The 57,671-nt window shown below is 63.4% G+C and carries 49 protein-coding genes and 1 tRNA gene (2 of these 50 only partly in view); 34 read left to right on the top strand and 16 right to left on the bottom strand.

Annotated features, from left to right (window positions below; translation table 11 throughout):
* Positions 1-1,320 carry the 3' portion of an ATP-binding protein gene (locus CXY75_RS12325; RefSeq protein WP_104083110.1) on the top strand. 93 nt of this gene lie to the left of the window's left edge, so the window shows 1,320 of its 1,413 coding nt (coding positions 94-1,413); its start codon lies off the left edge, out of view; it ends in the stop codon at positions 1,318-1,320.
* A complete protein-coding gene (locus CXY75_RS12330; RefSeq protein ID WP_104083111.1) occupies positions 1,317-1,994 on the top strand; it encodes a response regulator transcription factor in 678 nt (225 codons plus the stop codon). The genes CXY75_RS12325 and CXY75_RS12330 overlap by 4 nt, the downstream gene beginning before the upstream one ends.
* A gap of 5 nt (positions 1,995-1,999) precedes the next feature.
* On the opposite strand, the gene CXY75_RS12335 is transcribed toward CXY75_RS12330, so the two are convergent.
* From CXY75_RS12335 to CXY75_RS12360, 6 genes are all read right to left on the bottom strand, one after another.
* Positions 2,000-2,620, bottom strand: coding sequence for a response regulator transcription factor (locus CXY75_RS12335; RefSeq protein WP_104083112.1), 621 nt, complete (start codon positions 2,618-2,620; stop codon positions 2,000-2,002).
* A complete protein-coding gene (locus CXY75_RS12340; protein WP_104083113.1) occupies positions 2,617-3,807 on the bottom strand; it encodes a sensor histidine kinase in 1,191 nt (396 codons plus the stop codon). The genes CXY75_RS12335 and CXY75_RS12340 overlap by 4 nt, the downstream gene beginning before the upstream one ends.
* Positions 3,808-3,844: 37 nt before the next feature.
* Positions 3,845-4,699 (bottom strand): ABC transporter permease, encoded by an 855-nt coding sequence (locus tag CXY75_RS12345; RefSeq protein ID WP_104083114.1) that lies wholly within the window; start codon positions 4,697-4,699, stop codon positions 3,845-3,847.
* Positions 4,696-5,694 (bottom strand): ABC transporter ATP-binding protein, encoded by a 999-nt coding sequence (locus CXY75_RS12350; protein WP_104083115.1) that lies wholly within the window; start codon positions 5,692-5,694, stop codon positions 4,696-4,698. The genes CXY75_RS12345 and CXY75_RS12350 overlap by 4 nt, the downstream gene beginning before the upstream one ends.
* Before the next feature lie 233 nt (positions 5,695-5,927).
* A complete protein-coding gene (locus tag CXY75_RS12355; protein WP_104083116.1) occupies positions 5,928-8,285 on the bottom strand; it encodes an excinuclease ABC subunit UvrA in 2,358 nt (785 codons plus the stop codon).
* Positions 8,282-9,490, bottom strand: a complete 1,209-nt coding sequence (locus tag CXY75_RS12360; protein WP_104083117.1) for a pyridoxal phosphate-dependent aminotransferase — start codon at positions 9,488-9,490, stop codon at positions 8,282-8,284. Before CXY75_RS12360 ends, CXY75_RS12355 begins: the two co-directional genes overlap by 4 nt.
* A gap of 155 nt (positions 9,491-9,645) precedes the next feature.
* On the opposite strand from CXY75_RS12360, the gene CXY75_RS12365 reads away from it, so the two are divergent.
* The 7 genes from CXY75_RS12365 (at position 9,646) to rplA (ending at position 15,048) form a co-directional block, all read left to right on the top strand.
* Entirely contained in the window at positions 9,646-10,488 is an 843-nt protein-coding gene (locus CXY75_RS12365) for a UbiA family prenyltransferase (RefSeq protein ID WP_104083118.1), read from the top strand.
* Positions 10,485-11,939 (top strand): NAD(P)/FAD-dependent oxidoreductase, encoded by a 1,455-nt coding sequence (locus tag CXY75_RS12370; protein WP_104083119.1) that lies wholly within the window; start codon positions 10,485-10,487, stop codon positions 11,937-11,939. Before CXY75_RS12365 ends, CXY75_RS12370 begins: the two co-directional genes overlap by 4 nt.
* 292 nt (positions 11,940-12,231) lie before the next feature.
* A tRNA-Trp gene (locus tag CXY75_RS12375) sits at positions 12,232-12,304 on the top strand.
* Between the two features lie 40 nt (positions 12,305-12,344).
* Positions 12,345-12,617 carry a preprotein translocase subunit SecE gene (secE, locus tag CXY75_RS12380; RefSeq protein WP_104083120.1) on the top strand — a complete coding sequence of 91 codons (273 nt, stop codon included), beginning with the start codon at positions 12,345-12,347 and terminating at the stop codon, positions 12,615-12,617.
* Between the two features lie 99 nt (positions 12,618-12,716).
* Positions 12,717-13,682 (top strand): transcription termination/antitermination protein NusG, encoded by a 966-nt coding sequence (gene nusG, locus CXY75_RS12385; protein WP_104083121.1) that lies wholly within the window; start codon positions 12,717-12,719, stop codon positions 13,680-13,682.
* Positions 13,683-13,819: 137 nt separating this feature from the next.
* Positions 13,820-14,251 (top strand): 50S ribosomal protein L11, encoded by a 432-nt coding sequence (gene rplK, locus CXY75_RS12390; protein WP_092106326.1) that lies wholly within the window; start codon positions 13,820-13,822, stop codon positions 14,249-14,251.
* Positions 14,252-14,358: 107 nt separating this feature from the next.
* A complete protein-coding gene (gene rplA / locus CXY75_RS12395; protein WP_104083122.1) occupies positions 14,359-15,048 on the top strand; it encodes a 50S ribosomal protein L1 in 690 nt (229 codons plus the stop codon).
* A 160-nt stretch (positions 15,049-15,208) separates the two neighbouring features.
* On the opposite strand, the gene CXY75_RS12400 is transcribed toward rplA, so the two are convergent.
* The 3 genes from CXY75_RS12400 to CXY75_RS12410 all read right to left on the bottom strand — a co-directional run bounded on the left by CXY75_RS12400 (position 15,209) and on the right by CXY75_RS12410 (position 19,473).
* Positions 15,209-16,573: an NAD-dependent succinate-semialdehyde dehydrogenase gene (locus tag CXY75_RS12400; RefSeq protein ID WP_104083123.1), complete on the bottom strand. Its 1,365-nt coding sequence runs from the start codon at positions 16,571-16,573 to the stop codon at positions 15,209-15,211.
* Between the two features lie 170 nt (positions 16,574-16,743).
* Positions 16,744-17,682 (bottom strand): ATP-binding cassette domain-containing protein, encoded by a 939-nt coding sequence (locus CXY75_RS12405; RefSeq protein ID WP_158251192.1) that lies wholly within the window; start codon positions 17,680-17,682, stop codon positions 16,744-16,746.
* A gap of 303 nt (positions 17,683-17,985) precedes the next feature.
* Positions 17,986-19,473, bottom strand: a complete 1,488-nt coding sequence (locus CXY75_RS12410; protein WP_104083125.1) for a helix-turn-helix transcriptional regulator — start codon at positions 19,471-19,473, stop codon at positions 17,986-17,988.
* A 152-nt stretch (positions 19,474-19,625) separates the two neighbouring features.
* Here CXY75_RS12410 and aceB point away from each other — a divergent pair, with 152 nt between their 5' ends.
* Entirely contained in the window at positions 19,626-21,323 is a 1,698-nt protein-coding gene (gene aceB, locus CXY75_RS12415; RefSeq protein WP_104083126.1) for a malate synthase A, read from the top strand.
* Positions 21,324-21,703: 380 nt separating this feature from the next.
* Here the strand turns inward: aceB and CXY75_RS12420 are convergent, their stop codons facing one another.
* On the bottom strand, positions 21,704-23,200 hold the full coding sequence (locus CXY75_RS12420) for a deoxyribodipyrimidine photo-lyase (RefSeq protein ID WP_104083127.1): 1,497 nt from the start codon (positions 23,198-23,200) through the stop codon (positions 21,704-21,706).
* A 275-nt stretch (positions 23,201-23,475) separates the two neighbouring features.
* Here CXY75_RS12420 and CXY75_RS12425 point away from each other — a divergent pair, with 275 nt between their 5' ends.
* From CXY75_RS12425 to CXY75_RS12440, 4 genes are all read left to right on the top strand, one after another.
* Complete coding sequence (locus CXY75_RS12425; RefSeq protein ID WP_104083128.1) at positions 23,476-24,081, top strand: alternate-type signal peptide domain-containing protein; 606 nt, start codon at positions 23,476-23,478, stop codon at positions 24,079-24,081.
* 35 nt (positions 24,082-24,116) lie between these two features.
* Positions 24,117-24,791, top strand: a complete 675-nt coding sequence (locus CXY75_RS12430) for a signal peptidase I (protein WP_104083129.1) — start codon at positions 24,117-24,119, stop codon at positions 24,789-24,791.
* Positions 24,792-25,244: 453 nt separating this feature from the next.
* Positions 25,245-25,778, top strand: a complete 534-nt coding sequence (locus tag CXY75_RS12435) for a hypothetical protein (RefSeq protein ID WP_104083130.1) — start codon at positions 25,245-25,247, stop codon at positions 25,776-25,778.
* A gap of 3 nt (positions 25,779-25,781) precedes the next feature.
* A complete protein-coding gene (locus CXY75_RS12440; RefSeq protein ID WP_104083131.1) occupies positions 25,782-27,116 on the top strand; it encodes a fibronectin type III domain-containing protein in 1,335 nt (444 codons plus the stop codon).
* 138 nt (positions 27,117-27,254) lie between these two features.
* On the opposite strand, the gene CXY75_RS12445 is transcribed toward CXY75_RS12440, so the two are convergent.
* Together CXY75_RS12445 and CXY75_RS12450 are read right to left on the bottom strand one after the other, a co-directional pair.
* Positions 27,255-28,232: an NADP-dependent oxidoreductase gene (locus CXY75_RS12445; RefSeq protein ID WP_233201877.1), complete on the bottom strand. Its 978-nt coding sequence runs from the start codon at positions 28,230-28,232 to the stop codon at positions 27,255-27,257.
* 486 nt (positions 28,233-28,718) lie between these two features.
* Positions 28,719-29,246, bottom strand: coding sequence for a YqaJ viral recombinase family protein (locus tag CXY75_RS12450; RefSeq protein WP_199182457.1), 528 nt, complete (start codon positions 29,244-29,246; stop codon positions 28,719-28,721).
* A gap of 323 nt (positions 29,247-29,569) precedes the next feature.
* Here CXY75_RS12450 and CXY75_RS12455 point away from each other — a divergent pair, with 323 nt between their 5' ends.
* Positions 29,570-30,697 carry a hypothetical protein gene (locus CXY75_RS12455; RefSeq protein WP_104083133.1) on the top strand — a complete coding sequence of 376 codons (1,128 nt, stop codon included), beginning with the start codon at positions 29,570-29,572 and terminating at the stop codon, positions 30,695-30,697.
* Between the two features lie 61 nt (positions 30,698-30,758).
* On the opposite strand, the gene CXY75_RS12460 is transcribed toward CXY75_RS12455, so the two are convergent.
* Positions 30,759-31,646: a hypothetical protein gene (locus tag CXY75_RS12460; RefSeq protein WP_104083134.1), complete on the bottom strand. Its 888-nt coding sequence runs from the start codon at positions 31,644-31,646 to the stop codon at positions 30,759-30,761.
* Positions 31,647-31,842: 196 nt separating this feature from the next.
* On the opposite strand from CXY75_RS12460, the gene CXY75_RS12465 reads away from it, so the two are divergent.
* Positions 31,843-32,592: a response regulator transcription factor gene (locus CXY75_RS12465; RefSeq protein WP_104083135.1), complete on the top strand. Its 750-nt coding sequence runs from the start codon at positions 31,843-31,845 to the stop codon at positions 32,590-32,592.
* Positions 32,589-34,109 (top strand): cell wall metabolism sensor histidine kinase WalK, encoded by a 1,521-nt coding sequence (locus CXY75_RS12470; RefSeq protein WP_104083136.1) that lies wholly within the window; start codon positions 32,589-32,591, stop codon positions 34,107-34,109. The genes CXY75_RS12465 and CXY75_RS12470 overlap by 4 nt, the downstream gene beginning before the upstream one ends.
* A gap of 110 nt (positions 34,110-34,219) precedes the next feature.
* Here the strand turns inward: CXY75_RS12470 and CXY75_RS12475 are convergent, their stop codons facing one another.
* Both CXY75_RS12475 and CXY75_RS12480 read right to left on the bottom strand, forming a co-directional pair.
* Entirely contained in the window at positions 34,220-34,660 is a 441-nt protein-coding gene (locus CXY75_RS12475) for a MarR family winged helix-turn-helix transcriptional regulator (protein WP_104083137.1), read from the bottom strand.
* Positions 34,657-36,309 carry an MFS transporter gene (locus tag CXY75_RS12480; RefSeq protein WP_104083315.1) on the bottom strand — a complete coding sequence of 551 codons (1,653 nt, stop codon included), beginning with the start codon at positions 36,307-36,309 and terminating at the stop codon, positions 34,657-34,659. The genes CXY75_RS12475 and CXY75_RS12480 overlap by 4 nt, the downstream gene beginning before the upstream one ends.
* 381 nt (positions 36,310-36,690) lie before the next feature.
* Between CXY75_RS12480 and rplJ the strand changes: the two genes are divergently transcribed.
* The 5 genes from rplJ to CXY75_RS12505 all read left to right on the top strand — a co-directional run bounded on the left by rplJ (position 36,691) and on the right by CXY75_RS12505 (position 41,451).
* Positions 36,691-37,206, top strand: coding sequence for a 50S ribosomal protein L10 (rplJ, locus tag CXY75_RS12485; RefSeq protein ID WP_104083138.1), 516 nt, complete (start codon positions 36,691-36,693; stop codon positions 37,204-37,206).
* 55 nt (positions 37,207-37,261) lie between these two features.
* Positions 37,262-37,645 carry a 50S ribosomal protein L7/L12 gene (gene rplL / locus CXY75_RS12490; protein WP_104083139.1) on the top strand — a complete coding sequence of 128 codons (384 nt, stop codon included), beginning with the start codon at positions 37,262-37,264 and terminating at the stop codon, positions 37,643-37,645.
* 223 nt (positions 37,646-37,868) lie between these two features.
* Positions 37,869-39,185 (top strand): ABC transporter substrate-binding protein, encoded by a 1,317-nt coding sequence (locus tag CXY75_RS12495; RefSeq protein ID WP_104083140.1) that lies wholly within the window; start codon positions 37,869-37,871, stop codon positions 39,183-39,185.
* Between the two features lie 107 nt (positions 39,186-39,292).
* Complete coding sequence (locus CXY75_RS12500) at positions 39,293-40,573, top strand: ABC transporter permease subunit (RefSeq protein ID WP_233201878.1); 1,281 nt, start codon at positions 39,293-39,295, stop codon at positions 40,571-40,573.
* Positions 40,570-41,451: a carbohydrate ABC transporter permease gene (locus tag CXY75_RS12505; RefSeq protein ID WP_233201879.1), complete on the top strand. Its 882-nt coding sequence runs from the start codon at positions 40,570-40,572 to the stop codon at positions 41,449-41,451. The genes CXY75_RS12500 and CXY75_RS12505 overlap by 4 nt, the downstream gene beginning before the upstream one ends.
* A gap of 46 nt (positions 41,452-41,497) precedes the next feature.
* Here CXY75_RS12505 and CXY75_RS12510 read toward each other — a convergent pair whose 3' ends face one another.
* Entirely contained in the window at positions 41,498-42,229 is a 732-nt protein-coding gene (locus CXY75_RS12510) for a GntR family transcriptional regulator (protein ID WP_158251193.1), read from the bottom strand.
* 291 nt (positions 42,230-42,520) lie between these two features.
* Here CXY75_RS12510 and CXY75_RS12515 point away from each other — a divergent pair, with 291 nt between their 5' ends.
* The 12 genes from CXY75_RS12515 to CXY75_RS12570 all read left to right on the top strand — a co-directional run.
* A complete protein-coding gene (locus tag CXY75_RS12515; RefSeq protein WP_104083143.1) occupies positions 42,521-43,660 on the top strand; it encodes an extracellular solute-binding protein in 1,140 nt (379 codons plus the stop codon).
* A gap of 8 nt (positions 43,661-43,668) precedes the next feature.
* Positions 43,669-44,601, top strand: coding sequence for an ABC transporter permease subunit (locus tag CXY75_RS12520; RefSeq protein ID WP_233201880.1), 933 nt, complete (start codon positions 43,669-43,671; stop codon positions 44,599-44,601).
* Positions 44,598-45,464: an ABC transporter permease gene (locus CXY75_RS12525; RefSeq protein WP_158251194.1), complete on the top strand. Its 867-nt coding sequence runs from the start codon at positions 44,598-44,600 to the stop codon at positions 45,462-45,464. Before CXY75_RS12520 ends, CXY75_RS12525 begins: the two co-directional genes overlap by 4 nt.
* On the top strand, positions 45,461-46,528 hold the full coding sequence (locus CXY75_RS12530) for an ABC transporter ATP-binding protein (RefSeq protein ID WP_104083146.1): 1,068 nt from the start codon (positions 45,461-45,463) through the stop codon (positions 46,526-46,528). Before CXY75_RS12525 ends, CXY75_RS12530 begins: the two co-directional genes overlap by 4 nt.
* Positions 46,529-48,493 carry an HAD-IA family hydrolase gene (locus CXY75_RS12535; protein WP_104083147.1) on the top strand — a complete coding sequence of 655 codons (1,965 nt, stop codon included), beginning with the start codon at positions 46,529-46,531 and terminating at the stop codon, positions 48,491-48,493.
* Between the two features lie 62 nt (positions 48,494-48,555).
* A complete protein-coding gene (locus CXY75_RS12540; protein WP_369826723.1) occupies positions 48,556-50,469 on the top strand; it encodes an ABC transporter ATP-binding protein in 1,914 nt (637 codons plus the stop codon).
* 319 nt (positions 50,470-50,788) lie between these two features.
* Positions 50,789-51,679, top strand: a complete 891-nt coding sequence (locus CXY75_RS12545; protein WP_199182449.1) for a MurR/RpiR family transcriptional regulator — start codon at positions 50,789-50,791, stop codon at positions 51,677-51,679.
* Between the two features lie 87 nt (positions 51,680-51,766).
* Entirely contained in the window at positions 51,767-53,902 is a 2,136-nt protein-coding gene (locus tag CXY75_RS12550; protein WP_104083149.1) for a PQQ-binding-like beta-propeller repeat protein, read from the top strand.
* Positions 53,899-54,852 (top strand): carbohydrate ABC transporter permease, encoded by a 954-nt coding sequence (locus CXY75_RS12555; protein WP_104083150.1) that lies wholly within the window; start codon positions 53,899-53,901, stop codon positions 54,850-54,852. The genes CXY75_RS12550 and CXY75_RS12555 overlap by 4 nt, the downstream gene beginning before the upstream one ends.
* A complete protein-coding gene (locus tag CXY75_RS12560; RefSeq protein ID WP_233201881.1) occupies positions 54,849-55,670 on the top strand; it encodes a carbohydrate ABC transporter permease in 822 nt (273 codons plus the stop codon). The genes CXY75_RS12555 and CXY75_RS12560 overlap by 4 nt, the downstream gene beginning before the upstream one ends.
* An 88-nt stretch (positions 55,671-55,758) precedes the next feature.
* A complete protein-coding gene (locus CXY75_RS12565) occupies positions 55,759-57,069 on the top strand; it encodes an ABC transporter substrate-binding protein (protein ID WP_104083151.1) in 1,311 nt (436 codons plus the stop codon).
* Positions 57,070-57,073: 4 nt separating this feature from the next.
* A protein-coding gene (locus tag CXY75_RS12570; protein WP_104083152.1) for an ABC transporter ATP-binding protein crosses the window boundary here: on the top strand, positions 57,074-57,671 show its 5' portion. It continues 506 nt past the right edge of the window; the window shows 598 of its 1,104 coding nt (coding positions 1-598); the start codon lies at positions 57,074-57,076; the stop codon falls past the right edge of the window.

A 57,671-nucleotide genomic window follows, 5' to 3' on the forward strand; every position in this document is an offset into this window, starting at 1 on the left:
GTTCTGCTAGCCCTCTGCGGCGGCGCCGGCGCCCTGCTCTACGCCTGGCTCTGGGCCACCACGCCCAGCGATTCCGGGGATTTCGGCGACACTTTACCCAAGGTGAGCCTCACCCGGGCGGCCGCGCCGGGGTCGTCGGCACCACGGCCTCGTCCTGCTGCATTCACAGCGGATGCGCCGCGCGTCGCGGCCACGGCGACCACGGCCCACACTCATGCGGCATCCGCTTTCGCTGTTTCCGCGGCTTCTGCTCCCACGGCGCCCACTGTCGCTGCCCGAGCTCCCGCGGTACCCGCTCCTGCGGTATCCGCTCCCGCGGCGCCCGCTCCCGCAGCACGCCGACCGGTGCCGCTCGTAGGCATAGTGCTCGGTGCGGCGCTCCTCCTCACCGGGGCAGCCCTGCTCGCCAACCGTCTCGGAGCAAGCATTTCCTTCGCCCTGGTCATCCCCACCGTCGTCGTGCTCGTGGGTGTGTACTTCGCCTGGCGTCAGTTCGCCGATCTGCGCAGCGGCGCGGCACCGAGCTCGTCCGCGGCTTTTGTGCGAACCCTCGGCGCTCTCGTGCTCACAGCGCTGGGCATTGTGCTGTTCTTTATCACGGGAGCCAACCCCAGCATCTGGACCGTGCTCGCCGCCGCCGTGTCCGTGCTGCTCGGGCTCGCGATCGTCACGGCCCCGTGGTTTATTCGACTCTCCAGCGACCTCGCCGACGAGCGCGCCGCCCGGGCCCGCGAAGCCGAGCGCGCCGACATTGCGGCGCACCTGCACGACTCGGTGCTGCAAACGCTCGCGCTCATTCAGCAGAAGGCCGGCCCGCACAGCGAAGCTGCCCGGCTCGCGCGTGCGCAGGAACGGGAGCTGCGCGAGTGGCTGTTCGTCGGCGCCGGCGACGAGCGCGACGAACGAGTCGACCTCGCGACCGAGCTACGCCGGGCGGCAAGCCTGATCGAAGCGGACTTCGCCGTGCAGTTCGATGTCGTGGCTACCGGGACCGTTCCCGACGAGGCACCGGAACCCCTGCTGGCTGCTGCCCGGGAGGCCATGTTCAATGCCGCCAGGCATGCCGGCGGCACGGTGTCGGTCTACCTCGAATGCGGCCCGGGCGGCGCCCTTCTGAGCGTGACCGACCGCGGTCCCGGGTTTCGTCTCGATGACGTGCCGGGCGACCGGTTCGGCGTGCGCGAATCCATTGTGGGACGGATGCGTCGCGCCGGCGGCACGGCGGTCGTTGGTTCGGGCCCTGGCGGGGCCGGAACCGAGATTGTGCTCAGCCTCCCCGGCACCCCCTTGGACTCCCCGCGAGAGCAGGCACATTCATGACTGACGTAACATTCCTCGCATCCGCTGCCCTGCCGGTGGTGATCGTCGACGACCACTCGATCTTTCGGTCCGGGCTGCGGGCTGAGCTGGACTCCGGCATTGACGTGCGGGGCGAGGCGGCGACCGTCGACGACGCGATCGCCCTGGTGATCGAACTGCAACCGCGCGTGGTGCTGCTCGACGTGCACCTTCCCGGTGGGCGGGGCGGTGGAGGCGCCGAGGTGATTCGTGACGCAGCTCCCGCCGCGCCGAACACGTTGTTCCTGGCGCTGAGCGTGTCGGATGCCGCTGAAGACGTGGTCAGTGTCATCCGGGCTGGCGCTCGCGGCTACATCACCAAGAGCGCCTCGGGCGCCGAGGTGTCCACCGCGGCCCGTCGGGTAGCGGAGGGCGACGCGGTGTTCTCGCCCAAGCTCGCCGGCTTCGTGCTCGACGCCTTTGGCGCCGTGGCAGGGGAGACGGCCATTGCGACCGAAGAACTCGACCGGCTCTCGGCCAGGGAACAGCAGGTGATGCGTCTCATCGCGCGCGGCTATGCGTATAAAGAGGTGGCGGGCAGCCTGTTCATCTCTCCAAAAACCGTCGAAACGCACGTGTCGGCGGTGCTGCGCAAGCTGCAGCTATCGAGTCGCCACGAGCTCACCGCCTGGGCACTCGAGCGCAAGCTGCTCTAGCCTGATTACAGCAGGCCGAGTTCCATGGCACGAGTGACCGCCCGGGTTCGGTCCTTGACCGCGAGTTTCTCAAACACGTGCAGCAGGTGCGTTTTCACGGTCGCCTCGCCGATGAACAACGACTTGGCGATGTCGGGGTTGCTCTCGCCCGCGCCGACGAGCCGCAGCACGTCGAGTTCGCGCGGCGACAGTCGCGGCGCTGTGGACTGCCGGCGAACCCGTTGCACGAGCGTGGCGGCAATAGACGGAGCGAGTACGGTCTGGCCGCCAGCGACCGACCGCACTCCGGCGATGATCTCCTCCTGGGGCGCGGCCTTGAGTAGATACCCGCTTGCCCCGGCTTCGATGGCGCCAAGAATCTGGTCGTCGCTCTCATACGTCGTCAGGATCAGCACTCGAATGCCCGCCGCAGCGGCCACAATGTGTGCGGTCGCCGTGGCGCCGTCGAGACCGGGCATACGCAGGTCCATCAGCACTAGATCGGGCCGTAGTGACAGGGCCAATCGCACGGCCTCAGCGCCATCCGCTGCTTCACCGACAATCGAGATGTCGTCGGCCTGAGTCAGCAGGCTCACGATCCCGCCACGCACAATGGGATGGTCATCGGCCACGAGTACGCGAATCATGCGATTGCGATTGCGGTTTGGAGGGGCAGCGGCACGGTCACCCGCAGCACCGTTCCGCCGGTTTGCCGGGCCCCGAGCTCCAGCGCACCGTGCACGAGCAGCACCCGGTCGTGCATCCCGGCCAGACCGAAGCCGGTGTTCGGGTCGGCGCGGGCTAGGCCTAGGCCGCGCCCGTCGTCGCTGACGGTGAGCACCACCGCGCCGCCAATGCGTTCGATCAGAACGGATGCCGCGCCCGCCTCCGAATGCTGCCGCACGTTCGCGAGGCCCTCCTGTACGCAGCGGAGCAGCACCACCTCGACTTCGCGGCCGATGTCGCCGACCTGCACCGTGGCATCCGTCTGGATGCCGGTCTCTTGCGTGAAGCGATCGGTCAATCGCAGAATCGTGCCGGCCAGGCCCATCCCCGGCTCGCGCACCGGCGAGAGTGCAGCGACCAGCGCTCGCGTTTCGGTGAGGGCTTCGCGGGCGTTGGTTTCGATGAGATCGATACTGGTCTGCGCGGCCGACACATGGGCCGGTCTGGCCGTGAGCTCACCGCGGGTGCGCTGGGCGAGCATGACCAGCCCGGTCAAGGTTTGGGCGATGGTGTCGTGGATCTCGCGGGCCAGCCGTTCACGCTCCGCAGAAGTGCCCGCAGCATGGTGCAGGGCGGCGAGCTCACCCTGCGCGTGGGTGAGCTCGTCGAGCAGGCGGCGGTGTCGTTCGCCGGCGGAAATGACGCGCGTCATCCAGGTCCCGAGGGCCATTGCGAAGATAAACGAGATCGCCTCCGTTGCACCGGCTTCGGCCGCTGCTGCCGCTGTACCACCGAGGCTCAACGTCAGGCCGAGGCCGACCGTCACAGCGAGGGTGGCGCTCAGCCAGACTGCTGCCGCGTAGGAGCCAGCGAGAACCCAGACCACCGGAAATCCAATGGCCTGCAGGGTTGCGAGGTTTGGAGTGAACGCGGCACCCACGCCACAGCCGAGAATCACCGTTACCAGAAAAGCCACACTGGACGTCGTCCGGCCGGTGCAAACAAGACGGATGCCGCGCCGTCCGAACCCCAGATAGGCCAGGCCAAGCCCGACAAGGGTGGCCAGCGCTCCGCTCACGCTTCCACCGGCCGGATAGAGGGCGACCGTGATCGCCATCGCGGCGAGGGCCCCGCCGAAAGCCACATCCCACCAGCGCGCACTCGTCATGGCTCAAGCATCCCATCTGCCGGCGAAGAGCGGTCGCTCACGCATCGCGGCGAATCCACCGAAAAGTCACCCGGCTGAGTATGAGGCCGACGACGAGCCAGATGCAGAGCGCTGCGGCGACCCAGGCGAGATCCCAGGATCCGGATTGCTCGGCGGCCGCGAAGCTGTCGGGCAGAAAGACCGAACGCATGCCCTGCGCCATCCACTTGAGCGGAAAGATGCTCGCGACGTTCTGCATCCAGTCGGGCAGGGCCGTGAACTGCAGGTAGACGCCCGAGATGAATTGCAGCACGAGCACCACCGGAGTCACGACGGCCGTCGCGCTCTTGCCCGACCGGGGCACCGCCGAGAGCGCGATACCCAGAAACGCGCTCGTGATGACACCGAACACGAACACCCAGGCGAACGTTGCCCACTTTTCGGGCTCGGCCGGCAACGCAATATCGAGCACAAACCGGGCCACGAGTAGCAGCAGGCCGGCTTGCAGAATCGCGGTGACGAACACCTGCCCGATCTTGCCGAGAAAGTAACTCAGCGGTGACAGCGGGGTGCCGCCGAGGCGTTTGAGGGTACCGTCGCTTTTCTCGCCGGCGATGTCAACGGCGAGGTTCTGCACGCCGGAGAGCAGCATTCCGGCGGCGAGCATTCCCGGTAGATAGTACGCGCCAACGCTGACGCCGCCCGTTCCGTCAGGGTTTGTGCCGATATTGCCGGAGGTGCTGAACGCCGTGGTGAAGATGCCGAGCATGATGAACGGAAAAAGGAAGGTAAAGAATAGGGTGTCGGGCGAGCGAAAATACAGTCGCGTCTCATACCCGATGCGCGATAGGCCGAGTGCGAGCGTGCCAGGGTCGCTCTTCTGCGAGCGAGTGCTCGTCATCGTCGCGCTCATGCTCGCACGTCCGTCTCGCTCAGCCGACTCGTATCGGGCTGACCCAAATCAGCGGATGCCGCACCCTCGTCGCGCACGACCGTCACCCCCGGCCTCCCCTCAGCAGCCTCGCGCGAATCCGCCGGAACTTGCCCCGCCACCTCATAGCTATGCACCAGTGACAGGTATACGTCTTCGAGGCTTGGCCGGATCACCTCGAGGTCCTCGGGTTCGGCGCCGTTTGCACTCTGGGCGAGTTCGGCGACGACCCGCGCTGGCTGGTTGGTGCGCTCCTCGCGCACCAGTCCATTGACATCACGCCAGCGCACGACTGGAACGCGAGCATCCGCTCCACCAATTTCGTTGATTAAACCACTGGAGATGAGCTGCCCGCCGACAATGATGCCGGCGCGGCCCGCGAGCTGCGCGGCCTCATCGAGGTAGTGCGTGGTCAGCAGAATGGTCGTGCCTTCCGCTTTGAGGCCGCGAATGAGGTCCCAGAACTGATGCCGGGCCTCGGGGTCGAAACCCGTGGTCGGTTCGTCGAGAAAGAGCAGCTCGGGGCGTCCGATGACGCCGAGCGCGACATCCACTCGACGACGCTGCCCGCCGGAAAGTTTGCTGATGCGGGATGTGGCTTTCTCGCGTAGGCCGGTGGCGTCGATGACCTCGTCAACGTCGCGGGGGTTGGGGTAGAAGCCCGCGAAGTGCCGCAGCTGCTCGGTGACGGTGACATTGCCGTTCTCGCCGCTGGTCTGTAGCACGATGCCGAGGCGCGCCTTCCAGTCCCGGCCGCCGCGCTGCGGATCGACGCCGAGCACGCTCACCTCGCCGCCGGTGCGGTCGCGGTAACCCTCCAGAATCTCAATGGTCGTGCTCTTGCCCGCACCGTTCGGGCCGAGCAGCGCGAACGTCTCGCCGGCGGCGATGGAGAAGCTCACGCCGCGCACGGCCTCAACGTTGCCATACGATTTCTGCAGGTCGCGCACCTGAACGACCGGGGGAGTGGATGTCATAGAACCAGAATCCCACCCGCGCGCACCAGCCACCACCGCCAGTGGTCGTATTTTCGCATCCACCGGTCGACGGATGCCGTTTCCTCCGCCGAGCCGTGAGTTTGAGCCATTTTTCGCGAAAAACGGTGTCAAATTCACACCTCGAGAACGCGAGTTCACGGTTCGATGGCCAGAACTCACACTTCGGCGACGAGGGGGGTTCGCGAAGACCTCGCGAGGCCCCCGAAAAGTCGTTACGCCCCGACGTAGGCCGCGAGGTGCTCGCCGGTGAGGGTAGATCGGCCCGCGACGAGGTCGGCGGGGGTGCCCTCGAACACGATCCGGCCGCCGTCGTGGCCAGCGCCAGGGCCGAGGTCGATGATCCAGTCGGCGTGCGCCATGACCGCCTGGTGGTGTTCGATGACAATGACCGACTTGCCGGAGTCAACTAACCGGTCGAGCAGTCCGAGCAGGTTCGCAACGTCGGCGAGGTGCAGGCCGGCGGTCGGCTCGTCCAAAACGTAGACGTCACCCTTTTCGGCCATGTGGGTGGCGAGTTTGAGCCGTTGGCGCTCGCCGCCGGACAGCGTCGGCAGCGGCTGGCCGAGGCTGAGATAGCCGAGGCCGACGTCAGCGAGACGAGAGAGGATGGCGTGCGCGGCCGGCGTGCGCGCCTCGCCACCACCGAAAAACTCCGCTGCCTCGGCCACCGACATCGCGAGTACCTCGCTGATGTCGCGGCCGCCGAAGTGATAGTCCAAAACGAATGCCTGAAACCGCTTGCCCTCGCAGACCTCGCACACCGTCGCGACGCCTGCCATTATTCCCAGGTCGGTGTAGATGACCCCGGCGCCATTGCAGTTGGGGCAGGCGCCGTCGGAGTTGGAGCTGAATAGTGCTGGCTTCACGTCGTTGGCCTTCGCGAAGGCCTTGCGAATCGGTTCAAGCATCCCCGTGTAGGTGGCCGGGTTGCTGCGCCGGGAGCCCTTGATCGCGCCCTGGTCGATGGAGACGACCCCGCTACGGCCGACAACCGAGCCGGAGACCAGCGAGGTCTTACCCGACCCGGCCACGCCGGTCAGTACCGTCAGTACGCCCAGCGGAATATCGACATCGACGTTCTGCAGGTTGTGCGTGCTCGCGCCCCGCACAGCCAGCACGCCCGAGCGCGTTCGAACGGATGCCTTCACGGCGGCCCGGTCGTCCAGGTGACGCCCCGTCAGAGTGCCGCTGGCCCGCAGCCCGTCGAGGGAGCCCTCGAAGACCACCTCGCCGCCCTCGGTGCCGGCGCCCGGGCCAAGGTCAACGACGTGGTCGGCAATGGCAATCATCTCCGGTTTGTGCTCGACCACGAGCACGGTGTTTCCCTTATCGCGCAGCTGGCGAAGCAGGGTGTTCATCCGCGCAATGTCGTGGGGGTGCAGCCCAATCGTCGGCTCGTCGAAGACGTAGGTGACGTCGGTGAGCGACGAGCCGAGGTGGCGGATCATCTTGGTGCGCTGCGATTCGCCGCCCGAGAGGGTGCCGGAGGCGCGATCGAGCGAGAGGTAGCCCAGGCCGATTTGAACGAAGGAATTCAGAAGGTCCTGCAACGCTCCGAGCAGCGGCGCCACCGACGGTTCGGCCAGGCCGCGAACCCAGTCGGCGAGGTCGCTGATCTGCATGGCGCAGGCATCCGCTATATTAATGCCATTAATTTTCGACGATCGAGCGCCCGCATTGAGGCGGGTGCCCTCGCAGTCGGGGCAGGCGGAGAAGGTGACGGCCCGTTCCACGAAAGCGCGGATGTGCGGCTGCAGCGAGTCGATGTCTTTAGACAGCATCGACTTCTGAATCTTGGGAATCAGCCCTTCATAGGTGAGGTTGATGCCGTCGACCTTGATCTTGGTCGGTTCCTTGTGCAGCAGGTCATGGAGCTCCTTCTTCGTGAAGTCGCTGATCGGCTTGTTGGCGTCGAAGAAGCCGCAACCGTTGAAGATGCGGCCAAACCAGCCGTCCATGCTGTAACCGGGGATGGTGAGCGCGCCATCGTTGAGGGATTTACTGTCGTCGTAGAGCGCGGTCAGGTCGATGTCGGTGACGGAGCCGCGGCCCTCGCAGCGGGGGCACATTCCGCCGGTGATGCTGAAGCTGCGTCGCTCCTTGACGGCCTGGGCGCCGCGCTGAATGGAGACGGCGCCCGCTCCGCTGATCGAGGCGACATTGAACGAATAGGCCTGGGGTGAGCCGATGTACGGCTGACCGAGCCGACTGAAGAGGATGCGCAGCAGCGCGTTGGCATCGGTGGCAGTGCCGACGGTGGACCGGGCATTGGCGCCCATCCGCTCCTGGTCGACGATGATTGCCGTCGTCAATCCTTCGAGTACATCGACGTCTGGCCGGGCTTGGGTTGGCATAAAACCCTGCACGAAGGTGCTGTAGGTCTCGTTGATCATGCGCTGCGATTCAGCGGCGATCGTGCCGAACACGAGCGAACTCTTGCCGGAGCCGGACACGCCCGTGAACACGGTCAGCCGACGCTTGGGAATGTCGACACTGATGTTCTTGAGATTGTTCTCTCGCGCGCCCTGAACCCGAATCAGATCGTGGCTATCGGCATCGTGCGCGCTCAACGTGTTCCGAAGAGACCTTGCAGGCGCTGCACGCCCTCAAGCAGGGCATCATCTCCGAGTGCGTAGGACAGCCGCAGAAAACCGCTCGGTCCGAAGGCTTCTCCGGGAACGGCGGCAACTTCGACCTGATCGAGAATAAGGTCGGCCAGTTCGAGCGAGGTCGTGGGCGTAACGCCGCCCCAGGCGCGGCCGAGCAGACCGGTCACGTCGGGGTAGACGTAGAAGGCGCCCTGCGGGGTGGGCGTAATGACACCGGGAATCTTGTTCAGCTCCCGGACGATGAGCCCCCGGCGGCGGTCGAAGGCATCCCGCATGGCAACGGCGGCATCCTGCGGGCCGTTCAAAGCGGCGATTCCAGCGCGCTGCGAGATGTTCGACACGTTCGAGGAGAGGTGCGATTGCAGGTTGGCGGCCGCCTTGATGGCGTCGGCGGGGCCAACCATCCAGCCGAGCCGCCATCCGGTCATGGCGTAGGTCTTGGCGACACCGTTGACCAGAATGGTGCGATCAGCCAGGGCAGGAACGGCCTCGACGATCGACACGGCCCGCACGCCGTCATACGTGAGGTTCTGATAGATCTCGTCGGAGATGACCCAAAGACCGTTGTCGTCGGCCCACTGTCCGATAGCTCGAGTTTGCTCCGCGGAGTAGACCGCGCCGGTGGGGTTAGAGGGTGAGACGAACAGCAATACCTTGCTTCGTGGGGTGCGCGCGGCTTCGAGCTGTTCAACGGTCACGAGGTAACCTTGGTCGCTGCCGGCGAAGACGTCGACTTGCACGCCGCCGGCCAGTCGGATCGCTTCGGGGTAGGTGGTCCAATACGGGCTCGGCACGATGACCTCGTCACCGGGATCGAGCAGGGTCGCGAAGGCTTGGTACACGGCCTGCTTGCCACCGTTGGTGACGACGACCTGGCTCGGCACTATGGCGAGTCCGCTGTCTCGCAGGGTCTTGGCCACAATAGCCTCGCGCAGCTCCGGCAAACCGGCCGCGGGGGTATAGCGGTAGTTCTTGGGGTCACGCACGGCGGCCAGGGCCGCGTCGACGACGTGCGCGGGCGTCTGAAAGTCGGGCTCACCCGCTGCGAAGCTGATCACGGGTCTCCCCGCCGCCTGCAGCGCCTTGGCCTTGCCGTCAACCTTAAGGGTCGCTGACTCAGCAATAGAGCCGATCCGAGTTGAAATTCGCTTGAGTTCGTGATCCACGTGTTGAGTTTAGTCACCCGACCCGCGCGCGAGCTAGCACAGCCCCCGGTCGAGCCGGCGCTCGTGCCAGCTGCGGTGACGAAGATCTGCCGCGCGCCGGCTGAGCCATGAGATGCCCGTAAGAATTGAGTCTCCCGCAGGAATAGAGTGATCAAATGATCACCCGCCTGGTTCAGATCTCTCGACCGGTGCTGTGGGTCAACACCGTCGGAACGACCGTCATCGGCATGTGGTTGATCGGGGATTTGTGGCGCTGGGACATCATCCCGCTGCTGCTCTGGGCGACCCTGCCGTTCAACCTGCTGATCTACGGCGTGAACGATATCTTCGACCAGGAAACGGATGCCCAGAACGCCCGCAAGGGCGGCCTCGAGGGGGCTCGTATCCTTGGCTCGGAGACTCGCAGTATTGTGCTCGCGGTCGTGCTGACCAACGCGCCGTTCCTAGCGTATTTTCTCGTCACGCTGCCGACGAACGCGCTCGCCTGGATTGCCGCGTACACGGTGATCTTCATCTTCTACTCGGCACCCCCGCTGCGTTTCAAGGCCCGGCGCTACCTTGACTCGCTCAGCAACGCCGCCTACGCCTTCCCGCTGATCTTCGTACCCCTGGCCTTGGGCAAGTCGCCGGTCTGGTCAGCGGCTATCGGGCTGATGGCATGGAGCGTGGCCAAGCACACCTACGACGCGGTGCAGGATATCGACGAGGACCGCGCCGCCGGAATTCACACCACTGCCGTCCATCTCGGCGCGCGCGGCGCTACGGTGTGGAGCGGCGTGTGGTGGGCTCTGTCCACCGTGGGATTCGCGCTGATCAGTTGGCCGGTCGCCGCGGTGAATGCCCTCATCGCCGGCTGGCTGGTGATTTCGCTGGGGCGCAGCCCCACACCGGCAACGGCCCGCCGACTGTATCGATACTCGATCGTGTTCCCCTACGTTGCCGGTTCCGTAGCGGGCGCCCAAATCGTGGCAGCCATGTTGCTGGGAGGCTATCCATGACCCGATCACGCTCGAATACGTTCCCGCGGCGCATAGTCGTGCTCGGCGCGGGCATCGGTGGACTCACGGCCGCCGCACTCTTGGCCCGGGCCGGCCATTCGGTGACTCTGCTGGAGGGATCCGACTGGATCGGTGGCAAGAGCAGGCGCCTCGAGATTGACGGGCAGCGCGTGGACACCGGGCCGGCGCTGGTCACGTTCCCCCGGGTCTGGGAGGAACTGCTCGCTCGCTACGACGCGCTCGGTGCCCGCCGGTCTGCTCCCTCGGAGGCCGCAGCGGTGGCCGGGGTCACGTTGCAGAGGCTGCCCGAAGTGGGCCGGTACTTTTACCGGGGAGAAGCAGCCACCCTGCCGGTCCCGGCCGGGCATCCCTGGTACGCGGCGTGGACCCGTTTCGAACGGGAACACGGTGGCCTCGGGCCCCAACTCACGAGCATGCTCACCGCCGACCCGCTGGATCCGGCGTCGCTGCCGGCCGTGCGAAGCGTGTTTCGCCTGTATGGCACCCGACTGACCACGCGCAGCTTTCTTGACGGCCTGAGCTGGATGCCCGCTGGCCTGCGGGAGGTTATCGCCATCCACACCCTCAACGCGGGCGTTTCTCCCCGGCAGACTCTCGCCCTATACGCGAGTATGCCGGCCATAATGGCCCGGGACGGCGTGTGGGTTCCCGAGGGGGGAGTGAACGAGCTGCCACTCGCGTTGCACCGCCTGGCGCTGCATTCCGGCGCGACTGTGCACACCGGTGAGCCCGTTACCTCCGTGTCGAAAGGTTTCGTGACCACGGCGTCGGCGACGTACCCGGCCGACGTGGTCGTCAGCGGACTGGACAGCGTGGTGCTTGACGGCCTGCTCGGCGCGCCACCGGCACGGGCACAGCGGCGCTCATGCTCGGGGGTGGCCATCTATGCGGCGCTCGAGACGTCGCTGCCGGAGGGCACGGCCACGCACTCCGTCGTGCTGCCCGACGACCCAGCCGCCCTGCACCGCAGCCTCGATGCCGGACTCGTGCCGGAGCAGACGATGGCATTCCTGAACTATTATCGGCCGCACGAGGTCTATCCGAACGACCGGGCCACCGTGGCCGTACTCCTCACCGCGCCCGCCGATGGTCGCCACTACGACCTCGACAGCCCGTGGGTGGCGCGTGAGGTGGCTCGGGTGAGCGCCGCCGTGGGCCTGGACCGCCCGATCAGCGAACTGTTTCGGAGCCATGTCGTGTTCGACCCGCAGTATTTCAGCGGCTGGGGTTCCACCGGTGGAGCACTGTACGGCGCAACCAACCCGCTCTGGCAGAGTGGACCGTTCCACCGCCCCGGTTACACGAGCCGCGCACGTCCGTGGCTATGGCGGGTGGGCGCGTCGGTGCACCCCGGTGGCGGTATCCCGGCCGTACTCGGCGGCGCCATGACCGCGATGCACAAGCTGATCGGCCGCCTCGATGGTCCCTAATCCCGAGTGCTGGCCGCGCGTTCGCCTGAGAAAATAAAACCTGACGGGTCGGATGAAGCTGGTTCAATCAATGCGGACTCACGTCTTCAGAAGGTGCACGCTCAAGGGTTCGTGTGCCAAGCTGACCGGGAAGCGGCGGCTCGCCCCTCCGGTTTGTTCGCCTCAGCTTTACAGTGGCCGGTCCGTGACCTAGACTTGTCCCGGTAGTTGAATTCCGCCATGCTTTTCTGCGCCTTTTTCCACGTGTTTCTACTGGGTTGAAGTTCAGACAACTTTGCGGGTTTGCTTCTAAAGGGTGGTGGCTCAATTGGTAGAGCAGCGGTCTCCAAAACCGCAGGTTGCAGGTTCGAGTCCTGTCCGCCCTGCACATCGGTAGAGCTCTGCCGACCATGAGAGGTGTAATAGGTGGCCCGAAAAGTTGTCGACGAACCCAGTGAGGAAGTCGTCGCGAACGCAAGAATGGCCCGCGATTCCAATCGCGGTCCTTTTGCTCGGTTATCCCTGTTTATCAAGCAGGTCTTCGCTGAGCTGCGCAAGGTGGTCACCCCGACACGCAAAGAGCTGCTGAACTACACCGGGGTGGTGCTCGTCTTCGTGATCATCATGATGGCCATCGTGTCGGCCTTCGACTGGCTCTTCGGCCTCGTTGTTCTCTACGTGTTCGGTACCCCCGGATAGCTCGCACCGGTCGGCATCCGTCAGTCCAGACCAACCAGACAAGGCACAGATATTGTGCCCAAATAATTTGCAGACGCAGAACATTAGGGATTGAGATTAGTGACTGAGACGAAGCACGACGATGTCGACTGGGCCACTGCCGCCGAGCAGTCGTCCGAAGACGATGAGGCGCAGGAAGGCAACACCCTCGCCGCCGACGAAGACTCCGTAGAGGCCGCCGAGCAGGTCGCCCTGCACGTCATCGACGAGAACGACGACGTCGAGGTTAACCTTGACGCCGCCCTCGATGCCCTCGCTGAGTCTGCCGACCCCGAGGCAGACGCCACGGTCGACGACGCCCTCGACATTGATTCCGCCGATGAGGCCGATGCGTCCGTCGAAGCCGTTGAAGACGAGAGTGAAAGCGTCGCTGCCGAAGACACCACTGAAGCGGATGTCGCCGACGAAGAGATCGACCCCTACGAAGCCTTCCGTCAGGAACTGCGCTTTCTGCCGGGCAAGTGGTACGTCATTCACTCTTACGCCGGTTTCGAGCGTCGCGTGAAGTCGAACATTGAGAACCGCAAGCAGTCGATGGCGATGGAAGATTTCATCTACCAGTGCGAAGTTCCCATGGAAGACGTGGTCGAGATCAAGAATGGCCAGCGCAAGATGGTCACCCGTGTGCGCATTCCGGGCTACGTGCTCGTGCGTATGGACCTCGACGAAGACAGCTGGTCGGTTGTTCGCCACACCCCCGGTGTGACCGGATTCGTCGGCAACGCCCACAACCCCACCCCGCTGCGCTTCGAAGAGGCCTTCGGCATGCTCAAGGGACTCGTCCAGATTGTCGAGGCTCCAACGAAGGCTGGCGGCGCCCCCGGAAAGTCGGCGCAGCGCGTCATCGCTGCCGAGGTCGACTACGAAATCGGCGAGACCATCACAATCAAGGAAGGCTCCTTTGCGGGCTTGCCCGGATCGATCAGCGAGATCAAGCCCGAGAGCGGCAAGCTCATCGTGCTCGTCTCCCTGTTCGAGCGTGAGACGCCGGTCGAGCTCAGCTTCGACCAGGTCACCAAGCTCTAACCAGCACTTTTTAATCAGCACAGTGGATGGCCTGATAAGGGTCATCCACGCTGGTTCTCCCCAACCACCGGGGCCCATCCGGGCCACCGGGAGAGCGGCCCTCGGGCTGCTCGCACATCAATACGAAGGACAACACAATGGCACCGAAGAAGAAGGTTACCGGTCTGATCAAGCTTCAGATCAAGGCCGGCGCAGCCAACCCCGCACCGCCCATCGGGCCGGCACTGGGCCAGCACGGCGTAAACATCATGGAGTTTTGCAAGGCATACAACGCGGCGACCGAAGCCCAGCGCGGCAACGTCATCCCCGTTGAAATCACCGTCTACGACGACCGTTCGTTCACTTTCATCCTGAAGACCCCGCCAGCAGCGGAGCTCATCAAGAAGGCCGCCGGAGTCGCCAAGGGCAGCGGAACCCCGCACACCGTCAAGGTTGCCAACCTCACCCAGGCTCAGGTTCGCGAGATCGCCGAAGCCAAGATGGTTGACCTCAACGCCAACGACATCGACGCCGCCGCGAAGATCATCGCCGGAACCGCCCGCTCCATGGGCATCACGGTCAGCGCCTAAGCATCACCATTGCGTGGCCGCCAGACGGCGCCTGCGCACCCTTAGCAATTAGTGGAAGAGCCTGCCAGGCTCGCACCACACTCTGAAGTACATACAGGAGATTTAACATGGCAACCAAGTCAAAGGCATACCGCGCCAGCGCCGCCAAGATCGGTGAAGACAACTTCTTCACCCCCATCGAAGCCGTCACCCTCGCCAAGGAGACCGGCTCCGCGAAGTTCAACTCCACCGTTGAGGTCGCCCTCCGCCTCGGAGTCGACCCCCGCAAAGCCGACCAGATGGTTCGTGGAACCGTCATCCTCCCGCACGGCACCGGTCGCACCGCCCGCGTCATCGTCTTCGCCACCGGCCCAGCCGCCGAAGCCGCTATCGCTGCCGGCGCCGACGAGGTCGGTGGCGACGAGCTCATCGAGAAGGTAGCCGCTGGTTACACCTCGTTCGACTCCGCCGTCTCGACTCCCGAGCTCATGGGTAAGGTCGGCCGTCTCGGAAAGGTACTCGGCCCGCGTGGCCTCATGCCCAACCCGAAGACCGGAACCGTAACGCCCGACGTCGCCAAGGCCGTGTCCGACATCAAGGGTGGAAAGATTGAGTTCCGCGTCGACAAGCACTCCAACGTGCACTTCGTCGTTGGCAAGGCATCCTTCTCGGTCGAGCAGCTGAACGAAAACATCTCGGCAGCGCTCGAAGAGGTCGTTCGACTCAAGCCGAGCTCGTCCAAGGGGCGTTACATCACGAAGGGCGTCGTTTCGACCACCTTCGGTCCTGGCATCCAGCTCGACGTCAATAGCATCTAAGGCTCGAAGCATCCGCTAGCGCAGTTTCAAAGCTCGAAAAGTAGGGCCCGTCCTCGGACGGGCCCTACTTCTTTTCGTTGGTCGAGGCGGAGGTGCGAGCGATCAAGACCGCGTGAGGGGTCTCGATCGCTCCTTCGTCGTTCCTTGACCGGCGGAGGGACTAACCGATGCGGATCATCTTCTTGTTGACGAATTCGTCGGCACCGAAACGACCCAGTTCGCGCCCCGAGCCGGACCTCTTGACACCACCGAACGGCAGCTCGGCACCGTCGGCACCGACCAAATTGATGAAGACCATGCCCGCCTCAATGCCGTCGGCCACGCGCAGTGCCTGCTCTGGGTCGGTGGTGAAGACATAGGAACCCAGGCCGAACGGGGTGTTGTTGGCCAATGTGACGGCGGCGGCCTCGTCGGGAACGCTGAAGATCTGGGCGACCGGGCCGAAGAACTCTTCGTGGAAGGCATCGGAGCCGGGCAATACATCGGTGAGCACGGTTCCGGCGAAGAAATTGCCCTCAGAAGTTCCACCCGTGACGAGGGTGGCACCCTGAGCCACAGCGCGCGCAACCTGCTCGGTGAGAATTTCGGTAGCCTGTGCCGAGGAAAGCGGCCCGAGTTCGGTGACGGCGTTGGTCGGGTCGCCCAGTTTCACGGCGGCGATTGCCGCGGTGAACTTATCGAGGAAAGGCTGGTAGAGCTCCTCAATGACGATGAAGCGTTTGGCCGCGTTGCAGGCCTGGCCGTTATTATCGAGGCGAGCAGCCACGGCGGCGCCGACGGTTTCATCCAGGTCGTCGGTGGACAACAGGATGAACGGGTCTGAGCCGCCGAGCTCGAGCACGACCTTCTTCAAGTTGCGCCCAGCTATCTCAGCAATCGCCGCTCCGGCGCGCTCCGAACCGGTCAGCGAGACACCCTGCACGCGCTTGTCGGCGATGACCGTGGCGATCTGATCATGAGAAGCATAGAGGTTCGTGTATGCCCCCTCGGGAAAACCGGCGTCGAGCATGATCTGCGCGATTGCGGCGGCCGATTCGGGGCACTGCTCGGCGTGCTTGAGCAAGATGGTGTTGCCGATGATCAGGTTCGGTCCGGCGAAACGGGCAACTTGGTAATACGGGAAGTTCCACGGCATGATGCCGAGCAGCACGCCGAGCGAACTGCGACGAATGAGTGCCGAACCCTCGCCGGCGAGCAGGCTGATGGCTTCATCCTTCAGCAGGTCCGTCGCATTGTCGGCGTAGTAGGCGTAGATGTCGGCGCTGAAGTCGACCTCGCCGAGGGCCTGCTCCATCGGCTTACCCATTTCGCGCACGATAATATCGGCAAGCTCTTGGCGGCGCTCGAGGTGCAGTTCGGCTACGCGGCGCACGAGCGCTGCGCGCTCATCGACGCTCGTGGAGCGCGACCAGGTGTGGGCGGCGTCTGCGGTGATGAGCGCGGCAGTGAGCTCGGCATCCGAGATTGTGTCGTAGGTCTTGACTGTCTCCCCGGTGGCCGGGTTGATGACTGCGTAGCTGGTCATAGGCTGTATCCTTCACTGGTCGGGCACCCAAAAAGCCGGCGCCGATGCAAACTCTGGTGTGTCAAAGGTATAACAACGGAGGCTACTTGCTCGGTGCGGCCGGCGTCGACGAGCTGGGCGAAGATCGCCTCGTGAGCTCCCGGTCGATTCGTTGCCTCCATGCGCTCAATCTACAAGGCCGAGCCACGCACTCCCTCAACGGCAGCCGCCGCGTGCAGGAGCTTGCGGGTATACGGATGCTTCGGGGAGTCAACCAGTTCGGTCACCGAGGCGTGTTCGACGATGGCACCGTCGCGCAGAACCGCGACCCGGTGGCAGTTCTGGGCGGCCACACACACCGACTGGGTCACCAGAATCATGGTCAGTTCATGGGTGTGCTGGAGCGTCTGTAGCAGGGTGAAAATCTCGGTGGCACCCGCTGCGCCAAGGATCTTCGTCGAGTCGTCGGCCACTATGAGGTCGGGGCCGCCAGCGAGGGCACTGGCGATGTGCACGCGCTGCGCCTGCGTCGCCGACAGATGGTCTGGGTAGGCCATGAATATCTCTTCCGGGCGGTCGAAACCGACATAGGAGAGCAGAGCGAGTGAGCGAGTATAAGCGACAGCTTTCGACAGGCCGATGACACCGCGCAACGGCGCAGCCAGCTGGGTTCCGACCGTGATGGTCGGGTCGAGGCTGCCGAGCGGGTCGCGTGGCAGATAAGCGATCGCGCCGCGTAGGCGATCGCGCCCGCGCCGGGACAGACCGACCAATTCGAGGCCGTTGAACAGAATCGACCCAGAATGGATGCTCGCGGGCGTCGGCAATACCCCGGCAATCGACTGGGCAACTTGCACGGCCCCGGAGCCGGCGTCACCGACGAGACCGATCACCTCACCGCGCGTGATGGAGAGCGAAATGCCACCGACCAGCGATGGTGCGTTCCCCTGGGGTGTCGCCGCAACCCGCAGACCGCGCACATCGAGCAGCGTTTGCGATCGAAACCAGTGCGAGGGCATCGGTTCGCCCGGCACAATTCTCTCGCGCGGCCGGGACTCATCGGCCAAGACGGCCGGCGGGGTGAGCGCGGAATGCGCAGATGGGATGCCCGCACGAATCGCATCATTCAACCGACGAAGTGTTGCGCGAGAGTCACACATGATCAGCTCGCATTTCGGTAGGGCGAGAGCAGCGACTGTAACGTGGAACTGACGCACACAACCGAAACTCCCTGGTGCGGGAAACGTGAGTGTGCCCTAATCAAGAACACCGTCACGCGTATCCAATATTACCTACGGTAGAGCCAACAACGTACCGGTTTGTTTTCGCCTCTCAAGCGGATTCCGCCATCCCAGTAGTCATCTCAGTGGTCGCCCCAGTAGTCGGTCCAGTGGCCGCTTGGGCGGCCGCGGGTCGGGCGGGTGTCAGAGAGGTCAGCGCGGTGAGTGTGCCTCGAGAAACTGGTATACCTCGGTCTGGTCGACCCCGGGAAAAGTGCCGGTGGGCAACGCGGCGAGCAGGCTCGTCGGCGTGCGCGCAGCGGGCCAGGACTGCCCGGCCCAGCGATCGGCCAGGTTGTCCGGCGCCCGGCGGCAGCAGGACTCGTCGGGGCACAGCGATACGGCCCGGTTGGCCGTTTCCCGCCCGCGAAACCACTTCACGTGGGCAAAAGGAACGCCGACACTGACCGAATACTCGCCCTCCTTCGCCTTCTCAATGCGGGAGGTGCACCAGAAGCTGCCGGCCGGCATATCGGTGTACTGGTACCAGGCGCTGAAGCGATCGGCGACGTCGAACACGGTGCGGGCGGTCCAGCTGCGGCAGACCGTTGTGCCCTCGACCGCGCCGAGGGCGTCGCTCGGAAACCGCACGTGGTCATTCTCGTAGGCCTTGATGATGGTGCCAGACTCGTGCACCTTCATGAAGTGCACCGGAATGTCGAGCCTGGCGGTGGCTAGGTTAGTGAATCGGTGCGCGGCCGTTTCATAGGAGACCGCGAAGGCGTCGCGCAGGTCTTCCATCGAGATGCGCCGGAGCGTCTTTGCCTCGGTGAGCATGCGCACGGCGTCGCGCTCCGGCAGCAGAATGGCCGCGGTGAGGTAGTTTGTCTCGACGCGCTGCCGCAAAAATTCTGCATAACTTTTCGGTTCCTCGTGTGCGCAGAGTTGGCTGGCGAAGGCCTGCACGATGGGCGAGCGGGAGTCCCGCGAGGCCGAACGGTTAGTTGGCAGATAGATGCGCCCGTTGCGCTTGTCGGTGACTGACCGGGTGGAGTGCGGCAGGTCGTTCACGTAGTGCAGCGAGAATCCCAAATGCGTGGCCATGTCGGCGACGAGCTGCTGCGACACCGGCCCGCCGGAGTGCCCGACCGCGCTGAGAATTTCGAGGGCCTGCGCTTCAAGTTCGGGAAAATAGTTATCCTGCTGCCGCATGATTTGGCGCAGGGCAGAGTTGGCGCGTCTGGCTTCCTCCGGGGTGGCCGCGCGTTCTCGGTTGAGTCGGTCAATCTCGTTGTGCAGGCTCAGGATGGTCTGCAGGGTCTCATCGCTCTGCCCTTTACTTACACGGATTCGGGGCAGGCCGAGCGCTTGAAACACCGGGCCGCGCTGGGCGCGCTCGACCGAGATCTCCAGGGCGGCCCGCTCGGAGGGGGCATCCGTTCGGATGAGCTCGTCGAGGGTGGTATCGAGCGCGCGGGCGATCGCGCGCAGCAGGGACAGTCGCGGTTCGCGTTTGCCGTTCTCCATCATCGACACCTGCGACGGCGCGCGGTCGATGGCGGCGGCAAGGGTGTCGAGCGTCATGCGGCGACTGGTGCGCAGCTCGCGGATTCGCCGCCCGATGGTGAGCGCGTCGAGTTCGGGATCATCGTTGGCGAGCGAAGTGAGTGCGGCGAGGGCGGTGGAGTCGGTGGATAGCATGCCGACAGTGTCACACACTTCAAAAGTTTCGGCAATCAGAATAAACGGGTTTATTCTGCACCGGCATTTCGGTTTGCGGCCGTGCAATCGGGACAGAGTATGAATTAGGCAATCACCAATCGGCATCATCAACTTTCGCGAGGAGTCAGACCATGAATACCCCGAACCCGACCATCGAGCAGTCGGTCGGTACCGTGCCGACGAGTGCCGTACCGTCTGAAACGGTGCCGGCCACGACCGGCAGTTTCGCGACCATTCGTTCGCACCTCGAAGTGACCGGACCGCTCGATGAGCGTTATGACGAGATCCTCACCCCCGGGGCGCTTCAATTTCTGGCCGAGCTGCACGAGCGTTTCGCCGGCACACGCCACGACTTGCTCGCTGCCCGGCTGCAGACCCGAGTGGATGCCGCGAACGGTCGCGACCCGAAATTCCTCACTGAAACCGAGGGCATCCGTCTCGATGAGAGCTGGAGCGTCGCCGGAGCCGGACCAGGCCTCGAAGATCGCCGAGTGGAAATCACCGGACCGACCGACCGCAAGATGGCCATCAACGCGCTCAACTCCGGCGCCAAGGTGTGGCTGGCTGACCAGGAAGACGCCACCAGCCCCACCTGGGCCAACGTGATTGAGGGCCAGCTGACCCTGTTCGACCAGGTGCGCGGTCAGCTGCGGTACACGAGCCCCGAAGGTAAGAAGTACGAGATCACCAACGAGCAGGCGCCGACCATCGTGCTGCGTCCGCGCGGCTGGCACCTGGTGGAGAAGCACATTACCTTCGTGGACCGCGCCAACCGCCGCATGAAGTCCTCCGGCAGCCTCGTCGACTTCGGCCTGTATTTCTTTCACAATGCCAAGAAGCTCATCGATGGCGGCACCGGCCCGTACTTCTACCTACCCAAGCTCGAGGGCCACAAAGAGGCTCGCCTGTGGAATGACATCTTCAGCTACGCCGAAGAGCGCCTCGGAATCAACTACGGCACCATCCGTGCCACGGTTCTGATCGAGACGATCCAGGCCGGCTTCGAGATGGAAGAAATTCTCTACGAGCTGCGCGATCACTGCTCTGGCCTGAATGCTGGACGCTGGGACTACATCTTCAGCATCATCAAAACGTTCCGTGCCCGCGGCAGCCGCTTCGTCTTTCCCGACCGCAAGCAGATCACCATGACCGTGCCGTTCATGCGGGCATACACCGACCTGCTCGTGTCGACCTGCCACCGCAGAGGGGCCTACGCCATCGGCGGCATGAGTGCGTTCATTCCCAACCGTCGCGACCCGGCCGTTACCGAGCAGGCTCTCAGTCAAGTGTCGGCCGATAAGAAGCGTGAAGCGACCGACGGCTTCGACGGCACCTGGGTGGCCCACCCCGACCTGATTGCCACGGCACAGGCGGAGTTCGATGCTGTGCTCGGCGACCGGCCCAACCAGGTCGAGCGCACCCGCCCTGACGTGAGTGTGACGGCAGCCCAGCTGATCGACATCGAGTCGGTCGGCGGAGCGATCACCGAGGAGGGCGTGCGCGGAAACATTCTCGTGGCGCTGCGCTATATCGAGTCCTGGCTGCGCGGCGTTGGCGCTGCAGCAATCGACAACCTGATGGAAGACGCCGCGACTGCGGAGATCTCCCGCTCGCAGCTCTGGCAGTGGATTCACGAGAACTCGGTCACCGCCGAAGGCCGCCGGATCGACTCCGACTGGGTCGAAGAGGTGCTCGATGAGATCGTGGGAGGCCTTGAGCGCACGCCAACTGACCGCTTCGATGATGCCCTCATGGTGCTGCGCACCTCGGCCCTCGAGCCGGAGTTTCCGTCATTTCTGACGGTCGGAGCGTACGCCCGCTTCTTCTAACTTTTACGGCGTTCGCGAAAGCGGGCAAACGGTTGCTTCGCCCCGGCATCATCACAGGGGTAAGCGGCTGTTTGCCCGTTTTTCGTTGCCCTTTTGGAGCGGGCCACCAACCGGTGGTCCATCCCCCAGTTTGGGGGGAAGGTGGCACCCAATGGGGGGCATACATGAGTTTCTATCAACTCTAAGGTTCATGAGGGGGATGGTGAAATAGTTCCACTATTTCACCGTGACCTTCTGGACCTGAGCGTGGCAGTTCGGGTTGGCACGCGCCGGGCGAAGGAAACGCAACAGAGAGGTAGCTCGGGTGTCGCTGTCAGGTAGCGACGCCCGGGCTATTCTCCTCACGAGGTAGAAAGCTCACCGTTCGGGAGAAAGATGGCTCAGCCAGCGGGCTGAGCTTTGACCCTGTCGTAGGCGGCGAGGGCTGCCCGGCGAGTTTCGCCGAGGTCTACGAGCGGGGCCGGGTAAGCATCCGCGCCGTATTCGGGCACATTGGCACGGATGTACTGCTCGTGCGGGTCGAACTTGGCAGCCTGCAGGTTGGGATTGAAGATACGAAAATAGGGCGCAGCATCCGCCCCGGAACCGGCCACCCACTGCCAGCCGAACGGGTTGCTGGCGGCGTCGGCATCGACCAGGGTGTCCCAGAACCAGCGCTCGCCCTCACGCCAGTCGACCAACATATTCTTGATCAGGAATGAAGCGGTGACCATGCGTACTCGGTTATGCATACTTCCGGTGCGCCAGAGCTCGCGCATGCCGGCGTCGACGAGCGCGTAACCGGTGCGGCCTTGCTGCCAGGCGCCCAGGGCCGCGTTGTCGAGCGGCGGCCACGGGAAAGCGTCGAAGGCGGGCCGCAGGTTTTTCGTTGCGAGGTCGGGGGCGTGAAACAGCACGTGGTACGCGAACTCGCGCCAGCCGAGTTCGGTGAGAAACCGGGTGGCGCTTGACAGCGCCGGGCCCGAAAGATTGCTCCGAGCTCGCTCTGTGGCGGCCCAGACCTGGTGCGCGCTGATCTCACCCCAGCGCAAGTACGGCGACAGCCGCGACGTGGCGTTCTGGGCCGGTTCGTCACGTTCGGTGGCGTAACGGGGCAGCGATTCAGTCAGAAAATGCTCGAGCATGTGCTGAGCGGATGCCTCGCCCGGCACCCACGCCGCGCGCAGCCCGGCCGCCCAGTCGGGTGCGCGGGGCTCGAGGCCCCAGTCGTCGAGGTCGTCGGAGGCGAGTGCTGCGGGGGACGGAGTGTCGGAGGGCTGATGGTCGGACGGGATGCCGTCGGCGGGCACGTCAGTTGCGGCGATGCGACCGCTCCAGCCGGGAATGCTGGCGGGCGCCGGGTAGGGCGCGCGCGGAGGGGGGCCAGCGGTGCAGGCGCGCCAGAACGGCGTGAACACCGAATAGGAGCCACCCTGACCGGTTTGAATTGTCCACGGTTCGAACAGCAGTGAACCCGAAAAGCTGTGGGCTTCCACGCCGTGCGCGATCAAGTCGGCCTTGATCGCGGTATCGATCGTGCGTTCCGCCGCGCCGTAACGGCGATTCCAGAAGACGGCAGCGGCATCCGTTTCGCTAACGATTTCGGCGATGATCGCGGCTGCCGCGCCGCGGCGCAGAACGAGCCGACCGCCGAGGGCCTCAAGCGTGGCAGCGAGCGATGTGAGGCTCTGGTGCAGCCACCAGCGCGCGGCGCCGCCGAGTGGACGCACGCCGGGGGACACGTCGTCAAGTATGTACACGGCCAGGATCGGCCGGTCGCGGGCCAGGGCAGCGTGCAGGGCTGGATGGTCGGCGACCCGCAGATCGTCGCGGAACCAGACTATGACGGGGCCGGCGTGCTCGCCGGAGCGGGCCGAGGCGGCGGTGGGCGAAGTCATGGGCGTCTCCTTGCGACTACTCCAAGTGTGTACCCTACCGCGACCAGGGCGATGCACAGCATGTGGGTGTTTTCACGGAGCCAAGGGGCGTCGCTGTGCTGAATGCGGGCGATTTTCGTCCTGTTGGCGGGCCATATTCTATCCCCCAGATTGGGGGTCTTCCAAGAACAGATGGGGAGCATACCTGAGGCTGTCTCACCACTACGGTTCGATGTGGGGATGGTGAGAACGATCCATTATTCCACCTCGAAACCGACAATTTGAAAGGTAAATCAATGAACAAGCTCCTCACAGGGTCCATCGCCGGCGCCGCCGGTATCGCACTCCTCCTCGGCGGTGCAGGCACCTTCGCGCTGTGGAATTCCGAAGCGTCAATCGTTGGCGGAACCATCAATGCCGGCACGCTGACCGTCGCCGCGGGAGACGGCGTCTGGGCTGACCAGAACGGCAAGATTGCCATCGCTGACTACCTCATTGTTCCGGGCGACACGCTCACCTACAAGACCGTACTCGACGTGAAAGCAGAAGGTGACAACATCATGGCCCGACTCACCGTCGGCGATGGCAAGCTCGTTGCGGACAGTGCGTCTGATGCAGACAAGATGCTGGAGAGAATCCTCAAGGAGGACACCACAGTCGAGGTGCTGGAATTGGATGAAGGACAGGAAAGCCGCAAGCCGAAGCCTGGTAGCGAGCCCCTCCTCCTGACGGAAGATGACGCGAAGTACCTCGTCACCGTGACGATCACGTTCCCGGCCGGGGATAAGGGTCCCGGCGCCAAGGACAAGGGTCCCGCCATTGATGACGACATAGCGAAGACCGGACAGGTTGACCTCTCCGGCATCGCCGTGACGCTCGCTCAGTACCTGGAACTGTCATAGTCCCTCGCTAGACACAACCACGAAAGGAGAGTCGCGTGAAAGTTCGGGCTTCCCACGCGACTCTCCCGGTTGATCCGCCTCTGGGCGCTCAGCCCGACCCGATCAAGCAAGCCGCTGGTCTGTGGCACTCGGTCGGGTTCGCCCTCAGCGCCGCCCTGCTGGTGCTCGTTGTCGCCCTGGCCGTGGTGCTGATCGTCGTGCCGAAGGCCACCGGGTCGATTCCCCTGACCGTACTCACCAGCTCGATGGAGCCGAGCTTTCCGCCCGGCACTCTCATTATCGTGCGGCCCGTCGCGGTGGATGACCTGGTGCTGGGTGATGTTGTCACGTACCAGATGGAGACCGGAAAGCCTGGCGTGATCACCCATCGCATCACCGCGATTAACTCGACGGCTGGCGAGCGCGCGTTCGTCACGAAGGGCGACAACAACTCTCAAGCGGATGCCGACGCGGTGCTCGAAGGTCAAATTCAGGGCCGGCTCTGGTATTCGGTGCCGCTGATTGGTTACGTCAACAGTGCGATCAATGGTGCAAACCGCGCCTGGATCATTCCGGTGACCGCGACATTACTGTTTTGCTACGCGGGCTACATGTTCGTGAGCGGCGCTGCCGCCAGCGTTAGGCGGCGCCGCGACGCAGCCCAATTCGGAGGTAGACCGGCAGGTTCGGTTGTGGCCAACCGTGACTCGATAGACCAAGCAAACCACTAAAACGTTGATATTTTCATGAGGAACTGATGAGATCGTCTGAAAATCGTGTACGCACGGGCCATATTTGCGCAATTGCGCAAAACCCCGATTCCCCGTACTGGGGGTTGGGACGGAACAGACAAGGCTGTCTGTCCCACCTAGTGTGTGAATCGCGGATGGAGCTACGGGCGAAGAAAACACCAACGGGCTGCAGCAATTCATTACCCACTCCCCAGGGCTGTGGACGCCCAGCCGCAGCACTGCCGCGCTTGCCCCGCGGCGATCACGAAGCGGATGCTTCTGACGTTGCTTTACGCCTGCCGATTGTTAGCCTGAAATCACCCGAAGTTTTCAGGCCAGCACTCGAAGGGCCGCACCGCGGGTCGTACCGGTCTTCTCCGGGTACCCGCCACTTAGCGACGGGCACCCGGAGCCGTCAGCATCCACTCTCGATCTGCGAAAGCCGGTGACATTGTGAAATCGTTTCTGCTCGCGAGCGCGGCCATCTTGGGCGCGACCCTGTTGGCTACCGCCACCGTCGGCGGAACGTACGCCCTGTTGAACTCAAGCACCGACCTCGGCCCGGCAGTCACGATCCAGGCCGGAACGGCAACGCTCACCATCACATCATCACTCACGATGCCCAGCACCGCGCTGTATCCCGGCGCTAGAAATGTCGGCACGGTCACCGTGCAGAATGACGGTACAGTGCCGCTCCAGCTTCGCCTCGCCGGCTTGACTCCACCGACGGCACAGACCACGCTGTCCGACGCTCTGATCGTGGGGGCGCAAGTCGTTTCGGCGGTCGAAGAGTGCGAGTCGAGCCTTGCCCCCATCGTTACGGGTACCTTCGCCAACGCACCGAGCACCGACCTCGGCACGACCCTAGCTCCCGGTGCCGCGGCGATTCTCTGTGTCTCGGTGATGCTCACAGCGGATGCCCCGACCGACAGCCAATCCCTGGCAGCCACGAACTTCGAAATTCGTATCGACGGACGACAGGTCTAAGCCATGACATCGACTCGTTCCCTCCGTGAGCTGTATCGGCTGCGCGAGCGCCGGTCTAGCCCCGCGGCCAGCCACCCGCTGCGCTGGCCCGCCGGGCGGACTGCCGTGGCGATCGCCAGCGTCGTGTTTCTCAGCCTGGCCGGCACCGGCGTTGCCCAGGCGGTCTGGACCGCCGCTGCGGTCACGTCCACGGCATCCGTTCGCTCGGACGCCGTCACTATCACGCAGACCGGCTTTGCCGAGCTCGCGACCACGTACACATCAACCGCGCTCACCACCACTAAGCCGATCACCCTGACGAACGGCAACGTGCCAGCCAGCTTTAGCCTGGTACTTGGTGCAGCCCCCGCTGCCTCCGACTCGTTTGCCGGTGACATCAGCGTGCGCACCTGGCCGCTGGCCGCCGGCACCTGCGGTGCGCCGCCGCAGTCCGGGGTTACGGAGGGTACCTGGGCCGCGACAGTTTCTCTGAGCGGAGACCTGGCCGCGGGCGCCACGGCGCGGTACTGCGTGCAGACTTCGATTTCACACACCGTCGCCGGAACCAGACCGAGCACCTCAATGACAGCGCACATGGATCTTCACGCGCGGGCCGGAAACTGGACCTCACCGCACACGATCGTCAGCGCCGTGCAATCTGTCGTCAACACCGCGCCACGAGCGCTGGTGGCGGGCGAGAAAACGGACAGCTCCATCGAATTGAGCTGGAGTGCCCCCGAAGACTCGACCGTGACGCATTATCAGGTGTACCGCGACACTGCAGCGGTCGTGATGGAGCAGAGCGCCACGACCTTCACCGACACCGGCCGGGAGCCGAATACTCCCTACAGCTATACGGTCTACTCACTCGACGCGAGCGGCACTCAACTGGCGGTCTCGAACATGCTCGTGGTTTCCACTGATACGAGGGTGCCGACGCCTGGAACCTGGTACCACGTTGTCACCGCCGACAAGACCTGTGTCACCGCCGCCGACGGTCCCGAGCTCACGGCGAAACCGTGCTCGCCGGTTGCAACAGTGAAGTTCGGTTTCGTTGCCGACGGCAGTGACTTCAAAATCGTGGCAAACACAAACGCCACGGTGTGGGACTCACCGGCCAAGACGAAGAATTTTTCGAAGGTGACGCTGAAGACGGACGATTCGCACGCCAAGAAAGCCGAGCAGCGGTTCACCCTCCTCGCCATTGACGGCTCGACCGCGACCTTCCAGATTCGCAGCGTGGAGGAGATCACGCAGTGCCTACAGTCAGCGGATGCCTCGCTCACCATGCAGGCCTGTGATACCACGGCGCCCATTCAGGACGAGCAGAAATTTACCCTCAGGGAGGCGACCCAATGACCGGGCGCCTGAGCGGAAGCCGCACGGTACCGGCCGTTGAGGAGGCGCTCGCGCTGGCCCTGGGCGGAGCTGGCTCGTGCTGAGGGTAGGTGGAGCTGGCGGGTGTTGACCTGGGGTGGAGCTGGCGCGTGCTGACCTTTATGAGACGCGCAGCACGATCTTGCCGCGGGTGTGACCCAGCTCGAGCAGGCGGTGGGCGGCTGCACCCTCAGCGAGTTCGAACACCGAATCGATGTGTACACGCACGGCGCCGGAGTCTAACAGGGTCGAGAGCTCGTCGAGAGTGCGCGCGTCGGGGGACACCTTGAAACCGGTCGCGCGGCGGCCAGCTGCTGCGGCATCCGCTGCCATCGTTGGCCAACTGCCCGTCGGTGCATTCACGAGCAGGCCGCCCGGGCGGAGTGCCTTGAGCGAGCGGGTGCCGGTGTCGTCGTGCACGTTGCCGATGAGGTCGATGACCGAGTCAAGGTCGTGTGCCACATCTTCAAAGCGGGTGGTGGTGTAGTCGATGACCTCGTCGGCGCCGAGGTCGCGCAGAAAGTCGAGGTTGCGAGTCGAGCCGGTAGCGGTCACGTGGGCGCCGAGCATCCGGGCGAACTGCACCGCGAAGTGACCGACGCCGCCGCTGCCGGCGTGCACAAGCATCCGCTGCCCGGGAGCTGCCCCGGCTAATTTGACCATCCCCCACGCGGTCAGCGCGGCGATCGGAACTGCGGCGGCCTCGATGTGGCTGAGCCGGGCCGGTTTGCGGGCGACGCTCATGCTCGAGACCGACACGTACTCGGCGAAGCTGCCGCCGGTGCGCGGAACTCGGCCCATACCGTAGACGGCGTCGCCGGGCTGTAGGTCAGAGGCCTCGAACACCGTGCGCACGACGACCCCGCTGAAGTCGTTGCCGAGAATGGCCGGGTAGTGCTCGATAGCTGCCGCGACACCCTTGCCGGCCCTGGTCTTGGCGTCGATCGGGTTGAGGCCGGCTGCGACAACCTTAATGAGCACTTCGTCGGAGATTTGACGGGGCAGCGGATGATCTTGCAGGTGCAACATCTCGGGGGCGCCGGTCTCGTCAATGACGAGGGCGCGCATGGTTTCCGGCAGTTCGTATTCAGTAGCCATGCTCTCCATTCTGGCGCATGTCCCCTGCCGTATGCCCCATTTCCCGGGCCCTGGCCCGGAACACATCCTGAGCGCGCTCACGGTTCGCGGTGAGGGGACGCAAGTCGACCCAAAACAGGCCCCGAAAGGTCGATTTTGCATCCCCTCACGCCCGATTCGTCGACTGAGTCCGCCTTCGCAAGGCTCAGGTGAGGGGTGAGGGGTGAGGGGCAGGGGTGAGGGGTAGGGGCCGGGGCGCCGTGTTTTGCGTCACGCTGCGCGGGTGCTGCGCCAGTGCGCGGGAGTTCCGATACGGCCGAAAGTCCCGCGCAACACGCTGCGCGGGTGCTGCGCCAGTGCGCGGGAGTTGGGCCTCCCGCGCAGCGGCGTAGCCCCCGCGCACCGAGAGGTGTAGCGCGATCTTCGTCACGCACGGGGAGGTGTAGCGCAGAAATTCTGCGCCGCACTGCGGAGCGCACCGGGAGGTGCAGCGCGCGGGCCGGGCCGCTAGCGGCGGGCTTGCTCGTCGAGATTGTCGATCAGGGCGTTGGCGAGGCCGACCAGAATGGCGATTTGGTCTTCGTCACGTTCGATCCAGCGACATTCGGGCACCGGGGCAACCGGCACGAAGCCCTGATGCTCTTCCCAGACCAGCAGCGTGCGCTCGGCACCGAGCACATATTGCTGCCACCACACCTGTCGCAGATAGCTGCGCGGAACGCTGCGCCACGGCTTGCTCGTGGTCTTGATTTCGGCCAGGTGCAGATCGCCGTTGGGCGCCACGCCGACGCCGTCCGGCGTGGCCAAGTGCCGCGGGTGCGACAGCGATCGAAAGAGGTTCGTGCTCGGCTCAATGCCATAGTTTTCGAGCACCCAGGCTGCGATGACCGGTTCGCGGGCACGACCGTGGTCGGTGTAGCTGTTGCCAGAGAAGCTCGTGCCGTGCATTTTGTCGTGCGCCGCGTTCAGAATGGATTTCGGGGTCGACAGTTTCGCGACATCCGTTGCGGTGATGCCCTGGTTGCGCGCCCGCATCCAAGCCACCCGGTCGGTCGAGTCTGCGACGATGCGCAGCGTGTGCGGTGCCGGCAGCGAAACGGATGCTATGGGGTGCGTTAAAGGCTGGTCCAGCTCGAAGAGAGACTGCGTGGAATTTGGCACTCCTCTATTGTGTGCCCGCGCGCCCGGTCGGTGCGCCACCGCCACGGGGGTACCGCTCGATTGCGGGCCGCGCAAGCGGCTAGCGCCAGGCCCGTCTGCGTGGCCGAAGTGGCGCATCCGCTTGCTCTGAGAATCGTTATCGCGTAGTGACCCTACTTCGCTAACGTGGGGGCACGGCAATCAATTGGGGGAAAATTATGTCGCCGCTCACACACTCAGTTGGCCGATCGCGATTCGGCGCGCTCGCTATCGCCCTCGCTGTTCTGCTCAGCGGATGCGCCGGTCTCCCCGGTTTCCCCGCGGCGACCGACACCCCGGTTGCGCAACTCGCTGCCGAAGTCGATTGCCAGGCGCCCAACCTCAACCACGAGATCGTCGTGCAAGACGGGGTTCCGACCCAAACTGATCTGACCGCCGAGCATCCCGCCGCGCCGGATCCGGGACGGGTGCCCGCCGATTTTGAACCCGTCGCCGCTTATCGCTGCACCTTCTTCGGCAGCCTCGACGACGCGCAGGGCCGCTGGTCGGCCGTGACGGTCGAGAACCTCCAAGGGGATTTCGGTCTGCTACTGGCCGCACTCGCCGAACCCAACGACCAGGCGGGCCCCAATCAGGTCTGCACCGCCGACATGGAGTTGGTGCCGACGCTCTGGCTCGAAAACGCCGACGGTGACGCTCTGCGGGCGGCCTGGCCGCGCACCGCCTGCGGCAAAACCAAACCGGCAGCCCATGCAGCCCTCGACAACCTCGATCTGACCGATACGACCCTGCTTCCGCTCGTGCTGCAGGTCACGCGCGAGGCCCTCGACGCCAACTGCGCCATGACGGCCGGCGCTCCCGAGCAGTCACTGCTCTTCGGCGCCACCGGCCTGCAGACATACCGCAACCCCACAGAGATCGGGGAGGGCGTGCAGCTGACTCCCGCGTCGCCGGCTGAGACTCCATCCTTTGCCGGCGTCGACGGCGCGAGCGTCTGCGTCTACACGGTCGCCCCGGCGCGGGACCCCGATCTCAGCGAGCTCAACTCCATCGACGGGCTCGATGGTGATGCCCTCGGTGCAGTGATGAACCTGCAGTTCGGCACCTTTGCCAGCGCGAGCATCCTTGAAGCGGATGCCGCGGCGCTGCTCGCCGCCGCAGCATCCGCTTCGCAAGCACCCGAGTGCACGGCCGACCTCACCCGGTTCGCGGTGCTCTGGCCGGAGCGCGGCGACACCCGGCTCGACACGTCGACGCAGATCGAACTCGACGGCTGCCAGCGATTGTTTCTGCCGGGCAGCCATGCGCTCGTGCCGGAGCCGGCACTTCTGGCAGCCCTGCAGTAAGCACTGCACTAAAACCCTGCACTGACACGCGTTGCCAAAAAACCTGCGCGCCCACCCTGCGTTACGCGTGCGATAGGCCAGTCGACGCGCGAAGCGGCGGGGTGGCCGTTCGATGCGTGTGCAGCCGTCCGGCCCGGTCGAGAAAGTACAGAGCACCGCGGGCGATGTAGATCTCCCCAGCCAGCGGCGGGGTGTTCGCGAGTTCCGAGAAGCCGGTGTGGCCGAGCACGCCGAGCTTGTTCGTGCCGTAGGCCTTGGCGTAGAGCACGCCGTTGTAGGCCACCAGCCCGGTGAATCGTTCGCTCGACACGAGGCTGAACGTTGATCGCGCCCAGACGTAGACCTGACGGTGCGTACGAATATATAGTGCATCATCGAGGGCGGCGAACCCGGACGGCCCCTCGGCGGGAACACCGTGCAGTCGGGTAAACGATGACCCGCTATAGGTCGAGATGGCGCACACCGCAAAATCATGATGAACGACATAGAGGGCCCGACCAAATACCGTCAGGGCGAGAATGTCGCGGGGGGATCCGGCCACCGGCACGAGGTGACGACCGTTGATGTACCAGAGGCCGGACTGCAGTCGAAAGTAAGCGCGTCCGCGAAAGCTGGTTAGGAGCAGTTGCGAGGCCTCGGTCGTGGCAATGAAGGTGAACCGGCCGTTGCGATATCGATGGATCGAGGTGAGACCCGGATGCCGGTCGGACTCGGCAGTCAGGTAGAGGTCGGGGCCCACGGCGACCATGCGCGTGATTCCCACTGGGGCGTGAGGCACGGTGGCCAGGCTCGAACCGTCGAAGCAGAACAGCGCATCTCGTCCGTAGACCAGGAAGTAGGTCGTTCCGCCAACGTCGGTCAGATTGTGGGAATCGGCCGGGGCGTGGTCTACGAGTGCAGCCGGGCCGGACGGGATTGCGCGGCGGCGGAGCAGAGCTGGCAAGGTCATGGCCGGTTTTCCCCTCTGTCGTACTTCGTGTCTGATCGATGTTGCCCGTTCCACCTCAGGATTTACGGCAGAATTCGGGACGGAACCCAAGGATTGCCCCAGCACGCGGCAAATTCGCACGCCCAGGCAAGTTTGCTCACAGTGTGGGCTGGGGCAACGCATAGTCGACTCATAGAAAAGTAGCGATACTTACACTATGAGCACACGTGAGAGCGCACGGACCGGTCATGGCCCCCGGTTGACCAAGGCCGACGGCAGCGCCATTCGCGTTCTGGTCGTCGACGACGAACCGACCCTCACCGACCTGCTCTCGATGGCGCTGCGCTACGAGGGTTGGGAGGTGCGCACCGCCAGCGAGGGCCGTCAGGCGCTCACCATCGCCCGCGAATTTCGACCGGATGCCATCGTGCTCGACATCATGCTGCCGGATATCGACGGTCTGCAGGTGCTGCAGCGGGTGCGCGCCGACGGCTACGAGACCCCGGTGCTCTTTCTCACCGCCAAGGATTCCCTCGACGACCGCATCATTGGCCTCACCGCCGGCGGCGACGACTACGTCACCAAACCGTTCAGCCTCGAGGAGGTCGTCGCCCGGCTGCGCGGACTCATCCGCCGCTCCACCCTCGCCGTGGCCGACTCGACCGACCCGCGCATTGCCGTGGGCGATCTCACCCTCGATGAAGACAGCTACGAAGTTTTTCGCGGCGGCGACGCCATCGAACTGACCGCGACTGAGTTCGAACTACTGCGCTTTCTCATGCGCAACCCCCGCCGGGTGCTCAGCAAAGCCCAGATTCTCGACCGGGTTTGGAGCTACGACTTCGGTGGCAAATCCTCCGTCGTCGAGATCTACATCTCCTATCTGCGCAAGAAAATCGACGCCGGTCGTGAGCCAATGATCCACACGGTGCGTGGCGCCGGGTACATGCTCAAAACTGCGTCATGATGCAGCGCAAGCGGATGCCGCGCCGCCGCGGCCGTCCCCGCTCGCCGTGGACCCTGCAGCGGCGCCTCGTGCTCACCGTCGTCGGCCTGCTCGCACTCGTGAGCCTCACGATCGGCGTGGTGAGCGTGGTTATTCTGCGCGCCTCCCTGGTAGACCGGCTCGACGTGCAGCTCGCCTCCGCCGCCGACCGTTCCGGCCTGGAACTGGGCGTCGGTGATCTCGATGGCTTCGGCGGCCCTCGGTTCGGTACGCCGACGGCCGAGCGCATTCTCGGTGGCGCGGCTCAACCGCCCGGGCTGCTCGCGCTCGTCTACGACGGATCCACCATCACGACCGGCTACACCGACGACCAAAGTGGCGCGATTGAGGCGCTCTCGGCCGAGCAGGTGCAGCTTCTGGCCGACCACGTCAACCAGTCGGCGCCGGTCACCGTCAATCTCGGCGGTGAGGTGGGCGACTATCGGGTGCAGGCCGAAACGTCCCGCTCCGGCACGCTCTACCTGGTGGGTTTGCCCCTGACCGGAGTGGCGGCCACCGCAGCCCAGCTGGCTCTGATCATCGGCCTGGTCTCGCTCGCGGGCCTCGTCGTGGTCGCCGTCATGGCGGCCTGGGTGGTGCGGCTGGCCCTGCGTCCCCTGCAACGCGTGACCGCGACGGCCACCCGGGTGGCGCAGCTGCCGCTCGACCGCGGGGAGGTATCGCTTTCCGACCGGGTTCCGGCCGCCGACACCGACCCGCGCACCGAGGTCGGCCGGGTCGGCGCCGCCCTCAATCGCATGCTTGATCATGTCGACCTGGCGCTGGAGGCTCGGCAGCAAAGCGAGCGCAAGGTGCGGCAGTTCGTCGCCGACGCGAGCCACGAATTGCGCACGCCTTTGGCATCCATTCGTGGCTATTCCGAACTCACCCGGCGCAGCGGCCAGGAGCTGCCGCCCGACGCGATGCACGCGCTCGGTCGCATCGAGTCGGAGTCGGTGCGCATGACCGGGCTGGTCGAAGACCTGCTATTGCTGGCCCGCCTCGATGAAGGTCGCGAACTCGAACTGGAGCCCGTCGATCTGACCGTGCTGCTCGTCGATGCCGTCAGTGACGCCCACGCCGCCGGCCGCGACCACGTCTGGAACCTCGAACTGCCCGAAGAACCCCTCGACGCGATTGGCGACGAACCGCGTCTACGCCAGGTGATCGCTAACCTGCTCGCCAACGCCCGGGTGCACACTCCGGTCGGCACGACCGTCGTGGTCGCGCTCGCCGCCGAGCGCGAGAGCGCGGTGATAACGGTAACGGATGACGGTCCCGGCATCCCCGCGGAACTCACGGCCACCTTGTTCGAGCGTTTCGCCCGCGGCGACAGTTCGCGCTTTCGCGCCGCCAACGCTGCCGGTGCGCCGAGTACCGGAAGTACCGGTCTCGGTTTGGCCATCGTGGCCGCGGTCGTTGCCGCGCACCACGGCAAGGTCACCGTCGACAGCCGCCCCGGCCACACAACCTTCCGCGTAGCACTGCCGCTGGCCTGATGTGCCAATCCCGCTGGTCGAAGCCGGGGTCCTGTGGTCTCGATCACTCGTGCCTCGCGCCTCGACCGGCGGTTCTCGCGCCCTGAACGGGCAGGAGGAGTCGACGCCGGTCAGTCGGGAGTGTTCAGCCGGGCGAGCAACTCGGCGAACCGGGTGAGATCTTCGTCAGACCAGTTGTGCAGGCGACTGAGTACGCGCGCCGACTTATCGGCGCGCACCTCGGCGAGTTTCGCCTCGGCCAGGGGGGTTAGCGCAAAATACTTGACCCGTCCGTCGTCCTCATCGGTCTGGGTCGCTATCAAACCGAGGTCAAGCAGCGCGCGAGCCTGGCGGCTGATGACGCTCTTATCGACCACCAGATTCTCGGCCAGGGCGCCGGCGTGGGTCGGACCGCAACGCTCGAGCGTGCGCATGAACTTGAGCCCGAACGGTTGCAGGGTGGGGTTGATGGCGAGAGCGCTGTCGCGCATACTTGCGCGAATGTTCCCCGCAAGTACCGTCATCTGTTCCTCGATGGCCGCCACGGCAGCATCCGTTGTGGTGGTGGTCATGATCGGATTCTACCGGCACCCGTTTCGGTGGTCACCGGCGGCAGGGCAACGGATGCCGTACTCACGTCAACCAAAATCTGCTCGGTTGTCGGTTCCAGCGCCTGACCAGTGCCGTCAGACTGCGCGGCGGCCTTGCGCTTCAGATCGATGCCGGTCATGGTACCCAGGGGGATATTGGGCAGGAGTGCGACCGTCACCAGGGTGATCACCGCCAGCGGAACCGTGATCAAAAAGACGTTGCCCACTCCGGTGCCGTAGGCCGACTCAACGACGACGCGCAGGGCCGCCGGTAGCAGAGACACCTGCGGAATGATGCCATCGCCGAGCGTCTCTGCGGCCACGACTTGATTGGCCGCGCTGAGAGTAGTGGTGCCGTCACGGATGTACTGGGCCACCAGGGTGCCGAGCACGGAGCCCATGATCGAAACACCGATGGTGCCGCCGAGGCTGCGAAAGAAGGTGACGGTGCTCGTGGCTACGCCGAGGTGGGTGACTTCTACGGTGTTCTGCACGACGAGCACCAGGTTTTGCATGAGCATGCCAACGCCGGCGCCGAGAATGAACATGAAGATTCCCACGAAGACCAGGCTCGTGTCGTAGCGCAGCGAGCCGAGCAAGAGCGAGCCCGCCAACACGAGCACGCTGCCGGAGACCATGATGGACTTCCACTTGCCGGTGCGGCTGATCAGGTTGCCGAAGAAGGTGGAGGAGATCAGTAGCCCGCCCATCATCGGGATAGTCAGCAGGCCAGACTCGGTCGGTGTTGCACCGCGTGCGAGTTGCATGTACTGGCTGAGAAAGACCGAGGTGCCGAACATGGCGACGCCCACCGAGAGGCTCGCGATGACGGCCAGAGAGACGGTGCGGTTCTTGAACAGGTCGAGCGGAATGATCGGTTCCTTCGCTTTGAACTCCACGATGACGGCTATGAGCAGCAAAATGGCTGCGCCGAGCACCATGACAAATGAGATTAATGACGCCCATTCAAACGAGTTGCCTGCCAAGGTCACCCAGACCATCAGAAGCGACACGCCGGCGCTGATCAGCACGATGCCCAGGTAATCGATGCTCACCACGCGCTTGACGCGTTCGGGTAGGTGCAGGGTGACCTGCAACAAAATGATCGCGACGATCGCGACGGGCAGGGCGATAAAGAAGTTCCAGCGCCAGCCGAAGGCATCCGTTATGACGCCGCCGAGCAGCGGGCCACCGATGGTGCCGAGGGCCATGACCGCGCCGAACAGGCCCGCGTACCGGCCACGCTCGCGTGGGCTGATGATGTCGGCCATGATGATTTGGCTGAGGGCGGCCAGACCGCCGCCGCCGAGCCCCTGCATGATGCGGAATACGATGAGCGTGTCGGTGTTCTGCGCGAATCCGGCCAGCGCTGAGCCCAGCACGAAGACCACCAGAGCGAGTTGAATGAGTAGCTTGCGGTTGAACAGGTCGGCGAACTTACCCCAGATGGGTGTCGAAACGGCGGTTGCCAGCAGGGTGCTGGTGACGACCCAGGTGTAGGCCGACTGATCGCCCTCGAGCTCGGAGATGATCAGCGGAAGCGAGGTGGCGACGACCGTGCCGGCCAGAATTGACACGAACATGCCCAGCAGTAAACCCGAGAGGGCCTCCAATACCTGGCGATGGCTCATTGACCCGTCGGTGTTGGGGGCGTGACGAACGGATGCTGTGCTGCGGCGAGATGCGCGACTCATTAAACTCCTGCGATTAGTTAACAACTGTCAACTATACGCAACTAGTAGACCGATGTCAACCATCTCGGCATCCGCTCGTGATTTGCATCGAACGCGGCGCTCACCTAAGCTAAACCCTAGCCACAGACCGCCGGTTGCTGCGTCATGTTGAAAGACAGAAGCGCAGACGAAGGTTCATTCACGTGAACGGCCCGCGCAGGTGTTCGAAGTTCAGTTACAGTCTTTTGGATTGTTCCCCAGCTCCGGCGCCTTGCGCTGGAGCTTTTTTCATGTCTGCGCCCCGGGCTACCCGGCACATGATTATTAATGAGGAGCACCATGGCGAACAAGGAAGCAACGGTCGCCGAGCTTACGGAGAAATTCCAGAGCTCGACCGCCGTTCTGCTCACCGAGTACCGCGGTCTCACTGTTGCGCAGCTCAAGAGCCTGCGTACGTCCATCAGTGAGGACGCCACGTACGCCGTGGTAAAGAACACGCTCACCAAGATTGCGGCCAACAAGGCCGGCATCACCTCGTTCGACGAGGAACTTGTCGGTCCGTCCGCTATCGCCTTCGTGCACGGAGACCCCGTCGCCGTCGCGAAGACCCTGCGTGCCTTTACCAAGGCAAACCCTCTCCTGGTGGTAAAGGGCGGTTACTTTGACGGTAACCCGCTCACCGCAGCGGAGGTTGGCAAGCTTGCCGACCTCGAGTCCCGCGAGGTGCTGCTGGCCAAGCTGGCCGGCGCCTTCAAGGCATCGCTGTTCGGAGCCGCTTATCTCTTCCAGGCACCGCTGTCGAAGGCTGTTCGCACCATCGACGCGCTGCGTGAGAAGCAGGAGTCCGCGAACTAGGCATTTGCCTAGCATCGCGGTTCACGAATTTTTAAGAAACTAAAAGGAGTACATCATGGCAAAGCTTTCCACTGAAGACCTGCTTGAGCAGTTCAAGGGCCTGACCCTCATCGAGCTCTCCGAGTTCGTCAAGGCGTTCGAGGAGACCTTCGAGGTCACCGCAGCCGCTCCCGTCGCCGCTGCCGGAGCCGCTGGCCCCGCCGCTGCCGTTGAAGAGGTTGAAGAGCAGACCGCATTCGACGTCATCCTTGACGCCGTCGGCGACAAGAAGATCCAGGTCATCAAGGTTGTGCGCGAGCTCACCAGCCTGGGCCTCGGCGAGGCCAAGGCCGTTGTCGATGGCGCGCCGAAGGCCGTCCTCGAGGGCGTTGCCAAGGACGCTGCCGACAAGGCCAAGGCTTCCCTCGAAGAGGCCGGCGCAACCGTTACCCTCAAGTAATCTCTGCCCCACACGGGGCTCTGTTTGAGTAGTCTCACCGAGAGGCGTCATTTCCGCGAGGAAATGGCGCCTCTCGTGGTTAACCGCACCTGCCGCGTGAGTAACAATTAGGCATCCACCAGCACTGCCTGGGCCCCGTGAACTTGCCGGGCGGTCCTCTTCCCTTCTATGTTGGTAGGACGTTCTTTCGAGTAAGCCTGCACAGCTCAATGAGGAGAAGACAATGCGATTCCTGCGTCATCACCGAATCACCGTCCCCATCGCCATCGCGGCCGCTGCGGGTTTGGCACTCGCTGGGTGCTCATCCGGGGAATCAACGCCAGATGACACCGCTGCCAACGGCGACTTCGCCGGCGAGACCCTCGAAATCTCGGCCGCCTGGTCTGGCGCCGAGCAGACCAACTTTGAAGCCGTGCTCGCCGCATTCGAAGAGCAGTCCGGTGCCACCGTAAACTACACAAGCTTCGGCGACAACGCTGCGACCACGCTCGGAACCCAGATTGAGGGCGGCAGCCCGCCCAACGTTGCCATGCTCGCGCAGCCTGCTTTGATGGCGCAGCTCGCCGCCGACGGCAGCCTGCAGCCGCTGTCCGACGCCGCCGTCGCGGCCGTCGCCGAGAACTACTCGCAGAGCTGGGTTGACCTCGGAAGCGCAGACGGCACCCAGTACGGCGTCTGGTTCAAGGCCTCGAACAAATCGACCATGTGGTACAACACCGATCTGTATGACCAGGCCGGGGCATCCGTTCCCGAAGATTGGGATGACCTGCTCGTGCAACTCCAGCTCGTGGCCGACTCGGGCTATGCGGGAATCTCTATTGGAGCGGATGTCGGCTGGCCGCTGACTGACTGGTTCGAGAATGTCTACCTGCAGACTGCCGGCGGCGACCTCTATGACCAGCTCACCAACCATGAGATCCCGTGGACCGACCCGTCGGTAGCAGTGGCGCTCGACGCGCTCGCAACGCTCTGGGGTAACGACGCACTCGTACAATCCGGTGCCGCCCAGCGTACCTTCCCCGAGTCGGTGACCGAGGTCTTCGGCGCTGACCCGCAGGCAGCGACGATGTATGAAGGCGACTTTGTTGCCGGCAATATCACCGAGGACGGCAATTCGGTCGTCGGCGAGAACGCCCTGTTCTTCGACTTTCCTGCGGTGAACGGCTCGGCGCCGGCCGTCGTTGGCGGTGGCGACGTTGCCGTCGCCTTTACCGATGACGCTGCAACGGACGCGCTCATGCAGTTTCTTGCATCGCCAGAAGCTGCAGAAGTCTGGGTTCCGGAGGGCGGTCTCACCTCGCCAAACAACAACGTCGACACGGCGCTCTACCCCGACGACACCAGCCGTCAGATCGCCGAAGCCCTCACTGGCGCCGAGACGTTCCGCTTCGACATGTCCGACCTCACGCCGAGTGCCTTCGGTGGTACCCCCGGCCAGGGTTTCTGGCAGATCATGATCTCGTTCCTGCAGGACTCGAGTGATGTCGCCGGTACCCAGCAGGCGCTCGAGGATGCCGCGCTCGCGGCATACGCCGGCTAAGTCCAGTACGCCGACTCGCAACCGCAGTGACGAGCGCCATGAGTATTACGACAGTTCACGCATCATCCGGGGGCCGCCGCCCCCGGACGAGCGCCTCGCGGCGACGGATGTTCTTAATTGCCCTCGGCTTTCTGGCTCCGGCGCTCGTGCTGTTGGTCGGGCTCGTGCTGTACCCCATTTTGTACACGGTGGTGCGGTCGTTCTTTAGCGCCGAAGGCGGCGATTTCGTTGGCTGGGACAACTACGTCACCATGTTTACGAATGACTCGACCTTTACGGCGATTCGCAACAATGTCATCTGGGTGCTTGTTGCCCCGGTTTCCTGCACCGTGCTGGGCCTGCTATTCGCGGTGCTGCTAGAAAAAATCAAGTGGTCGACGGCGTTCAAGCTGATCATCTTCATGCCGATGGCCATCTCCATGCTCGCCGCCGGTGTCATCTTTCGAGGAATTTTTCAGGAAAGTCCGAATCTCGGCGTGGTGAACGCGGCCGTGGTGGCCGTGAACAGCGCGTTCGGCGGCGGCGACGCAGCCTATCCGGGAGCAACGCCACGCGGTGACGCCGGACTGATCGACGACAGCGGCGTGCTCGCGGGCGAGACGGCCGTGACCGCCGGCGACGAGCAGAACTTTCCGCTCGTTGGTGTGCGCGCCGACAGCGTGCCAGACGGTGCGGAGCAGGCCGAGCCAGCAGGCAGCGCTGGCGCCGGCCAGGTTACGGGCACGGTCTGGCTCGACGTCGTGACCGGCGGCGGCGGTACCCCCGGTCAGATCGACGATGGTAAAACGGGGCTACCCGGCATCAGGGTCGACGCTGTTGCCGCAGACGGCACCATCGCCGCGACCACCGAAACGGATGCCGCCGGCCGCTACATTCTCGCCGGTCTCGCCGAGGAGACCTACCGAATCGCTCTGCCGGCGTCGAACTTTGATGAGGGCTACCAGGGTGTGTCCTGGCTGAGCTCCGGCCTGATCACCGCGGTCATCATCCTCTCCTACATCTGGATCTGGGCCGGCTTCGCCATGGTGATGATCGCATCCGGTCTTAGTGCCATCGACCGTTCCCTGCAGGAGGCGGCCCGAATGGACGGTGCCAACGAGTGGAAGGTGTTCTCCCGCATCACGGCGCCGCTGCTCTCACCCGTGCTGATCGTCGTGTTTGTGACCCTCATTATCAACGTGCTCAAGATCTTCGACCTGGTGTATGTCATTCCGCCCGGCGCCTCGAAACCCGCGGCCAACGTCATCGCCGTCGAAATGTGGACCGTCTCCTTCGGCGGTGGCAGCAACCAGGGCCTCGGCAGCGCGCTAGCCATCTTGCTGCTCATTCTCGTACTGCCCTCGATGATCATCAACGTGCGTAAGTTCCGTCAGGAGAGACAGTCGTGAGCCTGACCCCAACGCACGTGCGCGGCAAGAAAACGCTCGCACGCAGCATTCTCGGCTTCGTCGACAAGGGCATCATCAACGCGGTTCTCGTCATCGTGGCTATTTTCTGGCTGGTGCCAACGCTCGGCCTGTTCGTGTCGAGCCTGCGCACCGTCGGCGACAGCGCCTCGAGTGGCTGGTGGACGGTCGTCACCACCCCGGCGCAGCTCACGATTGACAACTACGCCAATCTGCTCAGCAATCCGACCATCACCGGGTCGTTCTGGAACACCATTCTGATCACCGTTCCGACGACGGTCCTGGTGGTGATCTTCGGCGCGCTGGCCGGCTATGCGTTCGCCTGGCTCAAATTTCCGGGACGCGACTGGCTGCTCATCGCCGTGATCGTGCTTCTCGCAGTGCCGCTGCAGGTCGCGCTGATTCCACTGGCGCGCATGTTCGGAGCCCTCGGCATTTTTGGGTCGATTTTCGGCGTGATCCTCTTTCACGTGGCGTTTGGCCTGCCATTTGCCATCTTTCTGCTGCGCAACTTTTTCACCCAGATTCCGGCAGAACTTCTCGAAGCTGCGCGCATCGACGGCGCGAGTGACTGGCGCATCTTCGTGCAGGTCATCCTGCCGCTCGGTGGGCCGGCCATTGCCTCGCTCGCCATTTTTCAGTTTCTGTGGACCTGGAATGACATGCTCGTCGCCCTGATCTTCACCGACTCCGGGTCTCAACCGTTGACCGTGGCGATTCAGAGCCAGCTGCGCCAGTTCGGGTCCAACCTTGACGTCTTGTCGGCCGGAGCGTTCTTATCGATGATCGTGCCGCTCATCGTGTTCTTCGCCTTCCAACGCTTCTTTGTGCAGGCGCTCCTGGCGGGTTCGCAGAAATAGGCAGCGCCAGAACGGATGCCGCGGCCCGGCCTGTTATCCTCGGCCGTCATTCCCAGCGCAACGCGTTGGCGTTGAGGGAGTTGTCGACGACGAGGCTGATGGTGCCGGCGACGTAACGGTCGACGGACCACTCCAGCGGAAGGCCGTCACGGCTGAAACTAACGCGCTTGTGCATGAGCAGCGGGGACCCGCGGCGCACATCGAGCAGCCGCGCGTCTTCCGCCCCTGCTGGGCAGGCGGAAAACTGATGCTCCGCGCGGGAGAAAATGACGTTGGCCGTCGCAGCGAGCCAGGCCGTCACCGACGGGCAGTCGGACGGAATTTGCTCCACCGCGGCGCCGACCGAATCCCGGTAGCGGGTGCGCTCCACCATGATGGCGCTGCCATCAAGCAGGCGTACCCGCACAACGCAGAACACGCGAGCGGCTGTCGGTAGCCGAAGTTCCTCGCGGTCGATCGGCGAAGCGTCCTGCCACACCGCCGAGACGACATGGCCAGCTGGAACGCGCCCACGCGACGACGCCCATTGGGCAAAACTTCGAAATTCTTCGAACGTGGCGGCTACCCGCGGCTCGCCGACGACGGTGCGCCGACTGCCACGACGGGAGGCCAAGACCCCCTCGGTTTCGAGTTCGCCCAGTGCCTGCCGAATGGTACCGGGAGCAACGTCGAACTCTTCGGAGAGCTCACGTTCGCTGGGCAACTGACTTCCGCGCTCATAGAAACCCCGGGTAATTGCGCCTCGAACGGCTTCTGCGATGTCGTGATACCTAGCCACGCCCAACCTCACTCTGTACGGCCGCGCTCTGAGCGCCCGGCCTGGATCAGTGTCCAAAGTATTGCGTCACCGCGCCGTGTGATGACCGCATCGGACTCACACACTGGGGGTTCACCAAGCGTTTACCTACTCGTCACTCAACATACCCATCCCGGCCCAACTTCTCTAGTGAACTTCGAACGTCAAAGATTAAAGTTCACTAGAGAAGTTTGGTGAGCGATGATCTTTTGTCTTGGGGGTCGCCGTCGGTGACCCACCGGTACACGATCATTCTGGCCGAAGAGGATTTCAATGAACACGTCGCATCGCCGTTATCTGCCCGCAATCCTGCTTGTCGGCGCGATTGGCCTGTCTGGTTGTGCCAGCACCTCCACTGACGCTGCCGGGGACGGCGGCTGGGCCGCCGCGACCTCGGTCGAAGCCGGTGGGGGGCTGGACAGCCTTGTCAGTGCTGCGCAGGATGAAGGAACCCTGAACGTCATGGGACTGTATCCGGACTGGGCCAACTATGGGGTGTTGGTCGAGGAATTCACGGCGACCTACGGCATTGAAGTCGACAACGACACCTCGGCCGGTTCCAGCCAGGACCAGATCAATGCCATCAAGAACCGCATTGGCCAGAGCCGGTCCCTCGACTACCTCGACACCGGAGTTTCCTTCGCCAACAGCGCCAGTGCTGAGGGGCTCTTGGCCGAGTATCGTCCCGCGACTGTCGCTGACATTGACCCGGCGCTGACGGACACCGACGGTCGGTGGACGAACCAGTACGGCGGTTATGTCACCATCGGGTGTGACGCGGCGGCGGTGGCGGTATGCCCCACATCTTTCGCCGAACTCGACGACCCCCAGTACGCCGGCAAGGTAGCCCTCACCGGAAACCCTGCCCAGGGCGAATCCGGCTTCAACGCGGTGTGGGCCGCAGCGATGGCGATGGGCGGCAGTCTCGACGATATCCAGCCGGGTATCGACTTTATGGCCGAGTTGTCGGCGAGCGGCATCCTCATTCCCGTCGAGGCCAACGCTGGCACACTGGAAACCGGTGAAACCCCCATCATCATCAACTGGGACTACCTGAATTTGGCTGTCGCCGATGACACTGCGGCAGCTGGTGTTAATTTTCAGGTTGCCATCCCGACCGACGGCACCATGGCGTCCTACTACGCAGCTTCGATTAACGCAGACGCCCCCCACCCCGCTGCGGCACGCCTGTGGATCGAGTTCATGTACTCCGACGAGGGCCAGAACATCCTGCTCAATGGCTACACCCGACCCGTGCGTTTTGACGCACTGGTCGAATCCGGTGCTGTCGACACGGCTGCGGCCGATAAGCTCCCAAGCGTCACGATTGGCTTCGAGTTTCCGTCCGAAGCCCAGCGCAGTGCCGCCAACCTGCTCCTCGCTGAGAAGTGGGACGCAGCGGTTGCCTCGTGATGCTCGCGGTGGCCAGGAGCGACGCCCCCTCCGGCGCTGATTCGGTCGACCGGGCAGTGGATCTCGTTCATTCGTCGCCCGCCCGGGCCCAGCGCCGAGGCGACTCCTCGTTCACGGGACTCATTCCCTTCCTGGTCTTCATTGCTCTCTTTCTCGGCGTTCCGATCTGCGGCATCGTGCTGTCGGCGTTTCGAGTGGCCGATGTCAACGACCCGGGAAGCTACGTGCCTAGCCTGGCCAACTTTGTGGCCAGTTTTCGGGGAGCGTCCTGGGATGCAATGCAGAACAGCCTGCAGATCAGCGTGATCGCGGCCCTGATCGGTGGCGTCGTCGGTCTGGCCCTCGCGCAGGCAATTCTCACTACGCGCTCCAAGAAACTCATCGCTGTCGTCACCGTGCTGACGAGCGTGCTTGCCAATTCCGGAGGCGTTCCCCTCGCGTTTTCCTTCATCGCGGCGGTCGGTAACGCCGGCATTATGACGGGGCTTCTGTCACTGACAGACCTGGGTTTCACCCTCTACAGCAGCGGCGGACTCATCCTGATGTATCAGTATTTTCTGATCCCGACGATGGTCATGGTTGTTTTGCCCACCCTGGCCGGCCTGCGCCTGGAATGGAAGGAGGCGGCGGCATCCGTGGGGGCAACCAGCTGGTACTTCTGGAAGAAGGTCGGCTTGCCGATCGCTACTCCGGCGATCCTGGCCGGATTCGTTCTGCTCTTTGGCGCATCGTTTGCGACCCACGCCTCGGCTGCGGCACTGATCGGAGGCGGCGGGGTACCCCTTATTACCCTGCGCATCGACAGCGGACTGGCCGGTGGCAACTTGGCCGGCCAGGAGAATGTGGCCATGGCATTGGGTGTCAACATGATCGTCGTTGCCCTGGTTGTCTTGCTCATTTACATGCCGCTGCAGAAACGGAGTCTGAAATGGTTCAAATGAGGCAGTCAACGCGCGCGACTCGGGGCATCCGGGTCGTGGCGCCGGGGCTCAGTTGGGCATTGATTATCTTGGTGGCGCTCTACATTGCGGTACCGATGCTCTGCGCTTTAGCCTTCAGCATCTACGTGCCCACAACCGGATTTACCTTTGTGCCGTATCTGGAATCGGTGCGTGACCCGGGATTTTTCGGTGCGCTTTCGCTGACGCTGCTCATTACTGTTCTGACCGTTGTCGGGTTGCTGGCCATTATGGTTCCGACCATGGTGTATCTCCACCTGAAGGCGCCCCGGTGGCGCCCTGTTATTGAGATCGTCTGCACCATCCCCCTCGTCGTACCGTCAATCGCTCTCGCGGCCGGATTAGTCACCGTGCTGCGCAGCATGGCCAGTTTCGGTCGTGGTTCTGTGCCAGCTCAGATTAGCCAGCTACTGCAAAACCCCGACCTGCCCATCGTGCTGGTCGGCAGCTACATCGTCTTGACCCTGCCATTCGTCTTTCGATCGCTCGATGCTGGTCTGCGCACCATTGACCTGCGCACCCTCGTCGAGAGCGCACATTCACTCGGGGCCAGCGGCGCCACAGTGCTTCGGCGGGTCATTCTGCCCAATGTTAAGGGGCCGGTCATCTTCTGTGCCTTCTTCTGTATTGCACTGTGCCTGGGTGAATTCACTATGGCAGTGACGCTGGGCTACCGAACTCTGCCGGTTTGGCTCACTCAAATTGCCGGATCCAATTTTCGCGCGTCAATCTCCATGTCCCTCCTCATTAACGCCCTCACTTGGGCACTGTTGATCGCCATGACCGTACTGGCCGGACGGGCAGCTCCCGCGCGCGTCCTGGCCTTGAAAGGACACAAATCGTGACGCTTGCAGCAGCAACGGCTCACCCCCGAAGCGCAACGGGGGCGCGTATCGAGTACACCTCGGTAAGCAAGAAGTTTGGTGACACCACCGTGCTCACCGGTCTTAACCTCACAGTTGAACCCGGGGAATTCGTCGCGCTGCTCGGGCCTTCTGGCTGCGGAAAAACAACGGCGCTGCGTATTCTCGCCGGGTTCGAGACCGCGTCGAGCGGTACTCTCACGGTGGACGGGCGCGATGTATTGCCGGTCCCGGCCCACCGTCGCGGCATTGGCATGGTGTTTCAGTCGTACAGTCTGTTTCCCAACCTCAGTGTGGCTGACAACGTATCGTTCGGACTCGTTGTGCGACGCGAAGGCAAGGCCAAGCGGGTAGCGAAACTGACTTCACTGCTCGATCTGGTCGGGCTGCCCGGTTTCGCTGATCGGTTTCCGGCCCAACTCTCCGGCGGACAGCAACAGCGCGTCGCGCTCGCACGAGCCCTCGCCGTTGAGCCGCGGGTACTGCTCTTGGACGAACCCCTGTCGGCTCTGGATGCCAGGGTGCGCGCCTCACTCCGGGAGGAGATTCGCAACCTGCAACTCCGGCTCGGGATCACGATGCTCTTCGTCACCCATGACCAGGATGAAGCGCTAGCGATGGCCGATCGGGTGGCGGTGATGCGGGGCGGTGGAATCGAACAGATTGACCGGCCGGGGGTTCTGTACGACCAACCGAGCACTGATTTCGTTGCTCGTTTCGTTGGTACGACGAACCAACTCGCCGTCGCCCGCGGCGCGGCCGTTCCCGAACTCTGGGCACCCCACCAGGATGGCGATCGTGATTTGCTCTATGTGCGGCCCGAATTGCTCCTGCTGGAGGCGTCCGAGCGCGGATCTGCCCACATCGTTTCCCACCTTTACCGCGGTGCGACCACTCGCATTACGGCCAAGATCGAGGGTGACATTAGCCATGGAAGTTCCGAGATCAAGGTCGACGTTCCTTCCGCTAGCGTCACCGAGTTACCCATTGGCCTGAGAGTTCAGGTTCGACTGACGGGGCGCCCGGCGCTTCGGATGGAGGCATAAATGCAAGTCCAATTTCTCAACACCAGCATTGACGTGAGCGCGAGCTTGCTGCCGGGTGCGGCATCCGCAATCATCTTTGACTGCGACGGACTACTCGCGGACACCGAAGATCTCTGGTTGCGGGCCGTGGCTGCCTGCGCGAACGCACGGGGCGCGGCCCTGACAGACCTGGCCGGTTTTCGTGGTGGCGCGATAGACGACGTGGCCGCGCAGCTCGTGACGATTTTCGCCGCTGCCGGGCTTTCGACCCCCTCAGTGGACGAATTAATGGAGTCGTTATCCGACGAATTTCAATTGCTCATCGCCCAGGAGGCGACCGCGATGCCGGGAGCCCTTGCCCTGGTGAGGGAACTCGCGTCACGATTCCCCGTTGCGGTCGCGTCAAACAGTCCGCGCGCGCTGCTCGATCAGATCTTGGATCGTATCGGTGTGCGGGACTTGATCACGTGTTCCGTCGCCCGGGATGAGGTGTCGGCGGGCAAACCCGCTCCCGAGCTGTACGTAGCTGCCCTCCGCAAACTGCACGAACTCGATTCGTCGGTGAACGCCGAGACGGCCGTTGCGTTCGAAGACTCGGCGGTGGGGGCGGTGGCTGCGATGAGCGCCGGCCTTCTCGTTGTCGGCGTCAACGCTGACCCGGCCGTGGTTCTCGACTGCCACGTGCGGCACACCACTCTGCTCGACGAAGAACTTGTCGATTGGGCCCGCATTGTGGAGCGGGAGCAGCCCGTGCAGTTCGGGCCACACACCCTCATCCACGGCAGTTTCGACGCGGCGACGTCGACTCTGACCGTGCAGTGCCAGTACCCGGCCGAACAGTCGGCGCGCGTGCAGGTGTATGCGCAGGGTGACTGTCTGTGGAACGAGCTGCCAGCAGGTCGACCCGTGGCATCGGCATCCGTGCTGACCGAAAGCAAATCTGTATCAATGGATCTGACCCACCTTGCTGAGGGGACCTATCGTTTTTTGCTGGTGACGGATGGCGTGGTCCCGGAATGGAATGGGCGCACCGGTGAATTCACGGTGCGCTCCACCCGGCCAGTAGCGCAGGCCGTAGCGCCCGCTGCGGACACTCCGGAATTGCCGGAGCAGGGTGTGAGCGCCATGACCTGGAATCTCTGGTTTGGCGGGTGCCATTCCAACGACGGCCACGCCAAGCAGGTGGCGTATCTTCGGGAATCTCTCCACTCGATCGTGGCACTGCAGGAGTCTTTCGGGGATCATGGCCGTCGGTTGGCGGCAGCGATGGGGTGGAATATCGCGCAACAGGGTCATGACACCGCAGTGATAAGCCCGTATCCACTGTCGCTTCACGCCACCGAAACCGATCCCTTCGCTACCTGTGCCACCGTTTTCACACCGACAGGCGCCGTCACGGTGTGGTCAGTTCACCTGTGGCACTCGGACTACGGCCCCTATACGGCCGATGATGCCCGTATCCCTGCGCGCTATACCCTCGCCAGCCGGGGCGAACGCCGGCGCGCAGCCGAGCTCGCGAAAATCTTGTCTGAACAGGGCCGGCTCGAGCGCGAGGACGTCGTGTCTGCCCAGGATCCGATTCTCATCATGGGTGATTTCAACGTGCCCTCGCATCTGGATTGGAAGCCGGGATACCGCGCCAATACTGTCGAGTGGCCCACCTCACGCATGCTCAAGGGCGCGGGGTACGCCGACGCGTTTCGCGTCGTGCATCCGAACGCCGGTGCCGTGCCCGGGCACACCTGGTCGCCGATCATCCCAAACAATGAGGAGCCTCGGGACCGGATCGACTTCATCTTTAGCCGCGGCGCGCACGCCTTGGCGGCATACACCGTCGCCGGTGAGACCGAGAGCGGGGCGGTGTTGATACCCACTGCCGCAGAAAAACGCCACATTGGACGGGGTGCAAATGTGCTGGGCCACCACCTTGAGAATGCGTGGCCAACCGACCACGCAGCTGTTGTGGCTCGGTTGAGCTGGAGGTGACGGCGGAGCCCGGCCGCAGGCATCCGTTCGGCCGTGTCTGCGGTCACGTTTAGAGTTGCATCATGAGCAGTATGCACGGCGCGGGCAGTGGGCCAGCGCCCCAGACAGGGCGCTACGGTAAGGCGCGCACGCGCATTAGCCGGGGGGATGTCGCGGCGCAGCGCGAGCAAAACGCGCAGGCGCCGCAGATTCCGAACCTGCTCCGGCGCATACTCGAGCTTTTCGTTCCGCACCGCGCCGCCCTGACGGTGACCATCATTCTCGTGCTGATTGCGGCCGCCGTGTCGGTCATTCCGCCGCTACTCACCCAGCGTGCGTTTGACGAGGGATTGTTCCCGCCAGGGGACACCCCGAACCTGTCCCGATTGGGGCTGCTCGTTGGAATCATGATGGCGCTCTATCTCGGCTCAGCGCTGCTTGGTGTCTGGCAGACCTGGCTCACCGCGACGGTGGGCAACAAGGTAATGGGCGCCTTGCGGGTGCGGCTGTTCACCCATTTGCAAGCCATGGAGCTGAGCTTCTTCACCAAAACAAAGACCGGCGTCATTCAATCCCGGTTGCAAAACGATGTCGGTGGGGTAGCCAGCGTGCTGACCAACACCATTTCCAGCGTGCTCGGCAATACCGTGACGGTGATTGCAGCGTTCGTGGCGATGCTGCTGCTCAACTGGCAGCTGACGATCGTGGCCGTCGTTTTGATGCCGATTTTGGTCTTTGCTCAGCGCAGGGTAGGACAGGTGCGCGCCCGTATCGCCGGCAAAACGCAGGAGTCGCTGTCCGACATGACCGCGATCACCCAGGAAGCACTGAGTGTGTCTGGCATTCTGTTGTCAAAGAGTTTCACCAGGCAAAACGCCGAAATTGGGCGGTATGCCGAGGAGAACGACAACCAGATTCGCCTGCAGGTCAGCCAGCAGATGAGTGGTCAGTGGTTCTTCGCCATGGTGAACATCTTCCTGTCGAGCATTCCGGCCATTGTCTATCTTGTCGCGGGATGGCTGATGTTCAACGGCCAAGTGGATGTCACGGCCGGCACGATCGTCGCGTTCACGACCGTGCAAGCCCGCCTGATGTTTCCACTCATGGGTCTGATGCGAGTCGCGCTCGACCTGCAGACCTCAAGCGCCCTGTTCGCGCGCATCTTCGAGTACCTCGACCTGGTGCCGGCGATCACCGACAAACCGGGCGCGACGCTGGTGCCTTCGGTGGGTGCTTCGCGTGGCCGGGTCGAGTTCGACCGGGTACGGTTCGCCTACCCGGATGCCGGGGCCGAGGCCCGCCCGACCCTCGACGACGTGTCGCTGACGATCGAGCCGGGGCAGTTTGCCGCCTTCGTCGGGCCCTCCGGCGCGGGCAAGACCACGGTGTCGTACCTGATTCCGAGGTTTTACGAAACCTCGGCCGGCCGGGTGCTGTTCTCCGGCATCGACGTGCGCGACCTCGAGCAGGAATCGCTCGTCTCTCACATCGGAATCGTCAGCCAGGAAACCTACCTGTTTCACGCGACTATTGCCGAGAACCTGCGCTACGCCAAGCCAGAGGCAACGGATGCCGAGCTGGTCACGGCCGCGCGCGCCGCCAACATCCACGACACCATCGACTCGTTCCCCGAGAAGTACGACACCATGGTGGGGGAGCGCGGCTACCGGCTGTCTGGCGGCGAGAAGCAGCGCATCGCGATCGCGCGTGTGCTCCTGAAGGACCCCCCAGTGCTCATTCTCGATGAGGCAACGAGCGCGCTTGACTCCATTTCGGAGAGCGTTGTGCAGGCCGCCCTCGACACCGCGAGCCATGGTCGTACAACCATCGCCATCGCGCACCGGCTGTCGACGATCGTCGCTGCCGACGTGATCTTTGTCGTCGACGCCGGCCGCATCGTCGAGCGTGGCACCCACGCCGAACTGCTCGCCCGTGGAGCGTTCTACGCGGGCCTCTACGCCCGCCAAGTCACCGCGAGCCCCGACCTCGCCGTCTAAACCGTCCCGCCCCAGCTTTCTGCACCCAACTTCCTGGACCAGGCCCGGTCCCGGGGCCGATGACAGATCATGGGCCCGGCGCTCCAAGGTGGGCCCGGCGCAGGCCGCGTAGTCCAAATCCGCTCTGATGTAGTCGGCTGTGCAGCTCCCCAACGAAGCGCAGGATTTCAGCCAGCTGGTGAAGCGAACTCGCAATCGAGCCCGACGATCTTCGTCGAATACGAAATCAATTTTCAGTTTTTAGCATTTATTGAAATTAACGTTCAACGTTCATCTACATGGCGGAGCGCGTTCACAATGGCTGCCTAACGTCGCTGTTGTGACCGAAACAACAATTCCTGAGCTTGCCACTTCACCGCAGGCCCCGGGCACACTTCATACCGCGGAACGAGTCCGTGCCAGACTGACCGACTTCAGTCCGGCCGAACGACGCGTGGCGGAAGCTGTCCTGCGGGACCCCTTTGGTATCATCCACCTGTCAGTGAGCGAACTTGCCGCCATCGCCTGCACCAGTCCCGCCACGGTCATACGATTCTGCGTGAGTCTAGGCCTGCGTGGTTTCCAGGAGCTCAAGATCACCCTGGCCAGCGAGTCCATCCCGAGCGCACGCCGTGTCCTCGGCGACATCGTTCCCGGCGATGGGGTCGCCGAGATCACACTCAAGGTCCTGGATGGAACTGCCAGAGCCGTCGGACAAGCCGCCCAGACTCTCGACCTGAGTGTGCTGGAAGCGATTGCCGTACAGGTCGTTGGCGCCCGACGCGTGCTTTTCGGAGCGGTCGGTACCTCTGCACCGCTAGCACTCGATACCGCCTACCGGCTCACGCAAATCGGGATCGATGCCTCTTTTGCTCTCGACGTACATACCCAACATGTCAGTGCACGGATGCTCCGCCCCGGCGATGTCTTCTTTGCTATCAGTCACACGGGCTCCACTTTTGAAACCCTCGCCACTGCCCGCGCCGCCAAGCTGTCTGGCGCCACAACGGTCGCCCTGACAAGTTTTTCGCACTCGCCATTGACTGACGTCGCAGACTTCAGTCTTATCGCGGGGAGCGCCGAAACTGCCTACCGGGTCGAATCCATGACGAGCCGAATCGTGCACTTTGCCGTGCTCGATGCGCTCTTTGTCACCTTGGCGCTACGTACCAGCACCAGCTCAGCGCACCTGGCCATGACCGAGGATGTGCTCATCGAGCACCGCATCTGACCCCGCCTATCGCGCGAAATCTTCGATTCATCGAGCGACCTGAACCCCTGCAATTCGAATACTCACAACACGAGAAGGAACCTATCCGTGCACGGAATCGTTGTTTACAGCTCGGGCCAACCGGCCGAGGGCATTGTCGTCACCAATGGCCACCACGTTACCCAGACCGATATGTCCGGTCTATTCACCCTGCCGCGTGCGGGTTCCTTTGTCGTGATCACGCGGCCCTCTGGGTACACCGCGACCCCATGGTGGGTCCCGACGCCGGCGGGCGACGAGACCGAGATCCGCTTCGAACTACTGGAAACTCCCCAGTCTCTCCCTTACGAGTTTGTGCACCTCACCGATACGCACCTGACGGTTCCGAAAGATGCTGCGGATGCGGATCAGTCTGGACTGTACCGCGAAGGCAGCCTTCCCGACCAGGTGCGTGATTTTCTCACCCGGCTGCCGGAATATGCGCCGAATGCGCAAAGCATTTTCGTCACGGGTGACCTCGTCGACAATGGCGTTACTGAGGAATACGAAGCGTACGTCGACGTGCTGACGTCGAGCCCGGTGCCCGTGCACCTTATTCCCGGAAACCACGACCACATGAACGGGCGCCGCGGCGCCATCATCAGCCGCAACAACTATCTCACCAATGATGGAACGCCCGAGCTGTATGAACGCTACTTCGGGCCACGTTGGTACAGCTTCGATGTCGCTGGGCTGCACGTGGTCACACTCGATTGGCACACCCATGAGCTCGGTATCGACCACGACATGCAGAACGACTGGGTGCGGGCAGACCTTCAGGCTCGGCCAGAAGGCAGCCCTTGGATCTTACTGTTCCATGACCAGCCGAATTTCTCCATTATCGAGCAGTTGCCGTGGTTACCGAAGGCAACTTTTTCGGGCCACTGGCACACGTCGAGGGTCGTCGAGGTTGACGGTACGCTGCACGTAAACAGCCCCACCACGTTCTTCGCAAGCCTCGACTACAGTCCGCCGGCTTACCGCCTTGTCACCTGGGACGGCGAAAATATCACGTTGAAGACGCAGACCCTGCTGACCGTTCCCGTTCCCGATGCCCTCGGCGATGTTTCTACGTCTACTTTCGCGGCGACGAGCAACCGGTCAGACGATTCCGCCGTACTGTGGCGGGCCGAACTCGGTGGTGCCGGCCACCGGCAGCGTGCATCCGTTGACGGCGACCTCGTTCTCGCCGGTGGTCAAATCGAGGATCGTGCGGCCGGAACTGTTGAGGCCTTTGATCTGGCCACCGGGGCGCTGGTCTGGCGAGCACACACTGCCTCGGCAGTGAAGACGACACCGGCCGCCGCCGAGAACGTTGTCGTGGCTGCCGAGGTGAGCGGCGACCTGACCGGGTTTGATCGCAGCACCGGTGAGGTCATCTGGAGCTTGAAATCAAGTGATCCGCTACGCCGTTTTGCCTGGGGTAGCCCAACGGTTGCCAACGGAATGGTCTACCTCGGTGACCAGTCCGACTTGCGCGCCGTAGACATCCGCACCGGCGAAGTAATCTGGCGTCGCACGGACCTTTCGCCGCACCACAACCTCGTGAACCACTCGGCGCCGCTGCTGGTCGATGATCTGTTGGTGATGGGCTTCTGGCCCACGCCCGCGCATCCAATCGGTCTCGATGCTGGAACAGGCGAGTCCGTGTGGAACCGCGGCGACTGGGATGGCACGGATCCCTTCCTCGCACTGAAGCGGATGCTCATCATGGGCACGGCCAGCTATGACTCACAAACTGACACTGTCCTCATGCCGGCGTATGGCAACACCACCCGCGTAAATAGGACAACAGGCGCAACGATCTGGACGCAGCCGCACCAGGGCGGGTTCAGCCCGGCTACGCCAGTCATCACGGATGCGGGCTACGTCGTTACGGTGACGGGTCACGGGCTGCGACTGCTGGAGCGCGAAACCGGACAGACCCTCTGGGACCTGCCAATCACGGGAGCCGCCCCCTTCCCCATGGCGTCGTACACAAAAATTCCGCACCCGGTAATAGCTGCACCACTCCTCGTTGGTGTGCACCTGATACTGCCCGGCCTCGACGGGATCGTTCGCCGCATCGACCTTGAAGGAAACGTTATCGGGCAGACCCAACTCGCCTCACCGATCGCCGCGAGTCTCGTGGAGGCGGGCGACCGCCTCATTGCTGTTGGCGTTGATGGCAACGTGCTCGCTCTGTCCCGAGACATTGCGTCATGACTACACTGACTCGGACTCGGACTCGGACTCGGACTCGCGACGAGAAAATTGTTTCCTCCGACAACTTGCCACTGCGACCGCCCAGGCACGCCCGAACGAACCTTGTTCCGGTTCTCTTTCTGCTGCCGGCCGGCATCGGCATCGGCATCTTTGTGATCGTTCCTGCAATTCTGTCGCTCGCTGCCAGTTTCTTCTCCGTGCCGCTCACCGGCGGCGCGTGGCAATGGGTGGGCCTGACCAATTACGTACGGGTACTGACCGACTCTGCCGTACTTCAGGCCATCGGCAACACCTTCGTCTACTCGGTGATCACCATCGTGCCCAGTCTCGCGATCGGGCTAGGACTGGCGCTCCTGGCGAATTCAGTGGTGAGAGGGCGCGCTTTTGTGCGAACAGCATTGTTCCTGCCGATGACCGCCAACCTGGTGGCAATGGCAGTTGTGTTTCGTTGGCTGTTCGCCTTTCAGGGCGGTTTCATCAATCAGATGCTGGGTTTCGCCGGATTCGGGTCCGTCAATTGGCTCGGCGACACGAGCACCTCGCTGCTCACCCTCGCTTTGGTCGGCGTATGGCGTAGCGCTTCTTTTAGCATGATGATCTTCTTCGCCGGACTCGCCACAGTTCCCGGCACCATCCATGAGGCCACCAGGGCCGAGGGCATTCGGGGCTGGACAAAACTGACCCGCATCACGCTTCCCATCATGAAACCCACCGTTGTCTTCGCCACGGTCGTCGCCGTGCTCGGCTCGGTTCAGGTCTTCGACACCATCAACGTAATGACGCAGGGCGGTCCGCAAGGATCCAGCGAAACGATTCTCACCATGACCTGGAAACTCGGCTTCGGCTACTTCGATCTCGGTGCAGCTTCCGCGCTCTCGTTCCTGCTTCTTGTCGTGCTCGTCGGCATCGGGCTCATTCAGCGCCGCGTACTCGCAGGAGGTCACAAATGATTTACGTGTTTCGAACCGGACGATGGCTGTTCATTGCCTTGGCCGTTCTGGTGTCGCTCTTTCCCTTTTATTGGATGATGCGGACCGCCGTTTCGCCCGCAGACGAGGTGTTCTTCGACGGCCTGTCCTTCATCCCGTCGAGCCTGGACTGGTCGAATTTCGCCCGAGCTTGGACGGACGCTAACCTCGGCCAGGCGATCCTCGTCGGATCTGCCATGACGCTGTCGATTCTCGCTCTCCAACTCATCACCTGCATTCCCGCGGCTTATGTGCTCGCAAAGGTTCGCATGCGTGGGGTCGGAATCGCACTCGCGATCGTCATCGCCTGTCTGCTCGTCCCCGGACAAGTCAGCCTGATTCCCATCTTCATTGGAATCAATACCGTTGGCCTCGCCGACTCCCTCCCCGGCCTGATTTTGCCCTATATGACCAGCGCGTTCGGGATCTTTCTCCTCCGCCAGCAGATGATGGCCATTCCCGATTCCCTCATGGATGCGGCACGCACCGACGGGTTGGGCCACGTACGAACTCTGTACAACGTGGTCATTCCCATGGCCGCACCCGGTATCGCGGCTTTCAGCGTGTTCTCCGTGTTCACTCACTGGAACGACTACATGTGGCCGCTACTGATCGCCCGTAGCCCCGACCTCGCCACTCCGCCCCTGGCGCTTGCGGTCTTTCAACAGGCCGATGCTGGGTTCGACTACTCGGCCCTGGCGGCAGGAGCCGCAATCGTGACCGCACCCGTTATCATCCTCTTCCTCGTGGCGCAGAAGCGCTTCGTTCAGGGAATGAGCGGAGCAGAGATCCCCGGCTGACCGTGCACAATGCAAACGAGTCTCGTCACTTTTCCCGCATTTTTCCCTAAGATCCGCTCGGCCCTTCGCACACATAGGAGTTATTAGCATGATGCCTAACCGTCTCTCTCTCGCATTCGGGGCTCTCGCCGCCGGTTCAATTCTCTTGTCAGGATGTGCCGCTTCTTCGGCGGCTTCGGCCCCCGAAGCCTCCGTCGCTACGGCAGCCAACATCGCCGACTGTGACCCAGCAGCGAACACCATCACCGCCACGTACGGGCTGATGGCAGCTGAGGCCATGGAGATCGCCACTGCCAATTTGCAGGAGACCTATCCCGAGCTCACCATCAAGGCCACCCCGCCCTCGACGTCTGACTACAACGAACTCACCAAAACCGTCGTTGCTGACATCGCGGTGGGTAACCGCCCGGATCTCATCATGACGGGGCTTGGCCAGCTGCAATTCTGGGTTGACACCTATTCACCGGCACCCATTGATGTTTCCGCGTTGCGCCCTACCTATAAAACCCAGTTTTTGGGAGCTGGCACAGTTGATGGAACGGTCTATTTGGCTACTAACCAAATCTCCGCCACCGTCTTGCTCGTCAACCAAGACGCCCTTGACTCCGCAAATGCGGGTGAGGCGAAAGACATTAGAACCCTAGATGATCTCGTCGCAGCAGCTGAGAAAGTCACCGCTGACACAGGCAAGCCGTCGATTACCATTCCAACCGAAACTTTGCCGGACTGGTTTAGCCAAGCCCTGGTGCAGGGTTCGGGAGAAACGTACGTGAATGCCGATGGCACGGCCGGTTTTGGGTCTGAGAAGGCCATTGAAGCACTTTCTATCTGGCCAACCCTCAAAAATAATGGTCTTGAACTCGGCGTCGTCAATGACCAAGACGCCATTGCCCAGTTCATTGGAGGAAATGCAGCGTTCCTCGTTAGGACTACGTCAAATATCGCCATGATCCAGGAAGGCATCGGCGACGCGTTCGACTGGATGCCGGTCGACCTGCCCAGTGTCGAAGGAAACGAAGAAGGCTCCCTACCCGCCGGTGGCAACGGCTGGATCGTTCTCAGCGAAGACGCCTGCCGCGCAGCGTACTCTAATGCCCTGATCGCGGAGTTACTCTCCCCGGAGGCCGTCTCCGCCGCCAGCGGCACGTCACGCAGCTATATTCCAGTCGACACCGAGTCCGGCGAGTCCCTCCTCTCCAGCGACGCCGCGACGAAGCAGCTGACCTACGCGTGGAGCTACGACAAGCCGCTTACTCCGTGGGGTGGGTTCGCCGGAAAGGACACCATGGAGGTCTTCGACACGGTTCGCCTGATGGCTCAGAAACTCCAGTCGGGTGCCGACGCCACGGAAACGGTGAACGAGGCCGTCACGAACATCGACCTGATTGTGAGCGAATAACAACATGACCGCGGTCAAGATTTTCGGAATTCACAAGTCTTTTGCCGAGGTGAAAGCCCTCGACGGGATCGACCTGACCATCGAGGATGGCGAAAACTTCGCCATCCTCGGGCCGTCCGGGTCAGGCAAATCCACGTTGCTCCACATCATCGCAGGGCTGGAAGAGCCCGACAAGGGAACAGTCGCATTCAACGGGGTCGCTCAGAATGGCATCCCTCCGCATAAGCGAGACGCTGCGATCGTGTTCCAGCATTTCGCGCTGTACCCGCACCTCTCATCCTTAGAAAACATCACGCTTGGCCTCCGTCACGGACTCGGTTTAACTAAGCAAGTGGCGAACAAACGGGCCGTTGATGTAGCCGACAGGATGCAGGTAAAGCATCTCCTGAACCGAAAACCCAAAGAAATGTCAGGCGGTCAGCGCCAACGAATCGCTCTCGCCAGAGCTTTGGCCAGGCAAAGCGGCATCGTTCTTCTGGACGAGCCACTATCCGGCCTGGACGCCCAGCTGCATGCCGTACTCCGACTCGAAATCGCCACCTTGCTGCGTTCAGTTGGGGCCACCGGCATCAACGTCACCCATGACCAGCTCGATGCCATGG

Source organism: Cryobacterium sp. Y11, assembly GCF_002929535.1.
Lineage (GTDB): Bacteria > Actinomycetota > Actinomycetes > Actinomycetales > Microbacteriaceae > Cryobacterium.

Excerpts from the sequence above, each read along its gene's own strand:
- CXY75_RS12420 (WP_104083127.1), bottom strand. The coding sequence starts at position 23,200 with ATGACTTCGCCCACCGCCGCCTCGGCCCGCTCCGGCGAGCACGCCGGC.
- CXY75_RS12330 (WP_104083111.1), top strand. The coding sequence starts at position 1,317 with ATGACTGACGTAACATTCCTCGCATCCGCTGCCCTGCCGGTGGTGATC.
- CXY75_RS12475 (WP_104083137.1), bottom strand. The coding sequence starts at position 34,660 with ATGACCACCACCACAACGGATGCTGCCGTGGCGGCCATCGAGGAACAG.
- CXY75_RS12370 (WP_104083119.1), top strand. The coding sequence starts at position 10,485 with ATGACCCGATCACGCTCGAATACGTTCCCGCGGCGCATAGTCGTGCTC.
- CXY75_RS12515 (WP_104083143.1), top strand. The coding sequence starts at position 42,521 with ATGAACACGTCGCATCGCCGTTATCTGCCCGCAATCCTGCTTGTCGGC.
- CXY75_RS12350 (WP_104083115.1), bottom strand. The coding sequence starts at position 5,694 with ATGACATCCACTCCCCCGGTCGTTCAGGTGCGCGACCTGCAGAAATCG.
- CXY75_RS12340 (WP_104083113.1), bottom strand. The coding sequence starts at position 3,807 with ATGACGAGTGCGCGCTGGTGGGATGTGGCTTTCGGCGGGGCCCTCGCC.
- CXY75_RS12470 (WP_104083136.1), top strand. The coding sequence starts at position 32,589 with ATGATGCAGCGCAAGCGGATGCCGCGCCGCCGCGGCCGTCCCCGCTCG.
- CXY75_RS12440 (WP_104083131.1), top strand. The coding sequence starts at position 25,782 with ATGACATCGACTCGTTCCCTCCGTGAGCTGTATCGGCTGCGCGAGCGC.
- CXY75_RS12345 (WP_104083114.1), bottom strand. The coding sequence starts at position 4,699 with ATGAGCGCGACGATGACGAGCACTCGCTCGCAGAAGAGCGACCCTGGC.
- rplL (WP_104083139.1), top strand. The coding sequence starts at position 37,262 with ATGGCAAAGCTTTCCACTGAAGACCTGCTTGAGCAGTTCAAGGGCCTG.
- CXY75_RS12400 (WP_104083123.1), bottom strand. The coding sequence starts at position 16,573 with ATGACCAGCTACGCAGTCATCAACCCGGCCACCGGGGAGACAGTCAAG.
- CXY75_RS12335 (WP_104083112.1), bottom strand. The coding sequence starts at position 2,620 with ATGATTCGCGTACTCGTGGCCGATGACCATCCCATTGTGCGTGGCGGG.
- aceB (WP_104083126.1), top strand. The coding sequence starts at position 19,626 with ATGAATACCCCGAACCCGACCATCGAGCAGTCGGTCGGTACCGTGCCG.
- CXY75_RS12565 (WP_104083151.1), top strand. The coding sequence starts at position 55,759 with ATGATGCCTAACCGTCTCTCTCTCGCATTCGGGGCTCTCGCCGCCGGT.
- rplA (WP_104083122.1), top strand. The coding sequence starts at position 14,359 with ATGGCAACCAAGTCAAAGGCATACCGCGCCAGCGCCGCCAAGATCGGT.
- rplK (WP_092106326.1), top strand. The coding sequence starts at position 13,820 with ATGGCACCGAAGAAGAAGGTTACCGGTCTGATCAAGCTTCAGATCAAG.
- CXY75_RS12445 (WP_233201877.1), bottom strand. The coding sequence starts at position 28,232 with ATGGCTACTGAATACGAACTGCCGGAAACCATGCGCGCCCTCGTCATT.
- CXY75_RS12555 (WP_104083150.1), top strand. The coding sequence starts at position 53,899 with ATGACTACACTGACTCGGACTCGGACTCGGACTCGGACTCGCGACGAG.
- CXY75_RS12500 (WP_233201878.1), top strand. The coding sequence starts at position 39,293 with ATGTTCTTAATTGCCCTCGGCTTTCTGGCTCCGGCGCTCGTGCTGTTG.
- CXY75_RS12525 (WP_158251194.1), top strand. The coding sequence starts at position 44,598 with ATGAGGCAGTCAACGCGCGCGACTCGGGGCATCCGGGTCGTGGCGCCG.
- CXY75_RS12480 (WP_104083315.1), bottom strand. The coding sequence starts at position 36,309 with ATGAGCCATCGCCAGGTATTGGAGGCCCTCTCGGGTTTACTGCTGGGC.
- CXY75_RS12535 (WP_104083147.1), top strand. The coding sequence starts at position 46,529 with ATGCAAGTCCAATTTCTCAACACCAGCATTGACGTGAGCGCGAGCTTG.
- CXY75_RS12425 (WP_104083128.1), top strand. The coding sequence starts at position 23,476 with ATGAACAAGCTCCTCACAGGGTCCATCGCCGGCGCCGCCGGTATCGCA.
- CXY75_RS12560 (WP_233201881.1), top strand. The coding sequence starts at position 54,849 with ATGATTTACGTGTTTCGAACCGGACGATGGCTGTTCATTGCCTTGGCC.
- CXY75_RS12365 (WP_104083118.1), top strand. The coding sequence starts at position 9,646 with ATGATCACCCGCCTGGTTCAGATCTCTCGACCGGTGCTGTGGGTCAAC.
- CXY75_RS12465 (WP_104083135.1), top strand. The coding sequence starts at position 31,843 with ATGAGCACACGTGAGAGCGCACGGACCGGTCATGGCCCCCGGTTGACC.
- CXY75_RS12455 (WP_104083133.1), top strand. The coding sequence starts at position 29,570 with ATGTCGCCGCTCACACACTCAGTTGGCCGATCGCGATTCGGCGCGCTC.
- CXY75_RS12495 (WP_104083140.1), top strand. The coding sequence starts at position 37,869 with ATGCGATTCCTGCGTCATCACCGAATCACCGTCCCCATCGCCATCGCG.
- CXY75_RS12410 (WP_104083125.1), bottom strand. The coding sequence starts at position 19,473 with ATGCTATCCACCGACTCCACCGCCCTCGCCGCACTCACTTCGCTCGCC.
- CXY75_RS12460 (WP_104083134.1), bottom strand. The coding sequence starts at position 31,646 with ATGACCTTGCCAGCTCTGCTCCGCCGCCGCGCAATCCCGTCCGGCCCG.
- CXY75_RS12540 (WP_369826723.1), top strand. The coding sequence starts at position 48,556 with ATGAGCAGTATGCACGGCGCGGGCAGTGGGCCAGCGCCCCAGACAGGG.
- CXY75_RS12450 (WP_199182457.1), bottom strand. The coding sequence starts at position 29,246 with ATGCGGGCGCGCAACCAGGGCATCACCGCAACGGATGTCGCGAAACTG.
- rplJ (WP_104083138.1), top strand. The coding sequence starts at position 36,691 with ATGGCGAACAAGGAAGCAACGGTCGCCGAGCTTACGGAGAAATTCCAG.